Here is a 57,671-nt window from a genome sequence, read left to right as displayed (position 1 = left end):
AGCGCATCCTGGCCGCCGCCGCCCATCTGTTCGCCACCCAGGGGATCAACGCGACCGGCATGGAGCAGGTCGCCGAGCAGGCGCCGGTGTCCAAGCGCACCCTCTACGCGCACTTCCGGACCAAGAGCGACCTGGTCGTCGCCCATCTCCAGGACCTCGCCTCCTCGGGTCGCACCCTGGAGAGCGCGCTGACGCGCGAGGACGTCCCGGCGCGCGAACGGATCCTCGGACTGTTCGACCAGCCCGCGGCGGACGAGGCCCCGGTGCGCGGATGCCCGTTCATCGACGCCGCCGCGGAGTTCCCCGACCCGCGGAGCGCGGTCCACGCGTATGCCCGCGAACAGAAGCTGCGGATGGCGCAGTTGGTGACCGCGCTGGTCACGGAGTTGGGCTGCCGTGAGCCCGCCGCGCTCGCCGAGCAGCTGGTGACCCTCGCGGACGGCGCCGCCAGCCGCGCCATGGTGCTGGACGACGCGAACTACGGCCGCCACGCGCGGGCCGCGGCAGAGGCCCTCCTGGACCACGCCCTGCCGGGCGCGAGCTGACAGGAAAAGCCCCCTCACATCCCCCACGACAGCCCCGCCCATTTACTTGTATGCTCACAATGATGTTACTAACACAAGTAAATCGGAGCCGCGTCATGCCCGAAGCCCCCTCCCCACGGCCCTGGCTCGTGCTCGGCATCTGCTGCATGAGCCTGCTGATCGTCAGCCTCGACAACACGATCCTGAACGTCGCCCTGCCGGCCGTCCAGCGCGACCTGCACACCTCGGTGTCCGGGCTGCAATGGACGGTCGACGGCTACACGTTGGTCCTCGCGAGCCTGTTGATGTTCTCCGGGTCGACCGGCGACCGCGTGGGCCGCCGCCGGGTCTTCCAGGTGGGGCTCGTCGTCTTCACCACGGCGTCCCTGCTGTGCAGCCTCGCCCCCGGGCTCGGCTGGCTCGTCGTCGCGCGGATGCTCCAGGCGGTCGGCGGCTCGATGCTGAACCCCGTCGCCATGTCGATCATCACCAACACCTTCCCGGACGCGCGGCAGCGCGCCCGCGCCATCGGGGTGTGGAGCGGTGTCGTGGGCATCAGCATGGCCGCGGGACCCATCGTCGGCGGAGCCCTGGTGGAGTCGATCGGCTGGCGGTCCATCTTCTGGCTCAACGTGCCGATCGGCCTGGCGGCGCTGTTCCTGACCCGCAGGTACGTACCCGAGTCGCGGGCCCCGCGGCCCCGCCGGGCGGATCCGGTCGGCCAGATCCTCATCGCCGTACTCCTCACCGCGCTCACGTACGCGATCATCGAGTCGCCCCACCACGGCGCGGGATCGCTCCTCGTCGTCGGCTGCGCGGCCGCGGCGACGGCCGCGCTGCTCGGGCTGCTGTGGTACGAGCCGCGGCGCAGTGACCCGCTGATCGACCTGCGCTTCTTCCGGTCCGCACCGTTCTCGGGAGCCACGGCGATCGCGGTCGTCGCGTTCGCCGCGCTCGGCGGCTTCCTGTTCGTCAGCTCGTTGTACTTGCAGGACGTGCGGCGGTACGACGCCCTGCACGCCGGGCTCTTCATGCTGCCCATGGCGGCCATGGCGCTGCTGGCGGCACCGCTGTCCGGCCGTCTCGTGGCCTCGCGGGGGCCGCGCGCTCCCCTGCTGCTCGCCGGCGCGGCGCTGTGCGCGAGCGCGGTCCTCCAGGCCCTCACCTACTCCGAGCGTCTGCCGGTGAGCGTGCTCGTCGTCGCGTACCTGCTCTTCGGCACCGGCTTCGGCCTGGTCAACGCGCCCATCACCAACACCGCCGTGTCGGGGATGCCCCGTTCGCAGGCGGGTGTCGCGGCGGCGGTGGCCTCCACCAGCCGGCAGATCGGCCAGACCCTCGGCGTGGCTGTCATCGGCGCCCTCATGGCGGGGGCCGCCCGCACGGACACGGCCGCCTTCGTCGACGCGGCCCGTACCGCGTGGTGGATCGTCGCCGGCTGCGGCGCCACCGTGGTGATCCTCGGTACCCTCACTACCGGCCGCTGGGGCCGGGCAACGGCGCAGCGCACCGCGCGGCAGTTCGCTGCCGAGCAGACCAAGGAGAAACTGAACGCCTGATGGAGCGTCCGCACGCCGACAAGGGCCCCGAGAGGGACGACGACACCGCCAGGGCGGCGGCCCGCGCCTGGCAGGGGCTGAACACGCTCCTGCTGGAGCGCCACGACCTTCGCAAGACCGTCGCCGAGGCCCTCGGCATGAGCTTCAGCCGCGTCCGGGCGTTGCGCCGCCTCGCAGCGGGTCCGCTCAGCCTGCGCGAACTGGCCGAGCGGATGGGCTCGGATCCGCCCTACACCACGGTCATCGTCGACGATCTCGTGCGGCGCGGCCTGGCCGAGCGCATCACCAACCCGGCCGACCGCCGCTCCAAGCTGGTCCACCTCACCGAGGAGGGCCAGGAGAAGGCCGACCGCGCCACCGCCATCCTCACCACGCCGCCCGACGCCCTGCTCGGCCTGCCCCGGGAGGACATCGAGGCGCTCGACCGCGTCGTGGCGAAGCTCCTGGGCTGACCCGCCCCGCCCGACCTCCTCGCGGGCAGGCCGAGTTCGCCTACTTGCTCCGCAAGGTCCCCAGCGGACCGGACTCCTGCGCGAGGGCGGTGGCCGCCGCCTTCCAGCCGGTGTCGTCGCCGAGGAGGGCGCCGCGCAGGAAGGCCGTCGTGAGGTGCTGGATCAGGGCGACGCGCGCGGGGCTCTCGTCCGTCGTCTCGGCGACCTCGTGGCCCACGATGCCGCCGAGGGAGTGCTCGGCCCCGAACAGCGTGAGCAGGCTCTTGTCGCCCGGGCTGTAGGTGTAAGGGTCGGTGAACCAGTCCGGTCCGCGCGTGGACAGGGCGGAGTCGTCACGGTCCCCGGCGACGACGAGGGCGGGCGCGGTCATGGTGGCGAAGGACGGCCGCATGAAGGGCAGGTGTTCGGCGGCGAAGGGGGTCAGGCCGTCGCCGAGCCCGGTCAGGGCGAGCAGTACCCCTGCCGTGACGCGCGGATCGGACAGGTCCTCACCAGGTACGCCGTCGGCGTCGAGGACCCGCGCGCCCAGCAGCGTGCTGGCCGTCTGGGCTCCCCAGGAGTGCCCGGCCACCGCGACGCGTTCGCGGTCGACACGTCCGGCCAGGCCCGGCACGGCGGCTTCCAGGGTGTCGAGCCCGTCCAGTACGCGCGTGAGGTCCTCGATCCGGATGCGCCAGATCCGTGGCGTACGAGGGTCGTCGGCGGGGATGCCGAGCGTCCTGGAGTCGAGGTGGGTGGGCTGGACGACCACGAAGCCGTGAGCGGCCCAGTGGTCCGCGAGCGGCGCGTAGCCGTTCATCGACCAGCCGAAGCCGTGCGAAAAGACGATGACGGGCAGGTCGCCGCCGGTCGCGGGGGCGGACACACGGACTTGGAGGTCCTCGCCGCGGCCCGGGGCGGGCAGGACGACGGGCTTGGCGGATATCACCATGGCGTGCTCGGCCTTCTGCGCGTGCTCGGCCTTCTGCGCGTACGTGGTGTTCGAGTCGGGCATGTAAGTGCCTTCCGTTCGGTGTCTGCGCGTCGGTGTCCGCGCACTCTGGGGTTCAGCGGCTCTCAGGCGCGGTGGGCCCGGTGGTGACGGCGCGTGAGCCAGGGCCCGAGTGGGGCGTCACGGGCATGGCGGCCCGCCCACCGGTCTGCCATCATGAATGAAACGGAACCTTGCTCCGCTAACGATACGGAGCACAGTTCCGCTTTGCAAGGCCGACGAGCAGGAGGAGTGCCCCAGTGAGCGACAACGGCCAAGTCCCGGGAGGCCAGGGCGAGTCCAGGCGCAAGGACGCCCGGCGCAATCAACAGACCCTGCTGGACGCGGCCGCCGCGGTCTTCGTCACCTCGGGCGTGGAAGCACCCGTACGCGACATCGCCGCCAAGGCCGGCGTCGGGATGGGCACGGTCTACCGCCACTTCCCCACCCGGGCGGAGCTGATCATCGCCGTCTACCGCCACCAGGTCGACGCCTGCGCCGAGGCGGGCCCTGCCCTGCTGGCCGCCGAGCCGACCCCTCACGCCGCCCTGGGCAAGTGGGTGGACCTGTTCGCCGACTTCCTGGTCACCAAGCACGGCCTGGCCGCCGCCATGCGGAGTGACGCTGCCGGCTTCGAGACGCTGCACGCCTATTTCCTCGACCGCCTCCTGCCGGTGTGCGCCCAACTCCTCGACGCCGCCACCGCCGCAGGCGAGATCCGTCCAGGCCTCGACGCCTACCAGCTCATGCGTGGCATCGGGAACCTCTGCATCGGCGCCGAGACCGACCCCCGCTACGACGCGCGCCGCCTGGTCGAACTCCTCGTCGCGGGGCTGCGGCAGCCGCACTGACCGCCGCGCCCCGCCCGGGCCGCGGGAGAGGGCCCGGGTCGGCCTCGCGCTCCGGGGCGACCGCTTGACTCATCTCACGGGTCACCCATCAGCTCGTCGTGGGCGTGGCCTCGGTGCTGTGCTTCCGGGGCGGGGCGGAGGAGTCCGCCTGGTCGCTCATGCCGTCGACCGCCGCTCGCGCCGCGGCCACGAAGGCCGCGATCGCCGGATGGCTGCCGCCGCCCGCGCGGAAGGCGACCTTCGACCGGCGGAACAGCGGCAGCTTGGTCAGCCCCACCCCCTCGGGGCCCCGCGCGGTGGCCATTTCCGGTACGAATCCCGCCCCCTGCCCGGTGGCCGCCAGGGCGAGGACGGTGCGGAAGTCGTTGACCTGGTGGCGGATCCTCGGCTGGAAGCCGGCTGCCTGGCAGGCGCGCACGGCCATCGCGTGGCCGGTCGTGCCGTCCCGCGCGGTGATCCACGGGGCCTCGGCATAGGGCCCGAGCAGCTCCGCCAGCGTGTCACCGCGGCCGGCGGCCCCGGTGACGGCGGCCGTGACGAGGTACATCGGCTCATCCAGGAGCGGGATCTCCTCGACCGTGGTGTCGGGTGACGCGGGGACGAAGTCGTAGTCGTGGACGAGGGCCACGTCGAGTTCCCCGGCCCGCAGGCCGTCGGAGACGCGCGCGGAGTCGATCTCCTGGACCATCGGTTCCAGTCCCGGATGCCGCTGGACCAGCTCGGCGAGCGCGGCGGCCACGATCGTGTGACCGCCGGAGGGGAAGGTCCCGATGCGCAGCGGCCCGCCGACGCCCTCCCGCGCGCTGGCCAGCTCGGCCACCGCCAGTTCGAGGCGTTGGAGCACCGCGTCGGCGTGGGCGACGAGGGTCCGGCCCGCGGGCGTGAGGACCACCCGCCTGCCGCTGCGCTCCAGCAAGGGCACGCCCGCCTCGCGTTCGAGGACGCCGAGCTGCTGGGAGACGGCGGACGCGGTGAAGGTCAGCGCCTCGGCCACGGCCGCGATCGTGCCCCGTCGGTCGAGTTCGCGCAGCAGGGAGAGACGACGCACATCAAGCATAAGTTCAGCTTAGGCATACAGATAGAAATCGGAAATGGATCTACCGGGTCGGTGTGGGCCAAGGTGGGGCCATGAAGCCCGAACCGAACATCAACGGCCTGTACGTCCCCTTGGTGACCCCGTTCACCGACGATCTGCGCCTGGCCCCGGACGCGCTGGCCCGACTGGCCGACGAGGCGCTGTCGGCCGGCGCCTCCGGTCTCGTCGCCCTCGGCACCACCGGCGAATCGGCGACGCTGAGCGAGGAGGAGAAGCGGACCGTGGTGCGCGTCTGCTCGGCCGCCTGCCGGGCGCACGGCGCCCCGCTGGTCGTCGGAGTCGGCACCAACGACACCGCGGCCGCCGTCGAGTCGCTGCGCGAGCTGGCGGCCACCGGCGACGTGGCCGCCGCGCTGGTGCCCGCCCCGCCCTACATCCGGCCCGGTGAGGCGGGGACCCTGGCGCACTTCACGGCACTGGCCGAGCAGGGCGGCGTACCGCTGATCGTGTACGACATCCCGTACCGCACCGCGCAGCCGCTCAGCGCGGGGGCGATCGACGCGCTCGGCCGGCTGCCGGGGGTCGTGGGGATCAAGCACGCGACCGGCGTGATCGACGCGACCACCGTCGAGTTGCTCGGCTCTCCCCCGCCCGGATTCGCCGTGCTCGGCGGCGACGACGTCGTCATCTCGCCGCTCGTCGCGGCGGGCGCCCACGGCGGCATCCTCGCCTCGGCCAACCTTCGCACCGCCGACTACGCCGAACTGATCGCGCTGTGGCGTCGCGGTGCCGCGGAGCCCGCCCGCAGACTCGGGGCCGACCTCGCCCGTTTCTCGGCCGCGCTCTTCGCCGAGCCGAACCCGACCGTGATCAAGGGTGTGCTGCACGCGCAGGGGCGCATCCCCAGCCCGGCCGTCCGGTTGCCGCTCCTCGCCGCCTCCCCCGGCGCGGTCCGCCGGGCGGCGCTGCTGGCCGACGGTCCCGCTCTGCACGCGGCCCCCGTGTGATCCCGGGTGGTCCCGGCGGGGCGCGGCCATGGTTCCGCCGCCCTCGCGCCACGGTCATCCGTCGAGGAAGCGCAGCAGCTGGGCGGTGACGAACTCGGGATTCTCCTCTACGAGCCAGTGACCTGCCTTCGGTACGTCCACCGCCCGCACGATGTTGGTCATGCGCGGGGCCACGGTGCCCCGGATCGCGTCGAGTTGCCCCTGGGCGGTCATGAGCAGGGTCGGGAGGCGTACCGGTGCCGCGGCCGTGGTGTCGCGGACGTCCTTGCCGAGGGCGCGGTAGAGCGCGAAGCCGCCGGACAGCGCCTTGGGGCGGCTGTAGGTCCGCGCGTATTCGTCGACCTCGGCGGCGCTGAACGGGGACCGGTCGGAGGTGCCGCCGAAGGCCGAGCCGCCGAAGGCGACCTGGGGGTAGAACAGGGCCAGGTACGCGCGGACGTCGTCGGCCACGACCGCCTCGGGGACCCGGCGCTGGGCGTGGAAGGCGATGTGCCAGCTCAGTGAGCGGTAGGCGGCTTCGTCGACCGCGGGCCCTGGCAGCGGCAGGTCGAGGTAGCCGAGCCGGGTGGTGTCGTCGGGGAAGGTGGCGGCGTACTGGAAGGCGACCGCGGCACCGAAGTCGTGCCCGACGACGGCGGCGTCCGGCACCTTGAGCCGGTCGCTGATCAGCTGGTGCACGTAGCGTGCCAGGGTGGCCTTGTCGTAGCCGGTCGGTGAGCCGGTGCTGTCGCCGAGTCCGGGCAGGTCGACCGCGTAGACGGTGTGGTGTTCGGCCAGCTCCGGCATGATCGGCCACCAGCCGTACCAGGTCTGCGGCCAGCCGTGCAGCAGCACCACCGGCGGGCCGCTGCCGCCCTTCACATAGTGCATGCGTACGCCGTCGACGTCGGCGAAGCCATGGCGGAACGCGCCTTGGAACTTCGGATCGTCGCGAGTGGCGGAGGTGTGGGAGGGCGGGTCGGTGGACGGCGCGGTGCAGGAGGCGGCGCCGGCTGTCAGGGCGAAGGCGAGCGCGGCGGCCGCCGCGCTTCTCGCGAACCGCGGGGGGCGGCGGCGCGACACGGGTGTCATGTGTTCCTGCCTCAGAAGGTGTTCCTGCCTCAGAAGGTGTTCCTGTCTCAGAAGGTGTTCCTGTCTCGGAAGGTGTTCCTGTCTCGGACGAGGGGGCGGGCGGGTCAGCGTCCGGTCGAACCGTCGATCAGTTCGCGCAGGATGTCGGCGTGGCCTGCGTGACGGCCGGTCTCCTCGATCATGTGGGTCAGCGCCCAGCGGGCGGACGGTGCGGGCTTCTTCGGCCGGGACCGCGGGAGCGGTGCGCCGAGGTCGGCGCACCGGTCGAGCACCTCGTTCGCGCGCGCGACCGCCTCCCGGTAGCGGGCGAGCACGTCGGCCACGGTGTCCGCGGCCCCGGCCTGGAACGTCGCCTGCCAGTCGGGGACGTCCTCGCCGAGGAAGAGGGCGCGCTCGACGAAGGTCAGGTGGTGGAGCAGGCCGAGCAGGTTCGTGCCCGACGGGACGGCGGCCGTGCGGGCTCGCGGTTCGGGGGTGCCGTCGACCTTCGCGGCGATCGAGGCGCGGAGGTAGTCGAGGAATCCGCGCAGGACTTCCGTCTCGCTGCTTCCGGTGCGGGGTGGCGGGGTGTCGCGGCGCATGGGGGCGGACATGGCGTCTCCTTCCCTTCGTGGGCGGCGACGGTGACCGCTGGGCACCAGGGGGTGCGGCGGGCTTCCGTCGGTGTGCGCCCAGTCTTGGCAGACGCGCTGCGATCCGGCACGGAATCTTGCGGTTCCGCAAGTGGAGCCCATACATCCGCGGACCGCGCTCGACCGCGGACCGCGCTCGACCGTGGGCCGCGCTCGACCGTGGGCCGCGCTCGACCGCGGACCGCGCTCGACCGCGGACCGCGCTCGACCGTGGGCCGCGCTCGACCGTGGGCCGCGCTTGGCCGTGGGCCGTGGCGCCGGCGTGTCACGCCGGTCCCGGCACCAGCGCCACCGTCTCCGCCGTCGCGTGGTTGGCCGGGACGTCGATGCCCTCGGGTTGGTCGGTGCGTTGGTCAGTTCGGCGACCGTGTCCGGGGTGCTCCGGCGGGGTGCGGGACGTGCGGTCACGGCCGACGATGATCAGGGGCGGGCTCACCGAACCGCCGGAGCGGAGCGGCACGTCCCGGCCGGGTGGCGCTAGTGCGCCGCGAGCCTCTCCACCAGGCCGATCCCCCGGGCCAGCAACTCCCGCTCCTCGCCCGTCAGTTCCGCCTCGATCGCCCGCGCGAGCCAGTCCGCGCGCCGCCCTCGCTCCTCCTCCAGGAGCGCCTGGCCCGCGGCGGACAGCTCGACCAGGCTCTTACGGCCGTCGGTGGGGTGTGCCCGGCGCGTGATCAGCCCCTGCTCCATGAGCAGGCCGACGGCCCGGGCCATGGACTGTGGGCGTACGCGCTGATCGGCGGCCAGCTCGCTGGTCGTCATCGCACCGCTGCGGTCCAGGGCGCCGAGGACGGCCACCTGGCCGTGCGGCATCTGGTCCTCGAGCTTCACGCGCCGCGTGAGCTTTCCCATCGCGGTGCGCAGTTCGGCCGCGACGGCGGCGGATTCCGGAAGGGGCATACCGAATTTTAACGCAGCGCAACTGCGCAGCCAGGCTGAGCAGCGCGACTGTACAGCACAGCTAAACAGCCAGACTAAACAGCACAACTGCACAGCAGTGCTGTAGAGTCTTCGCGTCGGGTCCAGCGCCACCGTCGTCGCAGCCGAAACCCGGCACACACGCGACAAGGGGGAGGACTCCCATGACCGCCATCACCTCCGTCACCGGCCGCCGCGTCCTCGACAGCAGGGGCAATCCCACCGTCGAGGTGGACGTGGAACTGGCCGACGGATCCCTCGGCCGGGCCGCGGTTCCCTCGGGCGCGTCGACCGGCGCCCGCGAGGCCGTCGAGCTGCGCGACGGCGACCCGGCCCGCTGGCACGGCAAGGGCGTGGACCGCGCGGTGCACCACGTCAACACGGAACTCGCGGCCGCCGTCACCGGCCGCGAGGCCGAGGACCAGGCAGGCCTCGACGCCGCCCTCGTCGCCGCGGACGGCACCCCCACCAAGTCCAGGCTCGGCGCCAACGCGATACTCGGGGTCTCCCTGGCCACCGCCAAGGCCGCGGCCGCCGCCCACCGCCTGCCGCTCTACCGCTACCTCGGCGGCTCCGACGCCCGGCTCCTTCCCGTGCCGATGATGAACATCGTCAACGGAGGCGCGCACGCCGACAATCCCCTGGACTTCCAGGAGTTCATGATCGCCCCGATCGGCGCGGAGACCTTCGCCGAGGCCGTGCGCATGGGGTCCGAGATCTTCCACACCCTGCGCCGCGACCTCCTCGCCGCCGGGCACTCCACGGGCGTGGGCGACGAGGGCGGCTTCGCCCCCGCCCTGCGCACCGCCGAGGAGGCCCTCGACTTCGTGGTGACCGCGGTCGAGCGCACGGGCTACCGGCCGGGCGCGGACGTCGGCCTGGTCATGGACCCGGCGTCGTCCGAGTTCTTCCGCGACGGCGCCTACGACTACACCGGGGAGGGCGTGCGGCGCACCCCCTCCGAGCACGCCGACCACCTGGTCAAGTTGATCGACGCCTACCCCGTCGTGTCGATCGAGGACCCGATGGCCGAGGACGATCTGAAGGGCTGGCGGGACCTCACCGCGCGCGTCGGGGCGCGGTGCCAGCTCACCGGCGACGACGTGTTCTGCACGAACGAGACCCTCCTGCGCGAGGGCATCGACTCCGGCGTCGCCAACTCGGTCCTGGTGAAGGTCAACCAGATCGGCACCCTGACCGAGGCTTTGGCCACCGTCCGCGCCGCCCACCGGGCGGGTTACACCGTCGTGATGTCGCACCGCTCGGGAGAGACGGAGGACACGACGATCGCGGACCTGGCGGTGGCCACGGGCTGCGGACAGATCAAGACCGGGTCGCTGTCCCGCTCCGACCGCACGGCCAAGTACAACCAACTGATCCGCATCGAGGAGCAGTTGGGCGCCGAGGCCCAGTACGCGGGCGCGGCGGCGCTGCGCCGCTAGCGCGGGGCGCCTCCCCGCCGCCCCCTTCGGTCAAGGCACCGTGTCCCGAGGCGCTTCGGTGTCCAAGGCGGCGAGGACCAGGGCCGCGCCGTCGTCCCCGGCGGCCACCGCGTGGCGGAGCACCCTGCGCAGATAGGGCCGGTCGGCCTCGGTCGTGAGGACGGTGGCGAGCGCGATCGCCGCCGTGGTGTCTCCCGCCTCCGCCGCCAGGCGCCACTGCGCCGCGGCTTCGGCCGGCCGGCCGGTCTTCCGCAGGACGTCGCCGAGGTACAGGAGGGCGTCGCGGTGCCCCTGGGCCGCGGCCTGCCGGAAGAGCGGTTCGGCCTCCGTGAGGCGGCACCGCGCGGCGAGGAGGAGGGCCAGGTTGTACGCGGCGCTGCCGATGCCGGCTTCGGACGCCGCGCGGTACAGGGGTTCCGCGAGGTCCGGGCGGTCGGCGTCCCGGTGGAGGTTCGCCAGGTTGTACTGGGCGCGCGCGTCCCCCAGGCCGATGGCGCGGTGGTACCAGGCCGTGGCTTCCTCCGGCCGGCCGGCCGCCTTGAGGAGGTTGGCCAGGCAGAGCACCGCTTCTCCGTCGCCTTCCTCGGCCCGGCTGCGGAACAGCGGCTCCGCCTCGGCCCACCGGCCCTCCTCCATCAGGAGGATGCCCCAGTTGAGCCGGGCGTCCGCGTCACCCGCCGCGTACGCGCGGGCGTAGGCGGCCATGGCCTCATCGGACCGGCCCGACTCGGCGAGCAGCACCCCCAGGTTGAACTCGGCGTCGGCCGCTCCTCCCAGCGCGGCGCTGCGCAGGCACGTCTCGGCGTGGGCGGACTCTCCCCGGTCCTTCAGGAGCAGTCCGAGGTTGTTCCAGGCCGTGGCGCTCCCGCGCCCTCCCGCCTCCTCGTACATCGCGATCGCCTCGTCCTCGTGGCCGGTGTCCTTGAGCAGATTGCCCAGGTTCAGCAGGACACTGGCGTCCCGCGTGTCCGCCTGGGTGCGGTATACCCGCTCGGCTTCCTGGTGGCGGCCGAGGTCGGCCAGGAGGACGCCCAGGTTGTTCGCCGCCCTGCGGATCCCGGCGTCCGCCAGCATCCGCCAGAGGAACACCGCCACAGAGGGGTGCTCCCGGTGTGCGGTGAGTGCCACGGCGAACATCTCGTCGATGTCGTCTGCGGCCTCCATCGCCTGGAACCAGGTGAGCGCGTGCACCGGCACGCCTGCCCGCCGCGCGTCGGTCAACAGCTGCGGATGCACCTTCCAGGCGTCCTCCCCCGCCGGGAGCAGCATGCTGCTGACCCCGCAGCGCACGGTGCCGGCCCAGGCGAAGGCGTCTCCCGCCGACTCCGGGCGCAGCAGCGTTCCGCCGCTGTCGGCGAGATACAGCCGATGGGCGTCGAGCAGCACGCCTGTGGTCAGAGGCCCCTTGAGGCCCGCCCTGGTCAGGTCGATGGCGGCCCGCGTCAGGGCGGCCCCGCGGGGTTGGCCGCCCGCCCGGTCGGCCAGCTCCAGTTCCAGCCACAGTCGACGCGCCACGGCGAGGCACTCGGCGACTCCCATGGCGGGGTGCATCTCCGCGGCCCGTACCACCAGGGGGTCCCGGGACGCTCGCGCTCTGGCGCGCTCCGCCGCGCTCCAGCGTCGCTTGAGTACGAGCGGACGCAGGTGCCCCAGCACCGCCGAGCCGCTCCGGTGCCCGTACGCCGCCGAGTCGACGGTGGCGAGGACGGTGGCTCGGGAGCGCAGCAGCAGCCCCAGCTCGCGGACCCCGAGTCCCCCGTCTTCGAGGTAGTGGTGCGCGTCGTCCAGCCACACCACACACCGCTCGGCGGCCTCGGCGATGTCTCCCGCCAGCGTGGGGACTTCGGCACGGGAGGCGGGTCGTACGAACCTGTGGTCGGGCAGCTCGGCCCGCATGGCTTCGTAGAGGGTGCGGGTCTTGCCCGCGACGGAGTCGCCCACCAGCAGGAATGCCCCGCCCGACACGGCCGCCGAGCGGAGGCCGGGGCGCAGCACCCGGTCGACGTCCCGCTCGACGTAGGCGGGCAGGGTGCCGTCGTCCCGGCTGGTGGTGACTCCCGCCTCGATGGGCGTGGTGTGCGAGACGCGGGGCCAGGCGGACGTTCCCGCCCTCGCGGCCGCTCCAGGCCCTTGCCCGACGTCCTCGGACGCCGCTGCCGCCCGCCGCCTCAGGGCGAGCAACTCCCCGTTCGGCAGGCCCAGTACGCGGGCCAGTGAAGCGACCGTGCGGTGGGACGGAGCAGGCGCGCCCTCCTGGAGGGCCGCGTGCACGGTGGTGCGGCTCAGGCGCGCCCGGAGGTGGAGCTGCGTCTTGCCCAGGCCACTGCGGGCGAGGCCGTCGCACAACCGGTTCCGCAACTCGGTGAGCGCCTGGGCCGGGGTCAGCGCCTGAGCGGCCGCCTCGGCTGCCTCTGCCGCCTTGCGCGATGATTTCAGGTCCTGACGCACGTGTACTCCCCCGGGCCGGGCGGTGTTCCGCTGTGCTCATCATCGCCCGCCGGAAGGCCGCCGCCACGGGTTCCTCTCAACGGCGGCGCCGAAGGGCGGTCACACCACCTCGCCACTGCCGTACGGCGCGTACAGGTCCAGCAGACGGATGCGCGCCGAGCGCAGGCGGCGGGCCAGGGTGCCGCCCACCCAGTGGGCGATCGCGACGCCGAGCGCGGAGTCCTCCTCGCCCATGGCCCGCACGGCCGCGGCGTCGAACTCGTAGGCGCGCACGGGGGACACCGTCTCCGCGCCCAGGTGCCACACGGGCGGGCCGAACAACCAGGACCAGCCCACCAGTTCGCCGTGCCCGAGGGTGTCGATGACGGCCGCGCGGCGCCCGGGCACCTTCATGTCGAGGGCGATCGCGCCGGTGCGCAGGACCCAGAAGCGATCGGCCCGCCCGCCCTCGGAGAACAGGCGCGTCTCCTGCGGGACGGAGACCTCGCGCGCGACGCTCATCAGCCGCTCGCGGTGTTCGAGGGGCAGCGACCGCAGGGCACTGGATGCGGACGAAATATTCATGCCGTCCTCCAAGGAGAGCAGGTGAACTCTCCTACCAGCATGATCACGCCGTCCGTACGACGCCAAGGGCCGTTCGGCCCCTCCGTCCTGCCGCCCGGCGCCCCAGGACGCTCCAGGGCCACGCCGCGCACCGCCCCGGCGACCCCATCGCCCTTGCGATCTTCGCGCGCACTCTGCACGCCGAAATCGCGACTGCGCGGCCCCGGCGAGGCCGCGCAGTCGGTGACGGGCAGTCGATCAGACCCTTGAGCGGGAGCTGCCGGCGAGAAGCATCATCCCGCCGCCGGCAACCTGATCACCCGTCACTTCCCTCTCACTCAACGGATATTGACGTCGATGCAGGCGTAGAACGCGTTGGCCGTGTCGCCGATGTTCCACACCGCGAGGACCTTGTGCCTGCCGGTGAAGTTGCCGAGGTTGACCTGGTGCGACACGGTGGCCGGCGGCTGCTGGTTGCCGCCGTCGATGGTGGCGACCTTGGTGCCGTCCACGAAGTACTCGTAGTTCGCGGTGCGGTGCCGAGCGGTGAACTTCCAGGTGAAGGTCTGGGTCCTGCTGACGTCGCTGACCCGCCAGCCCTTGCTGTCATCGTTCAGCTCCGCGAACCTGGCGTTGCCGCCGTGACAGCTGCGCAGGCCCTTGGGGCCCTCCACGCTCTGCGGTTCGTACTTGATCTGACCGCACGACACCGTGCCCGCCGCGCACTGCGCCTGGCGGCTCGCCGGCGCGTTGACGTAGCCGTGCGCACTGGCCGAACCGGTCGGCAGCGTGAGGGCGAGGACGGGCGCCAATCCGGCGCCGATCGCGGCAGCCAGCTTTCGCTTCTTGTCCATGCGTACGTACTCCTTCACGACGTTGCTCTATGGGGGGCGTGAAGTGCTCTCGTGGGGGGTGTGGGGCGCGGACGGAACACTGCGGGCGGTGAGACCAGATGTTCACGACGGCCGATTAGTCTGGACCATAAACTTTGGCAGACCACGGTCAAGAGTGGTTTCGGGCCACTTCCGCGGAGCACGTTCCCGGGGACCCGGCACGCGGTACCCACGCAGGTCGGCACGCACCTCATACGCGGCACGGCGGCCAACTCGTCCTGCCAACAGGACGGTTGGGCCAACGCGTCAGGACGTCAGCGGAACATCAGCGGGACGTGAGCGGTTGTCACCAACCTGGCCAGGTGGCGCCGCTTGGTGTGAGAACGCGGCAGCTGCTTACCTGAAAACAGAGGAGCGAGCGGCGAACCCGCGTGCCCGTCGCCACCGTCTTGCCCTCTGGACCAACGTGGAAGATAGAGGTGCCCTAGCCCATGCAGCCGACCGTTGAGAGCGTTCTCATGACTCAGCCTGTGCTGGTGACCGTTCACGCATCGGACCCGATCTCCCAGGCCGGAGTGGTGAGCCAGCTGCGGCAGTGTCCGGAGATCGTCCTGACGGACGAGGACCAGCGGGACCGAGGCCGGGTCGCCTTGTTCGTCGTCGGCAGCGTGGACGAGGCGACTCTGGTGAGCCTGCGCAGACTCGTCCACGCCGAGAACGTCCGGGTGGTTCTGGTGGTGGACCGGATGCGCGGGGCGGACGTGCTGGATGTCGCGGGTTGTGGTGTCACCTCGATCGTGCGGCGGCGGGAAGCCACCCCGGCGCGGCTGCGGCGGGCCGTGCTCGCCGCCCACCGGGGTCACGGTGACTTACCGCCGGACCTGTTAGGCCGGCTCATCACCCGGATGGGGCGGCTCCAGAGCAGCGCCCAAGGCCCGGCCGAACTCCCCGCGGCGGAGATGACAGCGCGGGAGGTCGACATCCTCCGGCTCGTGGCGGAAGGGCTCGACACCGCGGAGGTCGCGGCCAAGCTCGCGTACTCCGAACGGACGGTGAAGAACGACCTCCAGAGCCTCACCTCCCGGCTCCACCTGCGCAACCGGACGCACGCGGTGGCCTACGCGCTGCGCGCGGGCTACATCTGAGACCTGAGGCCTCGGGGCTGAGGTCTGAGGGCTGAGGCTCGGGTCTGCACCTGTGGTCTCAGGCCTGTGGCCTGAACTCTGCGATGACGTCCGCGGTCGAGGGGGGGCTGGACCACTTCCTCGTCCAGCCCCCGCTCCCGTTCATGTCCCCCTCCCCGTCCCTATCCGACGGCCACCGCGCCACGCAGCGCCCCGCGCAGCACCTCGATCACCTCTGCCGCGCGCGAGCTGAGGTAGAAGTGGCCGCCGCGGAACTCCCGCAGGTGGAACGCGGCTGTGGTGTGGGCGCGCCACGCGTCGGCTTCCCCGACCGTCGACTTCGGGTCGTCATCACCTATCAGAGCGGTGATCGGGCAGTCGACGGTCGCGTCCACGGGGCCCTCGTACGTCTCGATGGCCCGATAGTCACTGCGGATGGCGGGCAGCACCATGCGCAGCAGTTCCTCGTCGCCGAGCACCTTGGCGTCGGTGCCGCTGAGGGCCTTCACGTCGGCCAGGAGGCCGTCGTCGTCCCGCTGGTGGACGTGCTCGACGCGCCGCGTCGAGGGTGCCCGCCTGCCGGAGGCGAACAGCATCGCGGGGGTGTGGCCGTCCTTCCCGAGCCTGCGGGCGACCTCGAACGCGATGATCGCTCCCATGCTGTGCCCGAAGAACACCACGGGCCGGTCGAACAGCGGCGCGACCACGGGCGTTATCCGGTCCGCGAGGACGCCGATGTCGTCGACGTTCGGTTCGTTGCGCCGGTCCTGGCGGCCGGGGTACTGGAGTGCCGTCACATCGCTGTCGTTCGCGAGCGCGGCCGATACGGGGTGGTAGAAGGACGCCGATCCACCCGCGTGCGGGAAGCACACGAGCCGGGCCGGGGCGTCGGGTGCGGGGTGGAACCGGCGGAGCCAGAGGTCGCTGCCGTCGGTAGCTGTCATGGGTGTCGTCCGTTCTGCTCTGCTGTCGTTGACGAGTTGAAGTTAGAGGCCGGCTTTCCAGGGGGAGCAGCCGGGGTCGGAGGGTCAGCCGCGTCCCGAGGGGCGGCTGGGGGCGTCGAATCGGCCGTCGCTCAGCCACGCCTCCACGGCGCGCCCCGTCGAATCGGAGTGCTCGTCCATGATCGTGAAGTGGTCGCCGGGGACGTCGGCGTCCTCGTGGGCGTAGGGCCACTCGGGCTGCCAGGCGTCCTCGGTCTCCAGGGCCTTTGACTCCCCCGGCGGGAACGTGGCGTGCACGTACAGCGTCGGAGTCGTGATCGGTTCGGGCTTCCAGTCCTCGAACACGCGCAGGTAGCCGCTCTGCCCGGTCATCTGCGCGCCGGTCAGCAGGTCGAAGGCCTCGCTGGTGGACATGCGCTCCGTCAGGGCCGCCTCCAGGCGCTTCTCGAAGGAGTTCGTCGCGATGTAGGTGTCGAGGAGTACGACGGCCGCCGGTGCGCGGCCCTCCCGTTCGAGCAGCGCGGCGACGGCGTTGGCCATCCAGCCGCCCGAGGAGTAGCCGAGGAGCGCGAACGGCCTGTCGCCCGCCTGCCGCACGACGGCCTCGGCCTGGAAGCGGACGACGGCCTCCCTGGTCGCGGGCAGCGGCTCCCCCGCCCCGAAGCCGGGGTGGGGCAGCATGGTCACGTCCCGCCGGCCCGCGAACGCGGGGGCGAACCGGCCGAAGTAGTGCGGGCCGGACGGCGCCATGGTCGGCGCGAAGCACAGCAGCGGGGTGCCCGGCCCGGTGGCCAGCGGGACCGGCGGCAGCGCGGCCACCTCCTCGGGCGCCCCGAACACCGGCCGCAGCCGCGCGGCGGCGTCGATCATCAGCCACCCTTCCTTGGAGAGACCCAGCTCGTAGGACTGGCGGACCAGGCCGATGAGGGTGTCCTCCACGGCGAGGGCGGCCGGTGCGGCGGGTTCGTCCCCGGCAGTCGCGGCGAGTTCGCGCCGCAGGTATCCGGCGAGCGCGGGGCCGGTCGCCTGGTCGAACACGACGGTGGTGGGCAGGCGGAGCCCGGTCGCGCCCGCGAGCTGGTTGCGCAGTTGCAGCGCGGTCAAGGAGTCGAGGCCGAGCTGGGTCAGGGCGCCGGAGACGTCCAGTTCGTCCGGGGCGTAGCCGAGTACGGCCGCTGTCTGGTCCCGGACCAGGAGCAGCAACTCCCGGTCCTGCTCCTCTTCCGTCAGTCCGGCGAGGCGCCGCGCCAGCCGCTCCTCGCCCGCGGCGCCCGCGGCGGCCGCCTTGGCGGGCCGTGGCCGCGCCAGGCCGCGCAGCAGGGCGGGCACCTCGTCGGGCCCGCCGCGCAAGGTGCTGACGTCGAGTCGCATCGGTACGACGACCGCTTCACCCGCCGCGCAGCCGAGGTCGAACAGCGCGAGGCCCTGCTCCTCGGTCAGGCCCGTGACGCCGGAGCGGGACATCCGCGCCACGTCGCTCTCGGCCAGGGAGCCGGTCATCGCGCTGCCCGACTCCCACAGGCCCCACGCGAGGGACGTGGCGGGCAGTCCTGCCGCCCTGCGGTGATGGGCGAGCGCGTCCAGGAACGCGTTGGCGGCCGCGTAGTTGCCCTGGCCGGGGTTGCCGAAGACGCCAGCGGCGGAGGAGAAGAGCACGAACGCCGACAGGCCCATCTCGCGGGTCAGCTCGTGCAGATGCCAGGCGGCAGCCGCCTTCGGCCGGAACACCGTGTCGACCCGCTCCGGAGTCAGCGAGCCGATCACCCCGTCGTCCAGCACACCCGCCGAGTGCACCACGCCGGTCAGCGGGTGGTCCGCGGGCACCGTGGCCAGCAGTTCCTTCAGCGCGGCCGGGTCCGTGACGTCGCAGGCGGCGAGGGTGACGCGCGCGCCGAGGCCGGCCAGTTCCGCGCGGAGGGCCTCGGCGCCGGGCGCGGCGGCACCGCGCCGGCCGGCGAGCAGGAGGTGCCGGACGCCGTGGGCGGTCACGAGGTGCCGGGCGACGAGGCCACCGATCATGCCGGTGGCGCCGGTCACCAGCACGGTGCCGCCGGGGGCGAACTCGACCGGTGATTCCGATGATTCGGGTGATTCCTGTGTTCCCCGCGCGTCCGGTGCGGGCGGTCCGAAGCGCGCGAGCCGCGGCACCCTCGGGTCACCGGCGCGCACCGCCACCTGCGGTTCGGAACCGGCGAGTACCTCGGGCAGTGCCGCCCAGGACGTGTCGTGCGCGTCCACGTCGACCAGGACGAACCGGCCGGGGTTCTCGGACTGCGCCGCTCTGATCAAGCCCCACACCGCCGAGTCGGCGATGTCGGGCACGTCCTCGTCGGGCCCGGCCGCGACGGCCCCACGGGTCACGAAGACGAGGCGGGAGTCGAGGTACCGGTCGTCGGCCAGCCACTCCTGGACCAGCCGCAGCGCGCGGACGACGGCGGCGCGGGCCGCGGGGGCCGGCTCCGGGCCGTCCTCGGCACACGGGACGACGACCAGCTCGGGCACCCCGGCCGCGGCGAGCGCCGCGAGGTCGTCGTGCTCCTCGACGGCGACGCCGACCGCGGCGAGCCCCGCGCGGGCCTTCAGGTCGTCCGGGCCGACGACAGCGCAGCCGAGGGCGGGGGCGGGGGTGGCCGCGCGGGTCGGCGCGGCCACCCACTCCAGCCGGAACAGCGCGTCGCGGTGGCGAGCGCCCCACTGGTCCGAAGCGATCGGCCGCAGGACGAGGGACGCGACCGTCGCCAGGGGGTGCCCCTGCGCGTCGGCCAGTTCGAGGGACACGGCGTCGGGCCCGGCCGGCGTGAGCCGCACCCGCGCCGTGGTGGCGCCGGTGGCGTGCCACCGGACTCCGCTCCAGGAGAACGGCAGCCGGGGCCGGCCGACGTCTTCGACGAGGCCGCCGAGCATGCAGGCGTGCAGCGCGGCGTCGAGGAGCGCCGGGTGGACGCCGAACGACGCGGCGTCCCCGTGCTGGTCCTCGTCCAGCTCGATCTCGGCGTACACGGCGCCGTCACCGCGCCACGCCGACCGCAGCCCCTGGAAGGCGGGCCCGTACCCGAACCCGGCCTCTTCCAGGCCGTCGTAGAGGCCGTCGATGTCGACGGGCTCGGCTCCGGCGGGCGGCCACTGCGTGATCGGGGCCGGTGGGGCGGTGGCCCCGGTGGTGAGGAATCCGGTGGCGTGCCGGGTCCAGTCGGCGTCGCCGGCCGGGGCGTCAGTGCCATCAGGGCCGTCAGGGCATGAGTCCACGCTCAGCGTGCGGCGGCCGTCACCGTCGTCGCCGCCGACCGTCACTCGCAGCCGTACGCCACCACGCTCCGGCAGCACCAGAGGCGCGGCGAGCGTCAGCTCCTCCACCTCGTCCAGGCCGAGCCTGCTTCCCGCGGCGAGCGCGAGTTCGGCGAAGGCCGTGCCGGGCAGCAGGGTCGTCCGCGCGACGGCGTGGTCGGCGAGCCACGGGTGGGTGTCCGTGCCCAGCCGTCCGGTGCACACGAGCCCCTGGTCGTCGGCGAGTTCCACGGCTGCGCCGAGCAGCGGGTGCCCCGCGCCCGCAAGGCCGAGGCCACCGGCCGCTTCGTCGAGGCTCAGGTCACGGGGGGCGTCCAGCCAGTAGCGCTTGTGCTGGAAGGCGTACGTAGGCAGGTCGACGCGCCGCGCGCCACTGCCCGCGAAGTACGCGCTCCAGTCGACCGCCACACCCCGCGTGTGCACCGCACCGACCGCCGTGACTAGAGCGATCTCCTCGGGCCGGTCCGCACGCAGCACCGGCACGAAGGCGGCATCCGGCGCCGACTCCTGGCCCAGCGCGGACAGCGTTCCGCCCGGCCCGACCTCGACGAACGTACCGACGCCGTCCTCCACGAGAGTGCGCACGGCGTCGGCGAACCGCACCGACTCGCGGACGTGACGCACCCAGTACTCCGGAGAGGCCAGTTCGTCGGCACTCGCGCGCACGCCCGTCAGCGTCGAGACGATCGGTGTCTTCGGGGTGTTGTACGAGACGCTCTCCAGCACCGCGCGGAAGTCGTCCAGCATCGGCTCCATCAGGGGTGAGTGGAAGGCGTGGCTGACCTTGAGCCGGGTCACCTTGCGGCCCGTCTCGCGCCAGCGCTCACCCACCACCTCCGCGTCAGCCGCCGCACCCGAAATCACCACCGACGTCCGGCCGTTCACCCCGGCGATACCCACCGTGTCCGGCAGGTCGGATGTCACCTCCGCCTCGGTCGCCTGGATCGCCACCATCGCACCGCCCTCGGGCAGCGCCTGCATCAAACGGCCCCGAGCCGACACCACAGCGGCGGCGTCGGCCAGCGACCAGACACCGGACACATGCGCGGCAGCCAACTCGCCTATGGAGTGCCCGGCGAGCACATCCGGTCGCACACCCCACGACTCAAGCAGACGGAACAGCGCCACCTCCACCGCGAACAGCGCGGGTTGCGTCACCCCCGTCTGATTCAACGCCTCCGCGTCCTCGCCGAACAGGACCCCACGGACCTCGGGAGCCAGGAGATCCAGGACCTCGTCCAGAGCCTCGGCGAACACCGGGAACCGCGCGGCCAACTCCCGGCCCATCCCCAGCCTTTGCGAGCCCTGGCCCGAGAACAGGAAACCCACCCCGCCCACGGCAACGGACCCCGCGACCAGGCCGGACGACGGCCGCCCTTCGGCCAGGGCCGCCAAGCCGTCCATCAGCGTCGTACGGTCATCGCCCACCACAACAGCGCGGTGGTCGAAAGCCGACCGCGTCGTCGCGAGTGAGAAGCCGACATCCGCAGGATGCAGACCATCCACGCCCGAGCGCAGCCGCGCGGCCTGTTCCCGCAGTGCCTCCGGGCTCCGGGCCGACAGCACCCACGGCACCACGCCGTCGGCCGCAGCCGGGACGTGGTCCTCGCTCGGCGCGTGCTCAAGGATGGTGTGCGCGTTCGTACCACTCACACCGAACGACGACACCGCTGCCCGCCGCACACGACCCGTCTCCGGCCACGGCTGAGGCTCCGTCAACAGCCTTACCGAACCGGCGGACCAGTCCACGTGCGTCGACGGCTCGGACACGTGCAGCGTCTGCGGCAGAACGCCGTGCCGCATCGCCATCACCATCTTGATCACACCTGCCACGCCGGCGGCGGCCTGCGTATGCCCGATGTTGGACTTCACCGAGCCGAGCCACAGCGGCCGGTCCTCCGGGCGGTCCTGGCCGTAGGCGGCCAGCAAAGCCTGCGCCTCGATCGGGTCACCGAGGGTGGTGCCCGTGCCATGTGCCTCGACCACGTCCACGTCGGACGCCGCAAGGCCCGCGCTCGCCAGTGCCTGGCGGATCACCCGCTGCTGCGAGGGCCCGTTCGGAGCGGTCAGGCCGTTGGAGGCGCCGTCCTGGTTCACCGCAGAGCCACGCACCACCGCAAGGACCTGGTGACCCTTGCGCTGCGCGTCAGAGAGGCGCTCGACCAGCAGCATGCCGACGCCCTCACCCCAGCCCGTGCCATCAGCGCTGTCGGAGAACGCCTTGCAGCGGCCGTCCGGGGACAAGCCCCGCTGACGGCTGAACTCCACGAAGGTCGCCGGGCTGGACATCACGGTCACGCCGCCCACGAGGGCCAGTTCGCACTCGCCCGAGCGCAGCGCCTGAGCCGCGAGGTGGAGTGCGACGAGGGACGACGAGCAGGCCGTGTCCACGGTCATCGCGGGGCCTTCGAGACCGAACACGTAGGACACCCGGCCGGAGGCGACGCTGCCCGAGCTGCCGACTCCGAGCTGGCCCTCGAAGCCTTCCGGGGCGCGCCGGAGGCGGGTGGCGTAGTCGTTGTACATCACGCCCGCGAAGACTCCGGTCGCGCTGCCCCGCAAGGTCTTCGGGTCGATGCCCGCCCGCTCGAAGGCCTCCCAGGACGCTTCGAGGAGCAGCCGCTGCTGCGGGTCGACGGCCAGTGCCTCACGCGGCGACATGCCGAAGAAGACCGGGTCGAAATCGGCGGCGTCATGGAGGAAGCCACCGCTGCGGACGCTGCTGGTGCCGGCGTGGTCGGGGTCCGGGTGGTAGAGCGCGTCCACGTCCCAGCCCCGGTTGTCCGGGAAGTCGGACACCGCGTCGCGGCCCTCGGCGACCAGGCGCCACAGGTCCTCCGGGCTTGCCACACCGCCGGGGTAGCGGCAGCTCATGCCGACGATCGCGATCGGTTCGTCGTCGGCGGCGGCCGTGCGGGTGACCGGCGTCCGCGTCTCGTCGTCGCCGAGCAGCGTGGCGCGCAGGTGGCCCGCGAGCACCAGGGGTGTCGGGTAGTCGAAGACGAGCGTCACGGGCAGGCGGAGGCCAGTGGCCGTGTCGAGCCGGTTGCGCAGCTCGACCGCCGTGAGGGAGTCGAAGCCGAGTTCGTCGAAGGCCCGCTCCGGCTCCACCTCGGCGGCGGACGCGTGGCCGAGCACGGCGGCGACGGACGTGCGTACGAGGTCGAGCAGTACCGGGAGGCGCTCGTGCTCCGGGAGTGCCGAGACGCGTGCCGCCAGGCTTCCGTCGGTCTTGGCGGCCTCGGGGCGCGCCGTGCGGACCAGGGCGCGCAGCAGGGCCGGGACGGTTTCCGGGTGTGCCCGCAGCGGCGCCAGGTCGAGCCGTGTGGGCACGGTCACGGCCGTCGGCAGGTTGATGGCGGCGTCGAGCAGGCGCAGGCCCTCCTGCGAGGTCAGGCCCGCGGCTCCGGTCCGTGCGAGTCGGGCGCCCATGCCGTCGTCGCCGGCCCACAGGCCCCACGCGAGGGAGGTCGCGGGCAGGCCTGCGGCGCGGCGGTGCTGGGCGAGGGCGTCGAGGTAGGTGTTGGCGGCCGCGTAGTTGGCCTGGCCGGGGTTGCCGAAGACGCCCGCGGCGGAGGAGAAGAGGACGAACGCCGACAGGTCCGTCTCGCGGGTCAGCTCGTGCAGATGCCAGGCGGCATCCACCTTCGGCCGGAACACCGTGTCGATCCGCTCCGGAGTCAGCGAGCCGATCACCCCGTCGTCCAGCACACCCGCCACATGGACGACCGCCGTCACGGGATGCTCCGCCAGCAGCGCCGCCACCGCGTCCCGCTCCGCCACATCACACGCGACCACCGCGACCTCGGCACCGAGGTCCACCAACTCGTCGTACAGCGCGCCGACTTGCCCACGGCGGCTGGCCAGCACCAGTCGCCGCACTCCATGCCGTGCCACCAAGTGGCGTGCCACCAGGCCGCCGAGCTTTCCGCTCGCGCCGGTGACCAGCACCGCACCCGTGCCGAAGCCCGGGCCCCGCGAGTCTGCGGGGCGGGCGCGGACGAGCCTCGGGGCGAGCAGGCCGGTGGGGCGCAGGGCCAGTTGGGGCTCGCCGGTCTCGACGGCGCCCGGCAGCGCGTGGACCGTGGCCGCCGACCAGGCGTCGGCGTCCACGAGCACGAACCGGCCCGGGTGCTCCGCCTGTGCCGCGCGTACGAAGCCCCACACCGGGGCGTTGGCCAGGTCGGGGACGTCCTCGCCGGGGCCTGCCGCCACCGCGCCGGTGGTGACGAACACGAGGCGTGCCGTGTCGAACCGGTCGTCGGCGAGCCAGGTTCGCGTGAGGTCAAGGGCCCACTGCGCCGCCGCCGCGGGGCTCGCGGCCGGGGGCGCGGGGGCGAGGACGAGGTCGGGCACCTCGTCCTCGGCCAGCGCGGCCAGGCTGGGGTATGCGCGGTCCGGCCCGGAGGCCTCGACGCCGTCCCCGAGGACCGCCCAGCGGACCGAGGGCGAAGGGGCGGGCCGCACCTGCGTCCAGTCGACCCGGAAGAGCGAGTCGAGGCGGTCGCCGGTGAGGCCGTCCGCCTCCAGGGGCCGCAGCGACAGGGCCTCGACCGAGGCGACGGGGCTGCCCGTGCCGTCGGTCAGGGAGATCGCGACGCCCGCGGCCGAGGTGCCCGCGGGGCTCGCCGGGGACAGGCGGCCGCGCAGTGCGGACGCGCCGCTGCTGTGCAGCCGCACGCCGCGCCAGGAGTACGGCAGGTGCAGCCGCCCCGTGTCGCCGACGAAGTCGCCGAGCCCGATGGCGTGCAGCGCGGAGTCGAGCAGCGCGGGGTGCAGGCCGAAGGAGCCCGCGGCGTCCTGGTCGGGCAGCTCCACCTCGACGAACAGCTCGTCGGCCCGCCGCCAGGCCGCGCGCAGGCCGCGGAAGGCGGGCCCGTAGCCGAGCCCCGAGGCGGCGAGGTCGTCGTAGCGGCCCTCGATGTCGATCCGTTCGGCGCCGGCGGGCGGCCAAGCCTCCTCATGGGCGGCGGGGGTCCGCTCGAGGCGGGCCGGGGGCTGGTCGCCTGCCGTGAGCGTGCCGAAGGCGTGCCGGGTCCACGGCTGGTCGTCGGGTGCGTCGTCGGCCCGCGCGTACACGTTCAGGGTGCGGCGTCCGGCCTCGTCCGGGGCGCCGACGGACACCTGGAGGCGTGCCGCGCCGTCCTCCGGGAGCACGAGGGGCGCCGCGAGGGTCAGCTCCTCGACGTGGTCGAGTCCCACCTGGTCGCCGGCCCGGATCGCCAGTTCCACGAGGGCGGCGCCCGGTACGAGGACCACGCCGCCGACGGTGTGGTCGGCCAGCCACGGGTGGGTGGTCAGGGAGAGCCTGCCGGTGAGCAGGGCGCCCTCCTCGTCCGCGAGGGTGACCGCGGCGCCCAGCAGCGGGTGGTCGGCGGACCGCTGGCCCACCGACGCCATGTCCCCCATGGGCGCGCCGGTGTCCAGCCAGAACCTGGTGCGCTGGAAGGGGTACGTGGGCAGGTCGAGGCGCCGCGCGCCGCGTCCCGCGAAGAGGGCGTGCCAGTCGAGGGTGACGCCCCGCACGTGCAGTGCCGCGACCGCCGAGGTCAGCGTGGTGCCCTCGGGCCGGTTCGGGCGCGCTCCGGCGACCAGCAGCGCGCCCTCGTCGACGCAGTCGCGGCCCGCGGCGGTCAGCACGGCGTCGGGGCCCAGCTCCAGGAAGTTCGCCACGCCCTGCGCGCGCAGGCACCGTACGGCGTCGAGGAACCGGACCGCCTCGCGGGCGTGCCGCACCCAGTGCTCGGGGTCGCGTGCCTGCTCGGGGGTCAGCAGGACGCCGGTGAGGGTGGACACGACGGGGATCGCCGGCGTCCCGTAGGTGAGGGTGCGGGCGACGGCCCGGAAGTCCGCGAGGACGGCGTCCACGTGCGGCGAGTGGAAGGCGTGGCTGACCCGCAGGTACCGGGTCTTCCCGCCGCGCTCGCGCCACGCGCTGTCGATCGCGGCCACGGCGTCGGCGTCGCCCGCGACCACCGTGGACCGCGGACCGTTGACCGCGGCGACGTCGACCGCGCCCGCGTGCTCGGCGAGCAGGCCGCGCACGGTGTCCTCGTCCGCGCGCAGCGACAGCATCGCCCCGCCGTCGGGCAGGGCTCCCATCAGCTTGCCGCGGGCCGCGACCAGCGTGCACGCGTCGGCGAGGGTGAAGACGCCCGAGACGTGCGCCGCCGCCAGCTCGCCGATGGAGTGCCCCGCGAGGAACTGCGGGGCCAGGCCCCACGCGGTGACGAGGCGGAACAGCGCCACCTCGATCGCGAACAGCGCGGGCTGCGTGTACGTGGTCAGGTCGAGCAGCGCGGCGGCCTCGGTGCCGGGCTCCGCGAAGAGCACGTCGCGCAGGGGCCGGTCCAGGTGCGGGTCTAGGCCGGCGCAGACCTCGTCCAGCGCCTGGGCGAACACGGGGAACTCGCCGTACAGTTCGCGGCCCATGCCCACCCGCTGGCTGCCCTGTCCGCTGAACAGGAAGGCGAGCTTGCCGCGCGTGCCGACCGTGCCGCGCACCAGGTTCGGCGCGTCGCCGTCGGCGGCCAGGGCCTGGACGCCGCGCAGCAGCTCCGCGCGGTCGGCGCCGACGACGGCGGCCCGGTGTTCGAGGGCGGTCCTGCTCACGGCGAGCGCGTAGCCGATGTCCACCGCCGATGCGTCCCGGCCTTCCAGGTGGCGCAGGAGGGCGGCGGCGCGCTCGCGCAGCGCGGCGGGGTCGTTGCCGGACAGCACCCACGGCACCGCGTCGGCCAGGACGGGGTCGACGGGCTCGTCCAGGGCTGCGTCGTCGGCGTCGTCGGCCGGGGCCTCTTCGAGGACGACGTGGGCGTTGGTGCCGCTGATGCCGAACGACGACACCGCCGACCTGCGCGGCTGCCCCGTCTCCGGCCAGGGCCGCGCCTCGGTCAGGAGTTCCACGGCGCCCGCCGACCAGTCGACGTGCCGGGAGCGCTCGCCGACGTGCAGGGTCGGCGGCAGTACGCCGTGCCGTAGGGCCATGACCATCTTGATCACGCCTGCGACACCGGCGGCCGCCTGGGTGTGGCCGAGGTTGGACTTGACCGAGCCGAGCCACAGGGGCCGGTCGGCGAGGCGTTCCTGACCGTAGGTGGCCAGGAGCGCCTGGGCCTCGATCGGGTCGCCGAGGGTGGTGCCGGTGCCGTGCGCCTCGACCGCGTCGACCTGGGCGGCCGTCAGTCCGGCGCTGTCCAGCGCCTGCCGGATGACGCGCTGCTGCGAAGGGCCGTTGGGCGCGGTCAGGCCGTTCGACGCGCCGTCCTGGTTCACCGCGGAACCGCGTACGACCGCGAGGACGGGGTGGCCGTTGCGCCGGGCGTCGGAAAGGCGCTCCAGGAGCAGCATGCCCGCGCCCTCGCCCCAGCCGGTGCCGTCGGCGCCGTCGGAGAACGCCTTGCAGCGGCCGTCGGCGGCGAGGCCGCGCTGCTTGCTGAACCCGATGAAGGTGTGCGGGGTCGTCATGACGGTGACCCCGCCCGCGAGGGCGAGCGCGCACTCGCCCGAGCGCAGCGCCTGGGCCGCCAGGTGCAGCGTGACCAGGGACGACGAACAGGCCGTGTCCACCGTGACGGCGGGCCCCTCCAGCGCGAACGTGTACGACACGCGGCCGGAGGCGACGCTGCCCAGGCCGCCGGTGCCCAGGAAGCCTTCCAGCTCCTGGGGCACCGACCGCAGCCGGGACGTGTAGTCGTGGTACATGACGCCGGCGAACACGCCCGTCCTGCTGCCGCGCAGCGACGCCGCGTCGATCCCGGCCCGCTCGAACGCCTCCCAGGAGGTTTCGAGCAGCAGCCGCTGCTGCGGGTCCATCGCGAGGGCCTCACGCGGCGAGATCCCGAACAGGCCGGGGTCGAACTCTCCGGCGTCGTGCAGGAAGCCGCCCTCGGTGCGGAACACGCGGTCCGGGTCCTCGGGGTCGGACAGCTCGACGTCCCCCCAGCCCCGGTCGGTGGGGAACGGCGTCACGCCGTCGCGGCCGCCCGCGACCAGCTCCCACAGGTCTTCGGGGGAGCGCACGTCGCCGGGGTAGCGGCAGCTCATGCCGATGATGGCGATGGGCTCCTGCTCGCCCGCCTCGACCTCGCGCAGCCGCCGTCGTGCCTCGCGCAGGTCACCGGTGACCCGCTTGAGGAAGTAACGGAGCTTGTCCTCGTTTTCCATGCTGTCTCTACTCCAGGGAACGTCGAGCAAGTGGGGTGGCGGGGCGGGTCAGGAGATGCCGAACTCTTTGCCGAGCAGGTCGAACACCTCGTCGTCCGTGGCGGCGTCGAGGTCGTCGGCCACCTGGGGCGCGGCGTCGGCGCGGCTGTCGCGCCAGGCGGCGAGGAGCGCCGTCAGGCGCGCGCCGACCCGGTCGTCCTCGTCGTCGCCGGGCTTGACCGAGGCGAGGCTCGCCTCGATGCGGCTCAGCTCGGCGAGCAGCGGCGCCACTGCGCCCGGCTCGTCGACGGCCAGCTCGTCGGCGAGGTGGCCGACCAGGTCGAGCAGGGTCGGGTAGTCGAAGACGAGGGTGGCGGGCAGGCGCAGGCCCGTGGCCACGTTCAGCCGGTTGCGCAGGTCGACCGCGGTGAGCGAGTCGAACCCCAGCTCGGTGAACGCGCGCCGCTCGTCGACCGCCTCGGGCCCGGGGAACGCGAGGACCGCCGCGACCTGTGCGCACACCAGGTCCGTCAGGACGGACGTCCGCTCGGTCGGCGGCACCGCGGCGAGCCGCTCCCGCAGGGCGGCGGCGGGGTCGGCGCCGGCCTGCGCCGCCCTGCGGGTGGTCGTCCGCACCAGGCCGCTCAACACGGGCGGCACCAGCGGGAGTTCGCGTACGGCTCGCAGATCGAGCCGCATCGGTACGACGACCGGGTCCGCCCCGGTGGCGGCCGCGTCGAACAGTTCCAGGCCCTGTTCGGCGGAGAGGCCCACGGCCCCGGCGCGGGCCATGTCGGCGCCCATGCCGTCCTCCGTGGCCCACAGGCCCCACGCGAGGGAGGTCGCGGGCAGGCCCTGGGCGCGCCGGTGCCGGGCCAGGGCGTCGAGGAACGCGTTGGCGGCAGCGTAGTTTGCCTGCCCTGGCGAGCCCAGCGTGCCCGCCACCGAGGAGAAGAGGACGAACGCCGACAGGTCCATCTCGCGGGTCAGCTCGTGCAGATGCCAGGCGGCATCCACCTTCGGCCGGAACACCGTGTCGATCCGCTCCGGAGTCAGCGAGCCGATCACCCCGTCGTCCAGCACACCCGCCACATGGACGACCGCCGTCACCGGATACTCCGCCAGCAGCGCCACCACCGCGTCCCGCTCCGCCACGTCACAAGCCACCACCACGACCTCGGCACCAAGCTCCACCAACTCGTCGTACAGCGCGCCTACTTGACCGCTGCGACTCGCGAGGACCAAGCGCCGCACTCCATGCCGTACCACCAAGTGCCGTGCCACCAGGCCGCCGAGCATCCCGCTCGCCCCGGTCACCAGCACCGCACCCGTGCCGAAGCCCGGGCCCTCCGCCTGCTCGGGGCGGGCCCGGACGAGCCTGGGGACGAAGGGTTCGCCCACGCGCACGGCCAGTTCGGGTTCCGGGCTCGCGACGACCGGCTTCCAGCCGGCCTCGTCGTCGACGTCGACGAGCACGACGCGATCCGGGTTCTCCAATCGTGCCGCTCGCACCAGGCCCCACACCGCGGCCGCCGCCGGGTCCGGCGCGCCGTCCGAGGTTTTGGCCGTGACCGCGCCGCGCGTGACCAGGACCAGGCGCGAGGCCGCGCACCGCTCGTCGGCCAGCCAGCCCTGCACCAGCTCCAGAGCTTTGTGGACCTGGCGGCGCACCGCGTCCAGGTCGTGGAACGCCGTGGTGTGGGGGTCCGTGCAGTGGACCACGACGTTCTCCGGCAGGGTCTCCCCCGCTTCCAGGGCCGACCGCAGTGCGGCCCAGTCCGCGAACTCCGCCACTGAGCCGGCACTCCCGGCCGACGCGGCGGCCGGCACCCAGTCCAGGCGGAACAGCGACTCCCAGGCCTGCCGCGGCAGCGTTCCCGTCACCGGGCGCAGGACCAGCGAGTCGATCGTGGCCACGGGAGCGCCCGCCGCGTCGGCGACCGCCAGCGACACCCCGTCCGAGCCCGTGGGGGCAAGGCGTACGCGCAGCACCGTCGCGCCCGAGGCGTGCAGCCGCGCGCCCGACCACGAGAACGGCAGTTTGCCCGGGCCGTCGGCCGGGCCCATGAGGCCGATGGCGTGCAGCGCCGCGTCCAGCAACGCCGGGTGCAGGCCGAAGCCTCCCGCGTCCGCGTCGTCGGGCAACGCGACCTCGGCGAACACCTCGTCGCCCTTGCGCCAGGCCGCCCGCAGTCCCTGGAACAGCGGGCCGTAGCCGAAGCCGCCGTCGGCCATGCCGTCGTACAGCCCGGCGAGGTCCACGGCCTCCGCGTCCGCGGGCGGCCAGGCACCGACGTCGATCGTCGGTTCGTCGGCGCTGTCCACGAGCACGCCACTCGCGTGCCGGACCCACACGTCCGCGTCGTCACCCCGCGCGTGCACCGTCACCGGGCGACGTCCGGACTCGTCCGGTACGCCGACCCGCACCTGTACGCGCACCCCGCCGCGCTCGGGCACCACCAGGGGTGCCTCCAGCGTCAGCTCCTCCACCGAGGCGCAGCCGACCTGGTCGCCCGCGTGGATCGCGAGGTCGAGGAACGCCGTGCCGGGCAGCAGGATCGAGCCCTGGATCGCGTGGTCGGCCAGCCACGGGTGGGTCTCCACGGACAGTCGGCCGGTGAAGAGTTCGTCGTCCGATTCGGCCGTGTCGATGACGGCGCCGAGCAGCGGGTGACCGGCGGGGCCGAGCCCGGCGGCGTTCAGGTCGCCCGCGCCCACGCCGGCCTCCAGCCAGTACCGCTGGTGCTGGAAGGCGTACGTCGGCAGGTCGACCCGCCGCGCGTCGTGCCCGGCGAAGAAGGCTTCCCAGTCCAGTCGTACGCCGCGCGTGCACAGCCGCGCCAGCGCGGACATCAGCGCGGCCTCCTCGGGCCGGTCCGCCCGCAGCACCGGCACGAAGGCCGCGTCCGCAGCCGACTCCTGCCCCAGCGCGGACAGCGTCCCACCCGGCCCGACCTCGACGAACGTGGCGATGCCCTCTCCCGCGAGCGTGCCCACGGCGTCGGCGAACCGCACCGACTCGCGGACGTGCCGCACCCAGTACTCCGGCGAGGCCAGTTCGTCGGCACTCGCGCGCACGCCCGTCAGCGTCGACACGATCGGCGTCTTCGGGGTGCCGTACGACACCTCCTCCAGCACCGCGCGGAACTCGTCCAGCATCGGCTCCATCAGGGGCGAGTGGAAGGCGTGGCTGACCTTGAGCCGGGTCACCTTGCGGCCCGCCTCACGCCACTGCTCGCCCACGGCCTCCGCATCAGCGGCGGAGCCCGAAATGACCACCGAGGACGGGCCGTTCACCGCCGCGATACCCACGGTCTCCGGCAGGCCGGGCGTGACCTCGGCCTCCGTCGCCTGGATCGCCACCATCGCGCCGCCCTCAGGCAGCGCCTGCATCAGCCCCGCACGGGCCGACACCACCTTCACCGCGTCGGCCAGCGACCAGACGCCGGACACATGCGCGGCAGCCAGTTCGCCTATGGAGTGCCCGGCGAGCGCATCGGGACGGACGCCCCACGACTCAAGGAGGCGGAACAGCGCCACCTCCACCGCGAACAACGCGGGCTGCGTCACCCCGGTCTGGTTCAGCGCATCGGCGTCCTCACCGAACAGGACCTCACGGACCTCGGGAGCCAGAAGATCCAGCACCTCGTCCAAGGCCTCGGCGAACACCGGGAACCGGCCCGCCAGTGCACGCCCCGTGCCCAGCCGCTGCGAGCCCTGGCCCGAGAACAGGAAGCCCACCCCGCCCACGGCGACGGCCCCCGTGACCAGGCCGGGTGACGGCCGTCCCTCGGCCACCGCGTCCAGGGCCTCCAGCAGCGTCGTACGGTCGTCGCCCACCACGACAGCCCGGTGGTCGAAGGCCGACCGCGTGGTCGCGAGCGAGTAGCCGACATCCCGCAGGCCCAGCCGCGGGTCACTCCCGACGCGCTCCCGAAGGCGCGCAGCCTGCTCGCGCAGCGCCTCCGCGCTCCGGGCCGACAGCACCCACGGCACCAGGCCGTCGGCCGGGGCCGGGACGTGGTCCTCGCTCGGTGCGTGCTCAAGAATGGTGTGCGCGTTCGTACCGCTCACGCCGAACGACGACACACCGGCCCGCCGCAGCCGACCGGTCTCCGGCCACGGCTGAGCCTCCGTCAGGAGCGCCACCTCACCCGCGGTCCAGTCGACCTTCGACGAAGGCTCGTCCACGTGCAGGGTGCGCGGCAGGACGCCGTGGCGCATCGCCATGACCATCTTGATCACACCGGCGACCCCGGCGGCGGCCTGCGTGTGGCCGAGGTTGGACTTGATCGAGCCGAGCCACAGGGGCCGGCCGTCGGGGCGGTCCTGGCCGTAGGTGGCGAGGACGGCCTGGGCCTCGATGGGGTCGCCGAGGGTGGTGCCCGTGCCGTGTGCCTCTACGGCGTCCACGTCGGCAGGGGTCAGGCCCGCGCTCGCGAGGGCCTGACGGATGACTCGCTGCTGCGAGGGGCCGTTGGGCGCGGTGAGGCCGTTGGACGCGCCGTCCTGGTTGACCGCGGAGCCGCGGATCACGGCCAGGACGGGGTGCCCGTTGCGGCGGGCGTCCGACAGGCGCTCGACCAGCAGCATGCCGACGCCCTCGCCCCAGCCGGTGCCGTCGGCGCTGTCGGAGAACGACTTGCAGCGGCCGTCCGACGACAGGCCGCGCTGGCGGCTGAAGTCGACGAACGTGCTGGGGGTCGCCATCACGGCGACACCGCCGGCCAGCGCCATCGTGCACTCGCCCTTGTGCAGGGCCTGGATCGCCCAGTGCAGGGCGACGAGGGACGAGGAGCACGCGGTGTCGACGGTGACGGCGGGCCCCTCAAGGCCCAGCGCGTAGGCGACGCGGCCGGATGCCACGCTGCCGGACCCGCCGGTGCCGAGGTAGCCCTCGACGTCCTCGGAGACGGAGCGCAGGCGCGACACGTAGTCGTGGTACATCACGCCCGCGAACACGCCGACGGCCTGGCCCCGGGCCGAGTTCGGGTCGATGCCCGCCCGTTCGAAGGCCTCCCAGGAGGTTTCGAGGAGCAGCCGCTGCTGGGGGTCCATCGCCAGGGCCTCGCGGGGCGAGATCCCGAAGAACGCCGGGTCGAACAGGTCGGCGTCGTGCAGAAAGCCGCCCTCACGCGTGTACGAGGTGCCGGTGCGCTCCGGGTCCGGGTCGTACAGGGCGTCGACGTCCCAGCCCCGGTTGACGGGGAACTCGCTGATGGCGTCGACCCCGCCCAGGACGAGCCGCCACAGGTCCTCCGGCGTCTCGACCCCGCCGGGGAACCGGCAGCTCATGCCGACGATCGCGATCGGTTCGTCGGACACCGCCACCGCCGTGTGCGAGGGCGCGGCGGCGGCCGGCGCTCCCCCCAGCTCGGCGCTGATGAACGCGGCGAGCGCGGCGGGGTTCGGGTGGTCGAAGACGAGCGTCGCGGGCAGGCGCAGCTCGGTGGCCGCGCCCAGGCGGTTGCGCAGCTCGACGGAGCTGAGCGAGTCGAAGCCCAGTTCCCTGAAGGCGCGGTCGGGTTCGACGGCGTGTGCCGAGCTGTGGCCGAGCACCGCCGCCGCGTGGGTGCGGACGAGGTCCAGGAGCGCCTTCTCCCGCTCGCTCTCGGTCAGGCCCGCGAGGGACTGCGCGAGCGCGGACCGGCTCGCAGGCTCTGCGGTCCTGCGCGCGGTGTTGCGTACCAGGCCGCGCAGCAGGTGGAGCACGGGCTGGGTGCGCGCCTGGCGGCGCAGCACGGCGAGGTCCATCGGTACGGGCGCGAGGAGCGCCCGCCCGGTGGAGCCCGCCGCGTCGAACAGGGCCAGGCCCTCGCGCGGCCCGAGCGGGATGGCGCCGCCGCTGGTGAGGCGGCGTACGTCGGTGTCGTCGAGGCTGCCCGCCATGCCGCCTGCCGTCTCCCACAGGCCCCAGGCCAGCGAGGTCGCGGGCAGGCCGTGGGCGCGCCGGTGCTGGGCGAGCGCGTCCAGGAAGGTGTTCGCCGCGGCGTAGTTGCCCTGGCCCGCGCCGCCGAAGACACCGGCGGCGGAGGAGAACATCACGAAGGCCGACAGGTCCGCGTCCCGGGTCAGCTCGTGCAGGTGCCACGCCGCGTCGACCTTCGGCCGGAACACGGTGTCGATGCGCTCGGGCGTCAGCGAGCCGATCACGCCGTCGTCGAGGACGCCGGCGGTGTGGACGACGGCGGAGACCTGGTGCCGGGCCAGCAGCGCGGCCAGCGCCTCGCGGTCGGCTACGTCGCACGCCACGAGCACGACGTCGGCGCCCTGCGCGGTGAGTTCGTCGCGCAGCTCGGTGGCGCCGTCGGCGTCGGCGCCGCGCCTGCTGACGAGCAGCAGGTTCCGTACGCCGCGCTCCGTGACCAGGTGGCGGGCGAGCAGGCCGCCCAGGGTGCCCGTGGCACCGGTGATCAGCACGGCGCCCGGGCCGAAGCCGGGGTCGGCCACGACGGACCGCCGCGCCCGGGTCAGGCGCGGGGCGCGGGCCACCCCCGAGCGCACGGCGAGCTGCGGCTCCCCGGTCGCGAGGACCGAAGGCAGCGCGTCGGCCGAGGCCGCCTCCTCGTCGAGGTCGACCAGCACGATCCGGTCGGGGTTCTCGGACTGGGCGGACCGCACCAGGCCCCACACGGTGGCGTGAGCGAGGTTCGGCACATCCTCGCTGTCAGTGCTGTCAGAGCTATCGGTGTTGTGGGTGTTGTCGGTACTGGCGACCGCGCGCCGCGTCACGACGACCAGGCGCGCCGCGTCGAACCGCTCCTCGGTCAGCCAGGTCTGCACCGCGCGCAGGGCCCAGCTCGCGGCCTCGTGCGCGCCGGCGGCCGGGTCGGCGGGGGCCGCGACCGGGCACGCCAGGGCGACGAAGCCGGTCAGGTCGGCCGATGCCGAGTGTGCCAGGGCCTCCAGGTCGGTGGTCCACTCCACCGTCGGGGCATCGCCCTCGGGCAGCGGCACCGGGATCCAGTCGACGCCGAACAGCGCGTCGCCCTGTTCGTCGGTGGCGGTCTGGACCGGGGCGGCCGGGCGCAGGACCAGTGAGTCGATGGTGGCCACCGGGGCGCCCGAGCCGTCCGCGACCGTCAGCGCCACCGCGTCCGGGCCCGTGGGCGAGAGCCGCACGCGCAGCGCCGTCGCGCTGGAGGCGTGCAGGCGTACGCCGGACCAGGAGAACGGCAGCTTGCCGGGGGCGTCGGGCGCGCCCGTGAGGCCGGTGGCGTGCAGCGCCGCGTCGAGGAGCGCCGGGTGCAGCCCGAAGCCCTCCGCCTTGACGCCGTCGGGCAGCGCGACCTCGGCGAACACCTCGCCGCCCGCCCGCCAGGCGCCGCGCAGCCCCTGGAACACCGGGCCGTAGCCGAAGCCGCCGTCGGCCATGGCCTCGTAGAACCCGTCCAGGTCCACGGCCTCGGCCCCGGCGGGCGGCCACTCGGTCAGCCGGTCCGCCGCGGATCGCCCGCCTGCCCGCAGCACTCCGGTGGCGTGCCGGGTCCACGCACGGCCGTCCTCCATGTCGCCGGTGCCGGAGTGGAAGGTCAGCTCACGCCTGCCGGACGCGTCCTCGGCTCCGACCCACACCTGTACCCGTACGGCACCGCTCTCGGGCAGCACGAGAGGCGCTTCCAGGGTCAGCTCCTCCACCAGGTCGCAGCCGACCTGGTCACCGGCGCGGATCGCCAGGTCGAGGAACGCCGTGCCGGGCAACAGCACCGAACCCATGACCGCGTGGTCGGCCAGCCACGGGTGGGTCTGGACCGAAAGGCGGCCCGTCAGCAGCGCCCCGTCCGTACCGGCGAGGGCGACGCTCGCGCCGAGGAGCGGGTGTTCCGCGGCCCCGAGCCCGGCCGCCGAGACGTCACCGAACAGCGGCAGCACGTCGGGCCAGTAGCGCTCGCGTTGGAACGCGTACGTCGGCAGGCCGACCCGCCGCGTCCCCCAGCCGGCGAAGAAGACCTTCCAGTCCACCCGTACGCCGTGAACGTGCAGCTGCCCCAGGGCAGTTGTGGCAGCCACCGTTTCCGGCCGATCGCTGCGCAGCACCGGTACGAAGGCCGCGTCCGGCGCACACTCGCGCCCCAGCGCCGACAGCGTCCCGCCCGGACCGACCTCGACGAACGTACCGACCCCGTCATCCACGAGGGTGCGCACGGCGTCGGCGTACCGCACCGACTCGCGGACGTGCCGCACCCAGTACTCCGGGGACGTCAGCTCCTCGGCACTCGCGCGCGCCCCGGTCAATGTCGACACGATCGGCGTCTTCGGCGCCTCGTACGACACCTCCTCCAGCACCGCGCGGAAGTCGTCCAGCATCGGCTCCATCAGGGGTGAGTGGAAGGCATGGCTGACCTTGAGCCGGGTCACCTTGCGGCCCGCCTCACGCCAGCGCTCGCCCACCGCCTCCGCATCGGCGGCCGCGCCCGAAATCACCACCGACGTCGGGCTGTTCACCGCCGCGATACCCACCGTGTCCGGCAGGCCCTCAGCGACCTCCGCCTCCGTCGCCTGGATCGCCACCATCGCGCCGCCCTCAGGCAGCGCCTGCATCAGCCCGGCACGGGCCGACACCACCTTCACCGCATCCGCCAGCGACCACACACCCGCCACATGCGCGGCAGCCAACTCACCAATGGAATGACCGGCAAGGAGGTCCGGTCGCACACCCCACGACTCAAGCAGACGGAACAGTGCCACCTCCACCGCGAACAGCGCGGGCTGGGTCACCCCCGTCTGATTCAATGCCTCGGCGTCCTCGCCGAACAGGACCTCACGGACCTCGGGAGCCAGGAGATCCAGGACCTCGTCCAAGGCCTCGGCGAACACCGGGAACCGGCCCGCCAGTTCACGCCCCATGCCCAGCCGCTGCGAACCCTGACCCGAGAACAGGAAACCCACCCGGCCGGGCTCGTCGGCCACACCCGTGGTCGTGCTGCCGGACGCCTGACCCTCGGCCAGCGCCGTCAGCGCGGCGAGCAGGTCCGACCGCTCGGTGCCGACGACGACCGCGCGGTGCTCCAGCGCCGCACGCGAGGTCACCAGGGCGTGGCCCACGTCAGCCACGGGCAGGTCCGCCGACTCCTCCACGAAGGCCTTGAGCCGCGCGGCCTGTTCCCGCAGCGCATCGGCGGTCCGGGCCGACAGCACCCACGGCACCGGACCACCGTCGTACGCGGGTTCCGGCGCTTTCTCGCGCCGCGCCGCCGGGGCTTGTTCGACGACGACGTGCGCGTTCGTGCCGCTGAACCCGAACGACGACACGCCTGCACGCCACGGCCGGTCCACGGCGGGCCACTCGCGCTCGTCGGCGAGCAGTTCCACCGCGCCCGCCGACCAGTCCACGTGCGGCGACGGCTCGTCCACGTGCAGGGTGCGCGGCAGTACGCCGTGGCGCATCGCCATGACCATCTTCATCACACCGGCGACACCGGCGGCGGCCTGGGTGTGACCGATGTTGGACTTCACCGACCCCAGCCACAGCGGCCGGTCCTCGGGGCGGCCCTGGCCGTAGGTGGCCAGGAGCGCCTGGGCCTCGATCGGGTCACCCAGCTTCGTGCCCGTGCCGTGTGCCTCGACCGCGTCCACATCGGACGGGGTCAGGCCCGCGCTCGCGAGGGCCTGACGGATCACGCGCTGCTGGGAGGGGCCGTTGGGGGCGGTGAGGCCGTTGGACGCGCCGTCCTGGTTGACCGCGGAGCCGCGGATCACGGCGAGCACCTCGTGGCCGTTCCGCTCCGCGTCCGACAGGCGCTCCACGAAGAGCATGCCGACGCCTTCGCCCCAGCCGGTGCCGTCCGCGCCCGCGCCGAACGCCTTGCAGCGGCCGTCCACCGAGAGGCCGCGCTGGCGGCTGAACTCGATGAACGAGCTGGGCGTCGACATCACCGTCACGCCGCCCGCCAGAGCCATCTCGCACTCGCCCTTGTGCAGGGCCTGCACCGCGAGGTGCAGCGCGACGAGGGACGACGAGCACGCCGTGTCGACCGTGACGGCGGGGCCTTCGAGGCCGAAGGTGTACGACAGGCGGCCCGAGGCGACGCTGGCCGCGTTGCCGGTCGCCGCGTAGCCGCCCACGTCCTCGGTGGCGCCGGCCAGCACCCACCCGTAGTCCTGCATGTTCGAGCCGACGAACACGCCGACCCGCTCTCCGCGCAGGGAGTTCGGGTCGACGCCCGCGCGCTCGAAGGCCTCCCAGGAGGTTTCCAGGAGCAGGCGCTGCTGCGGGTCCATCGCCAGGGCCTCGCGCGGCGAGATCCCGAAGAAGTTCGCGTCGAAGGCGCTCACACCGGAGAGGAACGCGCCGGAACGGGAGTAGGAGGTGCCCACGGAGTCCGGGTCCGGGTCGTACAGCCCCTCCAGGTCCCAGCCCCGGTCGGCGGGGAAGTCCGACACGGCGTCCCCGCCCGCAAGGAGAACCCGCCACAGGTCCTCCGGGCTCGCCACGCCGCCGGGGTACCGGCACGCCATTCCCACGATCGCGATCGGCTCGTCGGACACGCCCGCCACGGTGACGGCGGCGGAGGTGGCCGCGGTCGCGCCGCACAGCTCGTCCCGCAGATACGCGGCCAGCGCGGCCGCGTTCGGGTAGTCGAAGACCAGGGTGGTGGGCAGGGCGGCCCCGGTGGCCTCGCTGAGCCGGGCCCGCAGTTCCACCGCCGTCAGCGAGTCGAAGCCCAGTTCCCTGAAGGCACGCGTCGCCGGGAGCGCGTCGCCGGACGCGTGCCCGAGGACCGCCGCCGCCTCGAAGCGGACGAGTTCGGTCAGCTGCCGCTCCTGCTCGGCCTCGTCGAGGCCGGCGAGCCGCACCGCCAGGGCCGACGAGCCCTGCTCGGCCGTGGTGGTCTCGAACGCGGCCCGCACCTGGGGCAGTTCGCGCAGGAGCGGGCTGGGGCGCTGGGCCATGAACGTGGCCGCGAAGCGCTCCCAGTCCACGTCGGCGATGGCGACGTTGCCGTCGCCGCTCGCGAGGGTCGTGGCCAGGCCCACGATCGCGACGGCCGGGGCCATCGACGGCAGGCCCCGGCGCCGCAGCTGTGCCGCGGCGTCCTGGCCCGCGTTCGCGACCATGCCGCCGTCGGCCCACGGGCCCCACGCGACGGCCGTGGCGGGCAGGCCCGCGGCCCTGCGGTGCTCGGCGAGCGCGTCCAGGTAGGCGTTCGCCGCGCCGTAGGCGGCTTGGCCGCCGCTGCCCCACACGCCGGAGATCGACGAGAACAGTACGAACGCGTCCAGCGGCGTGTCCGCGAGCAGGTCGTGCAGATGCCTCGCGCCCACCGCCTTGGCCGCCAGGACGTCGGCGAAGTCGCCCAGGTCGGCCGGGTCGGTGGCGGAGAGGAGCGCCGAGCGCTCGATGCCCGCCGCGTGCACGACCGCGTCGAGTGCCGGGAGGTCCGCGAGCAGCGCCGCCACCGCGTCCCGGTCCGTCATGTCGCAGGCGGCGAACGTCACCCGCGTGCCCGACTCCACCAGTTCGGCTTCCAGTTCCGCGGCTCCCGCGGCCTCGGCGCCACGGCGGCTCGCGAGGACCAGGTGCTCGGCCCCGTGGGCCGCGAGCCAGCGCGCCACGTGCCCGCCCAGGGCGCCGAGACCACCGGTGACGAGGACGGTTCCGCGCGGTGTCCAGCCCGCCCCGGGCGTCGCGGCCAGTGGCGCGGGCACCAGTCTGCGGCCGAGTATCCCGTCGCCGCGCACGGCGACCTGGTCCTCGCCGCTCGTCCCGGCGAGCACCGAGGCCAGCAGGTCGCCCGCCGCCTCGTCCGGCGCCGCCGGTACGTCGACGAGACCACCCCACCGGCCGGGCTGCTCCAACGCGGCCGCCCGGCCCAGGCCCCACACCATGGACTGCTCGAACCCGGCCACGGCGTCAGCCGGGCCCGCCGCCACCGCGCCCGCCGTGACGCACCACAGCGGTGCCTCGACACCGGCGGCGCCGAGCGCCCGCAGCAGGCCGACCGTGGCCCCGACACCCGGGGGCACCACCGACGCGCCCGCGTCCGCGAGCCCGAGGAGCGAGACCACACCGCTCACCGCGGGCGTGTCACCGAGCCGCTCGGCCCAGTCGACCGCCTCCGGGTCGACCCGCAGTACCCGCGCCTCGGCGCCGTTCCGGGTCAGCGCGTCCCGCGCCCACTCGGCCCGGTCCTCGCCCGTCGGCGCCACGACCAGCCACGTACCGTCAAGGCGCCGGGACCCGGCGGACACCGGCCGCCACTCGACCCGGTACCGCCAGCCCTCCACGGCGGTCCGCCCCTGCTGCTCCCTGCGCCACGCGGAGAGCCGGGGCAGCACCGCGCTGAGCGGGGCGTCGGACGAGACGTCCAGGGTACGGGCGAGGTCGGCGATGTCACCGTCCTCGACGACACCCCAGAACCGCGCCTCCACGGGAGACAACCGCGCGACATCCACATCGGCGGGCACGGCGTCCAGCCAGTAGCGCTCACGCTGGAACGGGTAGGTCGGCAGGTCGACCCGCCTTGTGCCCCGGCCGGTGAGGAAGACCTTCCAGTCCACCCGTACGCCGTGAACGTGCAGCTGCCCCAGGGCAGTTGTGGCAGCCACCGCCTCCGGCCGATCGCTGCGCAGCACCGGCACGAAGGCCGCGTCCGGCACACACCCGCGCCCCAGCGCCGACAGCGTCCCGCCCGGCCCGACCTCGACGAACGTACCGACACCTTCCTCCACGAGGGCGCCCACGGCATCGGCGTACCGCACCGACTCACGGACGTGACGCACCCAGTACTCCGGGGACGTCAGCTCCTCGGCACTCGCGCGTGCCCCGGTCAGCGTCGACACGATCGGCGTCTTCGGGGTGCCGTACGAGACGCTCTCCAGCACCGCGCGGAAGTCGTCCAGCATCGGCTCCATCAGGGGTGAGTGGAAGGCATGGCTGACCTTGAGCCGGGTCACCTTGCGGCCCGCCTCGCGCCAGCGCTCGCCCACTGCCTCCGCGTCGGCCGCCGCGCCCGAAATCACCACCGACGTCGGGCCGTTCACCGCCGCGATACCCACCGTGTCCGGCAGGCCCTCAGCGACCTCCGCCTCCGTCGCCTGGATCGCCACCATCGCACCGCCCTCAGGCAGCGCCTGCATCAGCCCCGCACGGGCCGACACCACCTTCACCGCATCCGCCAGCGACCACACACCCGCCACATGCGCGGCAGCCAACTCACCAATGGAATGACCGGCAAGAAGGTCCGGTCGCACACCCCACGACTCAAGCAGACGGAACAGCGCCACCTCCACCGCGAACAACGCGGGCTGCGTCGCCCCCGTCTGATTCAACGCATCGGCGTCCTCACCGAACAGGACCTCACGGACCTCGGGAGCCAGAAGGTCCAGGACCTCGTCCAAGGCCTCCGCGAACACCGGGAACCGGCCCGCCAGTTCACGCCCCATACCCAGCCGCTGCGAACCCTGACCCGAGAACAGGAAACCCACCCGGCCGGGCTCGTCGGCCACACCCGTGACCACGCCGCCGCTCGCCCGGCCCTCGGCCAAAGCCGTCAGGGCGGTCAGGAACTCCGACCGGTCGGAGGCGAACAGCGTCGCGCGGTGCTCCAGCGCCGCACGCGAGGTCACCAGGGCGTGGCCGACGTCCGCCACGGGCAGCTCCGGCGACTCCTCCACGAAGGACGCGAGCCGCGCGGCCTGCTGACGCAAGGCCTCGGCGGTCCGGGCCGACAGTACCCACGGCACCGGCCCATCGCCGGGCGCGGCTTCGTCGGCCTCCTCCGGCTCCGCCGCGGGTGCCTGCTCGAGGATGACGTGGGCGTTGGTGCCGCTCACGCCGAACGAGGACACGCCCGCCCGCCACGGCTGCTCCGACTCCGGCCAGGGCCGGGGCTCCGTGAGCAGTTCCACCGCGCCCGCGGTCCAGTCCACGTGCGAGGACGGCTCGTCCACGTGCAGGGTGCGCGGGAGCACGCCGTGCCGCATCGCGAGGACCATCTTGATCACGCCCGCCACACCGGCCGCCGCCTGCGTGTGGCCGATGTTGGACTTGATCGAGCCGAGCCACAGCGGGCGGTCCGCGGGGCGGCCCTGGCCGTAGGTGGCCAGGAGCGCCTGGGCCTCGATGGGGTCGCCCAGCTTGGTGCCCGTGCCGTGTGCCTCGACGGCGTCCACCTGGGCGGCGGAGAGGCGTGCGCCGGCCAGTGCCTGGCGGATGACCCGCTGCTGGGAAGGGCCGTTGGGCGCGGTGAGGCCGTTGGACGCGCCGTCCTGGTTGACCGCGGAGCCGCGGATCACCGCGAGGACGGGGTGGCCGTTGCGCTGGGCGTCCGACAGGCGCTCCAGGAGGAGCACGCCGATGCCCTCGCCCCAGCCGGTGCCATCAGCGGCGTCGGCGAACGCCTTGACGCGGCCGTCCGCGGCCAGGCCCCGCTGGCGGCTGAAGTCGATGAACACGCCCGGCGTCGACATCACGGTGACGCCGCCCGCGAGAGCCATCGGGCACTCGCCGTGCCGGAGCGCGTGGACCGCGAGGTGCAGGGCGACCAGGGACGACGAGCAGGCGGTGTCGATGGTCAGGGCGGGGCCCTCGAAGCCGAACGTGTAGGCCACGCGGCCCGAGAGGACGCTGGCCGCGTTGCCGGTGCCGAGGTAGCCCTCGTAGCCGTCGGGCGCGCCGGTCGCCAGGCGGGCCAGGTAGTCCTGGCCGTTGGTGCCGACGAACACGCCGGACCGGCTGCCCCGCAGCGCGTGCGGGTCGATGCCGGCCCGCTCGAAGGCCTCCCAGGAGGTTTCCAGGAGCAGCCGCTGTTGCGGGTCCATCGCCGCGGCCTCGCGCGGGGAGATCCCGAAGAAGCCGGGGTCGAAGTCCGGGGCGTCGTGGAGGAAGGCGCCCGCGCGGGTGTAGCAGGTCCCCTGCCGGTCGGGGTCGTCGTCGAAGAGCTTCTCCAGGTCCCACCCGCGGTCGGTGGGGAACGCGGAGACGGCGTCCTCGCCGTCGACGAGGAGACGCCAGAGGTCTTCCGGCGACCGCACGCCGCCGGGGAAGCGGCAGCTCATCCCGACGATCGCGATCGGCTCGGCCTCGCGCTCCTCGGCCTCGCGCAGCTTGCCGCGCATCTCCTGGAGGTCCACGGAGGCCCGCCGGAGATAGTCGAGGTACTTCTCCTCGTTGGACATGTGTTCGGACCCTTCAGGTGTGTTCATCGGCTCAGGACCTACCGAGTTGTTCGTCGAGCAGCGAGAGCAGTTCGTCCGCCGTGGCCGTGCGCGCGTCCGTGGTGGACTCGGCGGGTTCCGTACGGGTGTGCGCCTCGTCCCACATGGACAGCAGCGCGCGGAGTCGGGCGCTGACGGCGGCGTTCTGCTGGTCGTCGGGGGTCAGGAGGGACAGGGCGGACTCCAGGCGGTCCAGCTCGGCGTCGATGGCCGGCGTACCGCCGCCGGGCAGTGCGTCGAGTACGTGCGCGGCGAGCGCGGACGGCGTGGGGTGGTCGAAGATGAGCGTCGCGGGCAAGCTGAGCCCGGTGTGGGAGTTGAGGAGGTTGCGGAACTCGACCGCGGTGAGCGAGTCGAAGCCCAGCTCCTGGAAGGCGCGGCCGGGTTCCACCAGCTTGGTGCCGTCGTGGCCGAGGACCGCGGCCGCCTGCTCGCGCACCAGGTCGAGGACGGCGCGTTCGCGCTCGGGCCCGGACAGCGCGGCCAGCTCGGCCGCCCGGCCGGCCGGCGCCGCCGCGTCCGTGGCGGCCTGGGCGCGGGGCCCGTCGTACAGCTCGCGCAGCAGCGGGCTCGGCCGCACGGACGTGAAGCCCGGCGCGAAGACGTCCCAGTCGATGTCCGCCACCAGCGCGGTCGGGTCGTCCTGGCGGACGGCCCGGTCAAGGGCGGCGATGGCCTGCTCTGGCCGCATCGGGGGCATGCCGCGGCGGCGCAGCTGGTCGCCCAGCGGCCCCTCGGCCATGCCGCCGCCGCCCCACGGCCCCCAGGCGACGGCGGTGGCGGGCAGGCCCGCTGCCGCGCGCCGGTCGGCGAGGGCTTCGAGGAAGGTGTTGGCCGCCGCGTAGTTGCCCTGGCCGGGGCCGCCGAGCGCGCCGGACGTCGAGGAGAACATCACGAACGCCGACAGGTCGTGGTCCCTGGTCAGTTCGTCCAGGTTGACCGCGGCGTCGACCTTCGGCCGCAGTACGGCGTCGAGACGGTCCGGGGTGAGCGCGGACAGCACGCCGTCGTCCAGGACGCCCGCCGCGTGCACGACCGCGGTGAGCGGCAACTCGGCGGGCACCGATGCCAGCAGGTCCGCGAGCGCGTCCCGGTCGGCGACGTCGCACGCGGCGATCGTGACGCGGGCGCCCAGCGCGGTCAGCTCGGCGCGCAGCTCCTCGGCGCCCTCGGCCTTCGGGCCGCGCCTGCTGGTCAGCAGCAGGTGCTCGGCGCCCTTCGCGATCAGCCACTTGGCGATGTGGGTGCCGAGCGCGCCGGTGCCGCCGGTGACCAGGACCGTGCCGGTGGGTGACCAGTCCTTGACGCGCCCTGCGGAAGCCCGTGTGATCCTCCGGGCCAGCACTCCGCCGTGGCGCAGGGCGACCTGGTCCTCTCCCGGTTCGCCGGACAGGATGCCCGCGAGGCGGGCCCCGGCGCGCTCGTCCAGGGTCGCGGGCAGGTCGACCAGGCCGCCCCAGCGCTCGGGGTGTTCCAGGCCGACGACCCGGCCGAGCCCCCACACCAGCGCCTGGCCGGGGTCGACGGGCACGTCGGAGCCGCCGGTCGCGACGCCGCCCCGCGTCGCGCACCACAGGGGCGCGGCGAGGCCGGTGTCGCCGAGGGCCTGGACGAGGGCGAGGGTCGCGGCCAGGCCGCCGGAGGGCAGCGCGGGGTCGAGCGCGAGCAGCGAGAGCACGCCCGCCACGGGCTCGGCGGCCGGTATCCGGGCGGCGAGTGACGCGCGGTCCACGGCCTCGCCGGTGTGGACCGGAAGGACCTTCGCGCCGTGCCCGCTCAGCGCGGCGGCGGCGGATTCCTCCCCGGCGCCGTCGCGGCTGACGACGAGCCAGGTGCCCGCCAGTGCGGCGGTGGGCTCGCTCACCGGCCGCCAGGCGACGCGGTAGCGCAGCGCGTCGACCGCGGAGTTCTCGGCCTGTTCGCGGCGCCACGAGGAGAGCCGGGGCAGTACCTCCGCGAGCGGGGCGTCGAGGGGGACGGCCAGCTCGTCGGCGAGTTCGCCGAGGTCGCCGTCCGCCACGGCGGCCCAGAACCGCGAGTCGACGGCATCGGCGGCGCCGCCCGCGGGGGCCGGGGCCGGCCAGAACCTCTGCCGCCGGAAGGCGTAGGTGGGCAGGTCGACGAGCGTGCCGCCGGCGGTCAGCGCGCTCCAGTCGACGACGACGCCGAGGACGTGCAGCCTGCCCGCGGCCGTCACCGTGTCGAGCGCCTCGGACCGGTCGCCGCGCAGTACGGGCACGAACGCGGCGTCGGACGCCGTCTCCTGGCCGAGCGCGGTGAGCGTCCCGCCGGGCCCGATCTCCACGAACACGTCCGCGCCCTGCTCCCGGAGCGTGCTGACGGCGTCGGCGAACCGTACGGGCTCCCGCACGTGCCGTACCCAGTAGTCCACCGAGCCGAGTTCCTCGGCGGAGACCGGCTCGCCCGTCAGCGTGGACACGATGGGGATGGCCGGTGTCTGGAAGTCCACGCCTTCCACGACGCGGCGGAAGTCGTCGAGCATCGGTTCCATGAGCGGCGAGTGGAACGCGTGGCTGACGCGGAGCCGGGTCACCTTGCGCCCCTCGGCACGCCACCGCTCCGCCACCGCCTCGACGTCGGCGGTGGCCCCCGAGACGACCACCGACGCCGGGCCGTTCACCGCGGCGACGCCCACGGTGTCGGGCAGCTCCGGCAGGACCTCGGCCTCGGTGGCCCGGACCGCGACCATCGCGCCGCCCTCGGGCAGCGCCTGCATCAGGCGGCCCCGGGCCGACACCACCGCGGCGGCGTCGGGCAGCGACCACACACCGGACACGTGGGCGGCGGCCAGCTCGCCGATCGAATGCCCGGCCAGCACGTCCGGCCGTACGCCCCACGACTGGAGGAGCCGGAACAGCGCCACTTCGACGGCGAACAGCGCGGGCTGCGTCACCCCCGTCGCGTTCAGCGCGTCGGCGTCGTCGCCGAACAGGACGTCAAGGAGCGGCCGTTCGGAGTGGGCGTCGAGGTGGACGCGGACCTCGTCGAGCGCGTCGGCGAACACCGGGAAGCGGTCGTACAGTTCGCGTCCCGTCCCCAGCCGCTGTGCGCCCTGGCCGGAGAAGAGGAACGCCACGCGGCGCGCCGCGGCGACGCCGGAGACGAGACCGCCCGCTGTCCGCCCCTCCGCGAGCGCCGTGAGGGCCGTGAGCAGTCCTTCGCCGTCCTGCCCGATGACGGCCGCCCGGTGGTCCAGGGCGGCGCGGGCTCCCGCGAGGGTGGCGGCGACGTCGAGCGGGTTCAGCTCCGGGTGCGCGACGAGGTGGGCGCGCAGCCGGTCGGCCTGCGCCCGCAGGGCTTCGTCGCCGCGGGCCGAGAGCAGCAGCGGCAGGGGCGGCGCGGAGGTGTCCGGTGCGGGCTCACCGGCCGACGTGCCCGGCGTGGCGGTCTTGGTGACCGGCGCCTGCTCGATGACGGCGTGCGCGTTGGTGCCGCTGAACCCGAACGACGACACGCCGAACCGGCGCGGGCGGCCCGTCTCCGGCCAGGGGCGGGCCTCGGTGAGGAGTTCGACGTCACCGGTGGACCAGTCGACCTGCGGGGTCGGCTCGGCGACGTGCAGCGTCTTCGGCAGGACGCCGTGCCGCATCGCCATGACCATCTTGATGATGCCGCCGACCCCGGCCGCGGCCTGGGTGTGGCCGATGTTCGACTTCAGCGACCCGAGCCACAGGGGCCGGCCGTCGGGGCGGTCCTGGCCGTAGGTGGCGAGGACCGCCTGGGCCTCGATCGGGTCGCCCAGCCTCGTCCCGGTGCCGTGGGCCTCCATGGCGTCCACGTCGGCGGGCGCCAGGCCCGCGCCGGCCAGGGCCTGGCGGATGACGCGCTGCTGCGAGGGGCCGTTGGGGGCGGTCAGGCCGTTGGACGCGCCGTCCTGGTTCACCGCGGACCCGCGTACGACCGCGAGGATCTGGTGGCCGTTGCGCCGGGCGTCGGAGAGCCGCTCCAGGACGAGCATTCCGGCGCCCTCGCCCCAGCCGGTGCCGTCGGCGTCCGACGAGAACGGCTTGCACCGGCCGTCGGCGGACAGGCCGCGCTGGCGGCTGAAGTCCAGGAACGCGCCCGGCGTCGACATCACCGCCACTCCGCCCGCCAACGCCATCGTGCACTCCCCCTGGCGCAGCGCCTGCGCGGCCAGGTGCAGCGCCACGAGCGACGACGAGCACGCGGTGTCGACCGTCACCGCGGGCCCTTCGAGGCCGAAGGTGTACGAGAGCCGGCCCGCCATGACGCTCGCCGCGTTGCCCGTGCCGACGTACCCCTCGACGCTCTCCCCGCTGGCCACCAGCGCGGTGACGTAGTCCTGGATGCTGGTCCCGGCGAAGACGCCGATGTCGCGCCCCCGTACCGCGTGCGGGTCGATCCCGGCCCGCTCGAAGGCCTCCCAGGAGGTTTCCAGGAGCAGCCGCTGCTGTGGGTCCATCGCGAGGGCCTCGCGCGGCGAGATCCCGAAGAAGGCCGCGTCGAACTGGTCGACGTCGTGCAGGAAGCCGCCCTCGCGGGTGTACGTGGTCCCCAGGTGGTCGGGGTCCGGGTCGTACAGGGCGTCCAGGTCCCAGCCGCGGTTGCCGGGGAACTCGCTGATGGCGTCCACGCCGTCGTGTACGAGCCGCCACAGGTCCTCGGGCGAGTTCACCCCGCCGGGGTAGCGGCAGCTCATCCCGACGATGGCGATCGGCTCGTCGGCCACCGCCGCGGTGGTGCGGACGGCCTCCACGGCGGCGGGAGCGCCCGCGAACTCGGCGGCCATGAACGCCACGAGCGCGGCGGGTGTGGGGTAGTCGAAGACGAGCGTGGCGGGCAGGCGCAGCTCGGTGGCCCCGTTGAGCCGGTCCCGGAACTCGACCGCGGTCAGCGAGTCGAAGCCGAGTTCCTTGAAGGCGCGGTCGGGTGCGACGGCGTTCGCGGAGCTGTGGCCGAGCACGGCGGCGACGTGGCCGAGCACGAGGTCCAGCAAGGCCTTGTCCCGCTCGGCCTCGCTCAGACCGGCCAGGGACTGCGCCAGCGCGGAGCGTGCCGCTACGGGCGCGGCGGTCCTGCGTGCCGCGCCGCGCACCAGACCGCGCAGCAGGTGCGGCACGGGCTGGCTTCGCGCCTGCCGGCGCAACGCCGGCAGGTCCAGCGGCACCGGCGCCACCACGGCCCGCCCGGCGACACCCGCCGCGTCGAACAGCCTCAGCCCCTCGGCCTCGCTGAGCGGGACCGCGTCGCCACCGATGAGGTGTCGTACGTCGGTCTCGTCGAGGCTGCGGTCGGCCGTGGCCCACGGGCCCCAGGCCAGGGAGGTGGCGGGCAGACCGGTGGCACGGCGGTGCTCGGCGAGCGCGTCGAGGACAGCGTTGGCCGCCGCGTAGTTGCCCTGGCCGGGCCCACCGAGCACTCCGGCGGCGGAGGAGAAGAGTACGAACGCGGACAGGTCCATGTCGGCGGTCAGCTCATGCAGATGCCAGGCCGCGTCGACCTTCGGCCGGAACACCGTGTCGATCCGCTCCGGACTCAGCGAGCCGATCGTGCCGTCGTCCAGCACACCAGCCGTGTGCACCACGGCGGTCACGGGGTGTTCGGCGAGCAGGGCCGCGAGAGCCTCCCGGTCGACCGGGTCGCACGCTGCGCTTATGATCTCGGCGCCGTGCGCGGTGAGTTCGGCTCGCAGGGCTTGCGGGTCCTCGGTTCCGGGGCTGTTCACCAGCAGCAGGTCGCGTACGCCGCGCTCGGTGACCAGGTGCCGGGCAACCGTGGCGCCCAGGGGGTCGGTGGCGCCCGTGATGAGGACCGTGCCCGCGCCGAAGCCGGGGTCGTCCACCGCCGGCTGCCCGGCCCTCACCAAGCGAGGTGCCCTCATCACCCCCGCGCGCACCGCGAACTGAGGCTCGCCGGTGGCCAGCGCCGAAGGCAACACCTCACGCGAGGCCGCCTCGTCATCCAGGTCCACCAACACGATCCGGTCCGGGTTCTCCGACTGAGCCGAACGCACCAGGCCCCACACAGCTGCCTGCGCGAGATCCCGTACTCCCTCATCGGGAACCGCGCCCCGGGTCACGACCACAAGACGAGCCGACTCGAACCCCTCCCCTGCAAGCCAGGCCTGGACCGCCTCCAACGCCCAGTACGCAGCCTCACGCGCAGCCGACACCGGATCCGACGTGGAATCGACCGGGCACGGCAGCACGACGAAGTCCGACGACTCCGCGTCCTTCGACTGCGCCAGCTCCTCCAGGTCGGACCACCGGGTCGCCGGGAGGTCCCCGTCGGGCAGGGGAACCGTCGTCCAGTCGACGGCGAGCAGCGCATCACTCGGGTTGTCGCCACTCGCGACCTGGGCCGGCCCGGCAGGGCGCAGTACCAGCGAGTCCACGGTGGCCACCGGAGCACCCGCTCCATCGGCGACCGCCAGAGACACCCCGTCCGGGCCCGTGGGCGCCAGGCGCACGCGCAGCTCCCTCGCCCCCGCAGCGTGCAGCCGCACGCCCGACCACGAGAACGGCAGCCTGCCCGGGCCGTCGGCCTCACCCATCAACCCCATGGCGTGCAGTGCCGCGTCCAGCAGAGCCGGATGCAGACCGTAGCCCTCCGCCTTCACACCGTCCGGCAGTACGACCTCGGCGAACACCTCGTCGCCCGCACGCCACACGGTCCGCAGCCCCTGGAACACGGGCCCGTAGACGAACTCGGCATCAGCCATGCGGTCGTAGAACCCGTCCAGCTCCACGACCTCGGCCCCGGCGGGCGGCCACGCGACCAGGGCGGCCCCGCCCGTGTCCTCGCCCTCGCCCAGCACGCCCGTGGCATGCCGCGTCCACGCGAGGCCTTCCTCCGCCTCGCCCGTGCCGGAGTGGACGGTGAGTTCGCGCCTGCCCGAGGCGTCCTGGGCGCCGACCCGCACCTGCACCCGCACCGAGCCATGCCCGGGAAGGACCAGTGGTGCCTCCAGCGTCAGCTCCTCCACCAGGTCACATCCCACCTGGTCCCCCGCTCGCACCGCCAACTCCACGAACGCCGATGCGGGAAGCACCACCGCGCCCTGGACCACGTACTCACCCAGCCACGGCAGCGACTGAACCGACAGCCGCCCCGTCAGCAACACACCATCCGTACCGGCGAGCGCCACACTCGCACCGAGGAGCGGGTGTTCCGCCGCGCCGAGGCCGGCCGCCGACACATCACCCGTCGACGGCAACGCGTCCAGCCAGAAACGCTCACGCTGGAAGGCGTACGTCGGCAGGTCGACCAGCCGGTCACCGCGACCGGCGAAGAACACCTCCCAGTCCACCTGAACACCCCGCGCGCACAGCCGTGCCACCGCCGACATCAGCGCGGGCTCCTCCGGGCGGTCGGTGCGCAGCGCCGGTACGAAGTCCGCGTCCGGCGCGGATTCCCGCCCCAGCGCCGACAGCGTCCCACCCGGCCCGACCTCGACGAACGTACCGACGCCTGCCTCCACCAGCGTGATCACGGCATCGGCGAACCGCACCGACTCCCGCACATGGCGCACCCAGTACTCCGGCGACGCCAACTCCTCGGCACTCGCCTCCCAGCCCGTCAGCGTCGAGACGACCGGAATCACCGGCGCGTCGTACGACACCGCGTCCAGCACCTGGCGGAACTCGTCGAGCATCGGGTCCATCAGGGGTGAGTGGAAAGCATGGCTGACCTTGAGCCGGGTCACCTTCCGGCCTGCCTCGCGCCACCGCTCCGCGACCTGCTTCACGTCAGCCGCAACGCCCGAGACGACCACCGAGGAGGGGCCGTTCACCGCCGCGATCCCCACCGTGTCCGGCAGGTCCGGGACCACCTCCGCCTCGGAACCCTGGATCGCCACCATGGCACCGCCCTCGGGCAGCGCCTGCATCAACCCGGCGCGCGCCGACACCACCTTGGCCGCATCAGCGAGCGACCACACACCGGCCACGTGCGCGGCGGCCAGCTCACCGATCGAGTGTCCGGCGAGCAGGTCAGGGCGAATGCCCCAGGACTCGAGCAGGCGGAACAGCGCCACCTCGACGGCGAACAAGGCGGGCTGTGTCACCCCGGTGTGGTTCAGCGCCTCGGCGTCCTCGCCGAACAGGACCGCACGGACCTCCGGCCCGAACTCCGCCAGCACCTGATCCAGTGCCTCGGCGAACACGGGGAACCGTCCCGCCAACTCCCGGCCCATCCCGAGCCGTTGGGCCCCTTGCCCGGAGAACAGGAAGCCCACCCGGCCGGGCTCGGTGCCGACGCCCGTAACCGCAGCACCGGTCGCCCGCCCCTCGGCGACGGCCTCCAGAGCAGTCAGCAACTCGGACCGGTCCGTACCGACCACCACCGCACGGTGCTCCAGCAGCGCCCGCGAGAAGACCAGCGCACGGCCCACGTCCGTCACGGACAGATCGGGCGACCCGTCCACGAAGGACTGGAGCCGAGCGGCGTGTTCCCGCAGCGCTTCGCCTGACCGCGCCGACAGCACCCACGGCACGACCGCGCCCTGCGGCAACGGCTCGGAGACCTCCACCGGTTCGGTCACAGGGGCCTGCTCGATGACGGCGTGCGCGTTGGTGCCGCTGAAGCCGAACGAGGACACGCCTGCCCGCCAGGGTCGGTCCACCACGGGCCACTCGCGCTCACCGGTGAGCAGTTCTACGGCTCCTGTGGACCAGTCCACATGCGGAGACGGCTCAGATACGTGCAGGGTGCGCGGCAGTATCCCGTGCTGCATCGCCATGACCATCTTCATCACACCGGCGACACCGGCGGCGGCCTGGGTGTGGCCGATGTTGGACTTCACCGAGCCGAGCCACAGCGGCCGGTCGGCGGGGCGGTCCTGCCCGTAGGTGGCCAGGAGCGCCTGGGCCTCGATGGGGTCGCCCAGCTTCGTGCCGGTGCCGTGGGCCTCGACCGCGTCCACATCGGACGGAGCCAGGCCCGCGCTCGCGAGGGCCTGGCGGATGACCCGCTGCTGTGACGGCCCGTTCGGAGCGGTGAGGCCGTTGGAAGCACCGTCCTGGTTCACCGCCGAGCCACGTACGACCGCAAGGACCTGGTGCCCGTTGCGCTGGGCGTCCGAGAGGCGCTCGACGACCAGCATGCCGACACCCTCACCCCAGCCGGTGCCATCGGCGCTGTCGGAGAAGGCCTTGCACCGGCCGTCGACCGACAGCCCCCGCTGACGGCTGAACTCGATGAACGCACCCGGCGTCGACATCACCGTCACACCGCCGACCAAGGCCAGCTCACACTCACCCGCACGCAGGGCTTGCGCAGCGAGATGCAGTGCCACCAGGGACGACGAGCACGCCGTGTCCACCGTCACCGCCGGACCCTCGAAACCGAACGTGTACGACAGGCGCCCGGAGATGACACTCGCCGAGATGCCCGTGCCCGCGAAGCCTTCGACGCTCTCCCGGGCGCCCATCAACAGCGCCGCGTAGTCCTGGCCGTTGGTGCCGACGAACACGCCGGAGCGGCTGCCCCGCAGGGAGTTCGGGTCGATGCCCGCTCGCTCGAAGGCCTCCCAGGAAGTTTCCAGGAGCAGCCGCTGCTGCGGGTCCATCGCCAGGGCCTCGCGCGGCGAGATGCCGAAGAACGCCGGGTCGAAGTCCGCCACGCCGTCGAGGAAGGCACCCATGCGGGAGTACGACGTACCCACACCGTCGGGGTCCGGGTCGTACAGCCCCTCCAGGTCCCAGCCACGGTCGGCCGGGAACTCCGCCACCGCGTCACCGCCCTCGGTCACCAGACGCCACAGGTCCTCCGGCGACTCGACCCCGCCGGGGAAACGGCAGCTCATCGCGACGATGGCGATCGGTTCGTCGGTCGCGCCCGGCACGGTGGGTCCGGGGGCCACGACATCCACCACTCCGCCGAGCAGTTCGGCACCCAGGTGTGCGGCCAGAGCGGCGGGGGTCGGGTAGTCGAAGACCAGGGTGGCGGGCAGGGACAGCTCGGTGGCCGCGCCCAGGTGGTTGCGCAGCTCGACGGAGCTGAGCGAGTCGAAGCCCAGTTCCTTGAAGGCGCGGTCAGGGGCGATGGCGTGCGCGGAGCTGTGGCCGAGCACGAGGGCGACGTGGCCGAGCACGAGGTCCAGCAGGGCCTTCTCTCGCTCCGCAGCGGTCATGCCTGTCAAGGACTGTGCCAGCGCGGAACGTTCGGCTGCGGATGTGGCGGTTCTGCGTGCCGTTCCGCGTACGAGGCCCCGCAGGAGGTGCGGTACGGGCTGCGAACGCGCCTGTCGGTGCAACGCCGGCAGGTCCAGTGGCACCGGCGCCACCAGGGCCCGCCCGGTGGTGCACGCCGCGTCGAACAGCCTCAGTCCCTCGGCCTGGTCGAGCGGAAGCACTCCGCCCCGGGCCATCCGTCGCACATCCGCGTCGTCGAGGCTTTCGGCCATGCCGCCTTCGGCCCACAGGCCCCACGCCAGGGAGGTGGCGGGCAGACCGGCGGCACGGCGGTGCTCGGCGAGCGCGTCCAGGAAGGCGTTGGCCGCCGCGTAGTTGCCCTGGCCAGGGCCACCGAGCACTCCGGCGGCGGAGGAGAAGAGTATGAACGCGGACAGGTCCATGTCGGCGGTCAGCTCATGCAGATGCCAGGCCGCGTCGACCTTCGGCCGGAACACCGTGTCGATCCGCTCGGCGTTCAGTGAACCGATCGTGCCGTCGTCCAGCACACCAGCCGTGTGCACCACGGCGGTCACGGGGTGCTCGGCGAACAGGGCCGCGAGAGCCTCCCGGTCCGATACATCACAGGCCGCGAAGACGATCTCGGCGCCCTGCGCGGTGAGTTCGTCCCGCAGCGCCTCCGCGCCCTCGGCAGCCGCACCGCGCCTGCTCACCAGCAGCAGGTTGCGCACACCGCGCTCCGTGACCAGGTGCCGGGCCACCACACCGCCCAACGTGCCCGTCGCCCCGGTGACCAATACCGTGCCCGCGCCGAAGCCGGGGTCATCCACCACCGGCTGCCCGGCCCTCACCAAGCGAGGCGCCCTCATCACCCCCGCGCGCACCGCGAACTGGGGCTCGCCGGTGGCCAGCGCCGAAGGCAACACCTCACGCGAGGCCGCCTCGTCATCCAGGTCCACCAACACGATCCGGTCCGGGTTCTCCGACTGAGCCGAACGCACCAGGCCCCACACAGCTGCCTGCGCCAGATCCCGTACTCCCTCGTCGGAGACCGCACCCCGGGTCACGACCACAAGACGAGCCGACTCGAACCGCTCCCCCGCCAACCAAGCCTGGACCACACTCAACGCCCAGTACGCAGCCTCACGCGCACCCGACACCGGATCCGACCCGGAACCGACCGGGCACGACAGAACAACGAAGTCCGACGACTCCGCAGCCTGCGACCGCGCCAGCTCCTCCAGGTCGGACCACTCAACCCTCGGAGCAGCACTCTCCAGCACAGGGACCGGCACCCAGTCGACGCCGAACAGCGCATCCCAGCCCTGCCGCGCCGCCAGCACCTCCGACACCGGCCGCAGCTCCAGCGAATCCACAGTGGCGACCGGAGCACCCGCCCCGTCGGCGATCGTCAACGACACCTCGCCCGAGCCCGTCGGCGTCAACCGCACCCGCAGTACCGTCGCACCCGAAGCATGCAGCCGCACACCCGACCACGACACCGGCAACCGGCCGGGGTCACCGTCGTCCTCCGCCAGGCCCACCGCATGCAGTGCCGCGTCCAACAGTGCCGGATGCAGACCGTAGCCCTCCGCCTTCACACCGTCCGGCAGTACGACCTCGCCGAACACCTCGTCGCCCGCACGCCAAGCCGACCTCAAGCCCTGGAACACCGGCCCATAGCTCAAACCGGCATCAACCAGCCGGTCGTAGAACCCGTCCAGCTCCACAACCTCCGCCCCCACAGGCGGCCACGCCTCCACAGACACCCCACCCGAGCGCCCGCCCTCACACAACACACCCGTGGCATGCCGCGTCCACGAACGCCCCTCCTCCACCTCACCCACACTGGAGTGAACCGTCAGCTCCCGCCTACCCGGCGCACCCTCACCACCCACCCACACCTGCACCCGCACCGCACCATCCACCGGCAACACCAAAGGCGCCTCCAGCGACAACTCCTCCACCAGATCACACCCGACCTGATCCCCCGCCCGCACCGCCAACTCCACGAAAGCCGATGCGGGAAGCACCACCGCGCCCTGGACCACGTACTCGCCCAGCCACGGATGTGACTGAACCGACAGCCGCCCCGTCAGCAACACACCATCCGTACCGGCGAGCGCCACACTCGCACCGAGGAGCGGGTGTTCCGCCGCGCCGAGGCCGGCCGCCGACACATCACCCACCGACGGCACCACATCCAGCCAGAAACGCTCACGCTGGAACGCATACGTCGGCAGGTCCACCACCCGCGCACCACGACCGGCGAAGAAGGCTTCCCAGTCCAGCCGTACGCCCCGCGTGAACAGCTGTGCCAGCGCGGACATCAGCGCGGCCTCCTCGGGCCGGCCGGCCCGCAGCACCGGCACGAAGGCGGCGTCGGGCACCGACTCCGGCCCCAGCGCCGACAGCGTCCCGCCCGGCCCGACCTCGACGAACGTGCCGACGCCGTCCCCCAGGAGCGTGTTCACGGCGTCGGCGAACCGCACCGACTCGCGGACGTGCCGCACCCAGTACTCCGGCGACGCCAACTCCTCGGCACTGGCCATCCGGCCCGTCAGAGTGGACACGACCGGGATCTCGGGTGCCTCGTACGACACCTCCTCAAGCACCGCACGGAACTCGTCCAGCATCGGGTCCATCAGGGGTGAGTGGAACGCATGGCTGACCTTCAGCCGGGACACCTTCCGACCCGCCTCACGCCACTGTTCGGTCACGGCCTCCACATCAGCGGACACACCCGAAACGACCACCGAGGAAGGGCCGTTCACCGCCGCGATACCGACGGTCTCCGGCAGGTCCGCAGCAACCTCTGCTTCAGTCGCCTGGATCGCCGCCATCGCACCGCCATCGGGCAGCGCCTGCATCAGCCCGGCACGGGCCGACACCACCTTCACCGCGTCCGCCAGCGACCACACACCGGACACATGCGCGGCAGCCAGCTCGCCGATCGAATGACCGGCGAGCAGGTCGGGGCGCACGCCCCACGACTCAAGGAGGCGGAACAGCGCCACCTCCACCGCAAACAGCGCGGGCTGTGTCACCCCGGTCTGGTTCAGCGCCTCCGCGTCCTCACCGAACAGGACCTCACGGACCTCAGGCACCAAGAGATCCAGGACCTCGTCCAGGGCCTCGGCGAACCCCGGGTACCGCTCGGCCAACTCCCGTCCCATGCCCAGCTTTTGTGACCCCTGGCCCGAGAACAGGAAGCCCAACAGCCCCGATGCGACAGAGCCCGTCAGGACACCCGCCGCCTCCCTGCCCTCGGCCAGCGCGGCCAGGGCCGTCAGCCGGTCTTCCGGGGTGTCGGCGATGACGACGGCGCGGTGTTCGAACGACGCTCGTGTCGTCGCGAGTGAGAGGCCGACATCCGCAGGATGCAGACCATCCACACCCGAGCGCAGCCGCGCGGCCTGTTCCCGCAGTGCCTCCGCGCTCCGGGCCGACAGCACCCACGGCACCACACCATCCACCCGCGCGGACACCACGGGCTCCTCCTGCGGAGCCTGCTCGATGACGGTGTGCGCGTTCGTGCCACTCACACCGAACGACGACACACCCGCGCGGCGCACCCGGCCCGTCTCCGGCCACCGCTGAGCTTCCGTCAGTAGTTCTACGGAACCGGCGGACCAGTCCACGTGCGACGACGGCTCGGACACGTGCAGCGTCTGCGGCAGCACGCCGTGCCGCATCGCCATCACCATCTTGATCACACCTGCCACACCGGCGGCGGCCTGCGTGTGCCCGATGTTGGACTTCACCGAGCCGAGCCACAGCGGCCGGTCCTCGGGGCGGTCCTGGCCGTAGGCGGCCAGCAAAGCCTGCGCCTCGATCGGGTCACCGAGGGTGGTGCCCGTACCGTGCGCCTCGACCGCGTCCACGTCGGCGGGGGTCAGGCCCCCGCTCGCCAAGGCCTGACGGATCACGCGCTGCTGCGAGGGCCCGTTCGGAGCGGTGAGGCCGTTGGAGGCGCCGTCCTGGTTCACCGCCGAGCCACGCACCACCGCAAGGACCTGGTGACCCTTGCGCTGCGCGTCAGAGAGGCGCTCGACCAGCAGCATGCCGACGCCCTCACCCCAGCCCGTGCCATCAGCGCTGTCGGAGAACGCCTTGCAGCGGCCGTCCGGGGACAAGCCCCGCTGACGGCTGAACTCGATGAACGCGCCCGGCGTCGACATCACCGTCACGCCACCGGCAAGGGCCAGCTCGCACTCGCCCGCACGCAGGGCTTGCGCAGCGAGATGCAGTGCCACCAGGGACGACGAGCACGCCGTGTCCACCGTCACCGCCGGGCCCTCGAAACCGAACGTGTACGACAGGCGCCCGGAGATGACACTCGCCGAGATGCCCGTGCCCGCGTACCCCTCGACGGCCTCCTGAGCGGCCATGAGCAGCGCCGCGTAGTCCTGGCCGTTCGTACCGACGAACACGCCGGAACGGCTGCCCCGCAGGGAGTTGGGGTCGATACCGGCCCGCTCGAAGGCCTCCCAGGAGGTTTCCAGGAGCAGCCGCTGCTGCGGGTCCATCGCGAGGGCCTCGCGCGGCGAGATCCCGAAGAAGCCCGCGTCGAATTCGGCGGCGGCGAGGAGGAATCCGCCGTTACGCGCGTA

19 protein-coding genes (2 of these 19 only partly in view) are annotated in these 57,671 nt (G+C 73.4%); 7 read left to right on the top strand and 12 right to left on the bottom strand.

Annotated features, from left to right (window positions below; all coding sequences use genetic code 11):
• The 3 genes from AC07GB_RS06080 to AC07GB_RS06070 form a co-directional block, all read left to right on the top strand.
• A protein-coding gene (locus tag AC07GB_RS06080) for a TetR/AcrR family transcriptional regulator (RefSeq protein ID WP_478842031.1) crosses the window boundary here: on the top strand, positions 1 to 545 show its 3' portion. Its footprint begins 49 nt before the window's first position; the window shows 545 of its 594 coding nt (coding positions 50-594); its start codon lies beyond the left edge, outside the window; the stop codon is at positions 543 to 545.
• 95 nt (positions 546 to 640) lie between these two features.
• Positions 641 to 2,083: an MFS transporter gene (locus tag AC07GB_RS06075; RefSeq protein ID WP_478842030.1), complete on the top strand. Its 1,443-nt coding sequence runs from the start codon at positions 641 to 643 to the stop codon at positions 2,081 to 2,083.
• The gene (locus tag AC07GB_RS06070) at positions 2,083 to 2,535 is read left to right on the top strand and encodes a MarR family winged helix-turn-helix transcriptional regulator (protein WP_478842029.1); all 453 of its coding nucleotides are present in this window, start codon (positions 2,083 to 2,085) and stop codon (positions 2,533 to 2,535) included. Before AC07GB_RS06075 ends, AC07GB_RS06070 begins: the two co-directional genes overlap by 1 nt.
• A 40-nt stretch (positions 2,536 to 2,575) precedes the next feature.
• On the opposite strand, the gene AC07GB_RS06065 is transcribed toward AC07GB_RS06070, so the two are convergent.
• A complete protein-coding gene (locus AC07GB_RS06065) occupies positions 2,576 to 3,466 on the bottom strand; it encodes an alpha/beta hydrolase family protein (RefSeq protein ID WP_478842076.1) in 891 nt (296 codons plus the stop codon).
• A gap of 299 nt (positions 3,467 to 3,765) precedes the next feature.
• On the opposite strand from AC07GB_RS06065, the gene AC07GB_RS06060 reads away from it, so the two are divergent.
• Positions 3,766 to 4,356, top strand: coding sequence for a TetR/AcrR family transcriptional regulator (locus AC07GB_RS06060; RefSeq protein ID WP_478842028.1), 591 nt, complete (start codon positions 3,766 to 3,768; stop codon positions 4,354 to 4,356).
• 88 nt (positions 4,357 to 4,444) lie between these two features.
• On the opposite strand, the gene AC07GB_RS06055 is transcribed toward AC07GB_RS06060, so the two are convergent.
• The gene (locus tag AC07GB_RS06055) at positions 4,445 to 5,413 is read right to left on the bottom strand and encodes a LysR family transcriptional regulator (protein ID WP_478842027.1); all 969 of its coding nucleotides are present in this window, start codon (positions 5,411 to 5,413) and stop codon (positions 4,445 to 4,447) included.
• Between the two features lie 71 nt (positions 5,414 to 5,484).
• Here AC07GB_RS06055 and AC07GB_RS06050 point away from each other — a divergent pair, with 71 nt between their 5' ends.
• Positions 5,485 to 6,399: a 4-hydroxy-tetrahydrodipicolinate synthase family protein gene (locus tag AC07GB_RS06050; protein WP_478842026.1), complete on the top strand. Its 915-nt coding sequence runs from the start codon at positions 5,485 to 5,487 to the stop codon at positions 6,397 to 6,399.
• Between the two features lie 54 nt (positions 6,400 to 6,453).
• Here the strand turns inward: AC07GB_RS06050 and AC07GB_RS06045 are convergent, their stop codons facing one another.
• From AC07GB_RS06045 to AC07GB_RS06035, 3 genes are all read right to left on the bottom strand, one after another.
• Positions 6,454 to 7,470, bottom strand: coding sequence for an alpha/beta fold hydrolase (locus AC07GB_RS06045; RefSeq protein WP_478842025.1), 1,017 nt, complete (start codon positions 7,468 to 7,470; stop codon positions 6,454 to 6,456).
• 104 nt (positions 7,471 to 7,574) lie between these two features.
• Entirely contained in the window at positions 7,575 to 8,063 is a 489-nt protein-coding gene (locus tag AC07GB_RS06040) for a DinB family protein (RefSeq protein ID WP_478842024.1), read from the bottom strand.
• 516 nt (positions 8,064 to 8,579) lie between these two features.
• Positions 8,580 to 9,002 (bottom strand): MarR family winged helix-turn-helix transcriptional regulator, encoded by a 423-nt coding sequence (locus AC07GB_RS06035; RefSeq protein ID WP_033265204.1) that lies wholly within the window; start codon positions 9,000 to 9,002, stop codon positions 8,580 to 8,582.
• A 182-nt stretch (positions 9,003 to 9,184) separates the two neighbouring features.
• Here AC07GB_RS06035 and eno point away from each other — a divergent pair, with 182 nt between their 5' ends.
• A complete protein-coding gene (eno, locus tag AC07GB_RS06030; protein WP_478842023.1) occupies positions 9,185 to 10,462 on the top strand; it encodes a phosphopyruvate hydratase in 1,278 nt (425 codons plus the stop codon).
• A gap of 30 nt (positions 10,463 to 10,492) precedes the next feature.
• On the opposite strand, the gene AC07GB_RS06025 is transcribed toward eno, so the two are convergent.
• The 3 genes from AC07GB_RS06025 to AC07GB_RS06015 form a co-directional block, all read right to left on the bottom strand.
• The gene (locus AC07GB_RS06025; RefSeq protein WP_478842022.1) at positions 10,493 to 12,910 is read right to left on the bottom strand and encodes a tetratricopeptide repeat protein; all 2,418 of its coding nucleotides are present in this window, start codon (positions 12,908 to 12,910) and stop codon (positions 10,493 to 10,495) included.
• Positions 12,911 to 13,009: 99 nt separating this feature from the next.
• Positions 13,010 to 13,474, bottom strand: coding sequence for a Crp/Fnr family transcriptional regulator (locus AC07GB_RS06020; RefSeq protein ID WP_478842021.1), 465 nt, complete (start codon positions 13,472 to 13,474; stop codon positions 13,010 to 13,012).
• A gap of 317 nt (positions 13,475 to 13,791) precedes the next feature.
• Complete coding sequence (locus tag AC07GB_RS06015; RefSeq protein ID WP_478842020.1) at positions 13,792 to 14,307, bottom strand: lytic polysaccharide monooxygenase auxiliary activity family 9 protein; 516 nt, start codon at positions 14,305 to 14,307, stop codon at positions 13,792 to 13,794.
• A 515-nt stretch (positions 14,308 to 14,822) separates the two neighbouring features.
• Between AC07GB_RS06015 and AC07GB_RS06010 the strand changes: the two genes are divergently transcribed.
• The gene (locus AC07GB_RS06010) at positions 14,823 to 15,431 is read left to right on the top strand and encodes a helix-turn-helix transcriptional regulator (protein WP_478842019.1); all 609 of its coding nucleotides are present in this window, start codon (positions 14,823 to 14,825) and stop codon (positions 15,429 to 15,431) included.
• Between the two features lie 161 nt (positions 15,432 to 15,592).
• On the opposite strand, the gene AC07GB_RS06005 is transcribed toward AC07GB_RS06010, so the two are convergent.
• From AC07GB_RS06005 to AC07GB_RS05990, 4 genes are all read right to left on the bottom strand, one after another.
• On the bottom strand, positions 15,593 to 16,354 hold the full coding sequence (locus tag AC07GB_RS06005) for a thioesterase II family protein (protein ID WP_478842018.1): 762 nt from the start codon (positions 16,352 to 16,354) through the stop codon (positions 15,593 to 15,595).
• Positions 16,355 to 16,438: 84 nt separating this feature from the next.
• On the bottom strand, positions 16,439 to 27,805 hold the full coding sequence (locus AC07GB_RS06000; protein ID WP_478842017.1) for a type I polyketide synthase: 11,367 nt from the start codon (positions 27,803 to 27,805) through the stop codon (positions 16,439 to 16,441).
• 48 nt (positions 27,806 to 27,853) lie between these two features.
• Positions 27,854 to 42,904 carry a type I polyketide synthase gene (locus tag AC07GB_RS05995; RefSeq protein WP_478842016.1) on the bottom strand — a complete coding sequence of 5,017 codons (15,051 nt, stop codon included), beginning with the start codon at positions 42,902 to 42,904 and terminating at the stop codon, positions 27,854 to 27,856.
• 31 nt (positions 42,905 to 42,935) lie between these two features.
• Positions 42,936 to 57,671, bottom strand: partial view of a type I polyketide synthase gene (locus AC07GB_RS05990; RefSeq protein WP_478842015.1) — the 3' portion only. 273 nt of this gene lie beyond the right edge of the window; the window shows 14,736 of its 15,009 coding nt (coding positions 274-15,009); the start codon falls outside the window, past its right edge; it ends in the stop codon at positions 42,936 to 42,938.

It is taken from the genome of Streptomyces sp. NPDC045778, from assembly GCF_056431945.1.
This window is presented reverse-complemented; position numbering and strand designations above follow the sequence as displayed.

Bases quoted from the DNA above. Each gene is read 5' to 3' on its own strand.
- AC07GB_RS06075 (WP_478842030.1), top strand. From the start codon at position 641: ATGCCCGAAGCCCCCTCCCCACGGCCCTGGCTCGTGCTCGGCATCTGC.
- AC07GB_RS06070 (WP_478842029.1), top strand. From the start codon at position 2,083: ATGGAGCGTCCGCACGCCGACAAGGGCCCCGAGAGGGACGACGACACC.
- AC07GB_RS06065 (WP_478842076.1), bottom strand. From the start codon at position 3,466: ATGGTGATATCCGCCAAGCCCGTCGTCCTGCCCGCCCCGGGCCGCGGC.
- AC07GB_RS06055 (WP_478842027.1), bottom strand. From the start codon at position 5,413: ATGCTTGATGTGCGTCGTCTCTCCCTGCTGCGCGAACTCGACCGACGG.
- AC07GB_RS06050 (WP_478842026.1), top strand. From the start codon at position 5,485: ATGAAGCCCGAACCGAACATCAACGGCCTGTACGTCCCCTTGGTGACC.
- AC07GB_RS06045 (WP_478842025.1), bottom strand. From the start codon at position 7,470: ATGACACCCGTGTCGCGCCGCCGCCCCCCGCGGTTCGCGAGAAGCGCG.
- AC07GB_RS06040 (WP_478842024.1), bottom strand. From the start codon at position 8,063: ATGTCCGCCCCCATGCGCCGCGACACCCCGCCACCCCGCACCGGAAGC.
- AC07GB_RS06035 (WP_033265204.1), bottom strand. From the start codon at position 9,002: ATGCCCCTTCCGGAATCCGCCGCCGTCGCGGCCGAACTGCGCACCGCG.
- eno (WP_478842023.1), top strand. From the start codon at position 9,185: ATGACCGCCATCACCTCCGTCACCGGCCGCCGCGTCCTCGACAGCAGG.
- AC07GB_RS06020 (WP_478842021.1), bottom strand. From the start codon at position 13,474: ATGAATATTTCGTCCGCATCCAGTGCCCTGCGGTCGCTGCCCCTCGAA.
- AC07GB_RS06015 (WP_478842020.1), bottom strand. From the start codon at position 14,307: ATGGACAAGAAGCGAAAGCTGGCTGCCGCGATCGGCGCCGGATTGGCG.
- AC07GB_RS06005 (WP_478842018.1), bottom strand. From the start codon at position 16,354: ATGACAGCTACCGACGGCAGCGACCTCTGGCTCCGCCGGTTCCACCCC.
- AC07GB_RS06000 (WP_478842017.1), bottom strand. From the start codon at position 27,805: ATGGAAAACGAGGACAAGCTCCGTTACTTCCTCAAGCGGGTCACCGGT.
- AC07GB_RS05995 (WP_478842016.1), bottom strand. From the start codon at position 42,904: ATGTCCAACGAGGAGAAGTACCTCGACTATCTCCGGCGGGCCTCCGTG.